Annotated in this window: 49 protein-coding genes, 1 tRNA gene and 3 pseudogenes; 26 read left to right on the top strand and 27 right to left on the bottom strand. The window is 69.8% G+C overall.

The features are described from left to right. Nucleotides 1–214 precede the first annotated feature (214 nt). The 6 genes from MED01_RS28115 to MED01_RS28090 form a co-directional block, all read right to left on the bottom strand. Complete coding sequence (locus MED01_RS28115) at nt 215–1477, bottom strand: RNA polymerase sigma factor (protein ID WP_274526391.1); 1263 nt, start codon at nt 1475–1477, stop codon at nt 215–217. A 4-nt stretch (nt 1478–1481) separates the two neighbouring features. Beyond that, a complete protein-coding gene (locus MED01_RS28110) occupies nt 1482–1883 on the bottom strand; it encodes a YciI family protein (protein WP_238671526.1) in 402 nt (133 codons plus the stop codon). Nucleotides 1884–1987: 104 nt separating this feature from the next. After that, the gene (locus MED01_RS28105; RefSeq protein WP_238671525.1) at nt 1988–4123 is read right to left on the bottom strand and encodes an alpha-galactosidase; all 2136 of its coding nucleotides are present in this window, start codon (nt 4121–4123) and stop codon (nt 1988–1990) included. After that, on the bottom strand, nt 4120–5001 hold the full coding sequence (locus MED01_RS28100) for a carbohydrate ABC transporter permease (protein WP_238671524.1): 882 nt from the start codon (nt 4999–5001) through the stop codon (nt 4120–4122). The genes MED01_RS28105 and MED01_RS28100 overlap by 4 nt, the downstream gene beginning before the upstream one ends. Continuing rightward, nucleotides 4998–5954: a carbohydrate ABC transporter permease gene (locus tag MED01_RS28095; protein WP_238671523.1), complete on the bottom strand. Its 957-nt coding sequence runs from the start codon at nt 5952–5954 to the stop codon at nt 4998–5000. Before MED01_RS28095 ends, MED01_RS28100 begins: the two co-directional genes overlap by 4 nt. Nucleotides 5955–5975: 21 nt before the next feature. Continuing rightward, complete coding sequence (locus MED01_RS28090) at nt 5976–7304, bottom strand: ABC transporter substrate-binding protein (protein WP_238671522.1); 1329 nt, start codon at nt 7302–7304, stop codon at nt 5976–5978. Nucleotides 7305–7587: 283 nt separating this feature from the next. Here MED01_RS28090 and MED01_RS28085 point away from each other — a divergent pair, with 283 nt between their 5' ends. From MED01_RS28085 to MED01_RS28075, 3 genes are read left to right on the top strand one after another with little or no spacing between them, the layout of a single operon-like run. Next, complete coding sequence (locus MED01_RS28085; RefSeq protein WP_238671521.1) at nt 7588–9579, top strand: beta-galactosidase; 1992 nt, start codon at nt 7588–7590, stop codon at nt 9577–9579. Nucleotides 9580–9616: 37 nt separating this feature from the next. Continuing rightward, nucleotides 9617–10393: a DeoR/GlpR family DNA-binding transcription regulator gene (locus tag MED01_RS28080; protein WP_112675483.1), complete on the top strand. Its 777-nt coding sequence runs from the start codon at nt 9617–9619 to the stop codon at nt 10391–10393. Nucleotides 10394–10432: 39 nt separating this feature from the next. Then, nucleotides 10433–10912, top strand: coding sequence for a hypothetical protein (locus MED01_RS28075; protein ID WP_238671520.1), 480 nt, complete (start codon nt 10433–10435; stop codon nt 10910–10912). Here the strand turns inward: MED01_RS28075 and MED01_RS28070 are convergent. The 3 genes from MED01_RS28070 to MED01_RS28060 all read right to left on the bottom strand — a co-directional run bounded on the left by MED01_RS28070 (nt 10909) and on the right by MED01_RS28060 (nt 12057). Continuing rightward, nucleotides 10909–11442: a hypothetical protein gene (locus tag MED01_RS28070; RefSeq protein ID WP_238671519.1), complete on the bottom strand. Its 534-nt coding sequence runs from the start codon at nt 11440–11442 to the stop codon at nt 10909–10911. The two genes, MED01_RS28075 and MED01_RS28070, sit on opposite strands and share 4 nt — an antisense overlap. A 19-nt stretch (nt 11443–11461) precedes the next feature. Then, nucleotides 11462–11698, bottom strand: coding sequence for a hypothetical protein (locus tag MED01_RS28065; protein WP_238671530.1), 237 nt, complete (start codon nt 11696–11698; stop codon nt 11462–11464). Nucleotides 11699–11784: 86 nt separating this feature from the next. Beyond that, nucleotides 11785–12057: a DivIVA domain-containing protein gene (locus tag MED01_RS28060; protein ID WP_238671518.1), complete on the bottom strand. Its 273-nt coding sequence runs from the start codon at nt 12055–12057 to the stop codon at nt 11785–11787. 335 nt (nt 12058–12392) lie between these two features. On the opposite strand from MED01_RS28060, the gene MED01_RS28055 reads away from it, so the two are divergent. The 3 genes from MED01_RS28055 to MED01_RS28045 all read left to right on the top strand — a co-directional run bounded on the left by MED01_RS28055 (nt 12393) and on the right by MED01_RS28045 (nt 14631). Further along, a complete protein-coding gene (locus MED01_RS28055) occupies nt 12393–13262 on the top strand; it encodes a helix-turn-helix domain-containing protein (RefSeq protein WP_238671517.1) in 870 nt (289 codons plus the stop codon). Further along, nucleotides 13259–13471 carry a DUF397 domain-containing protein gene (locus MED01_RS28050; RefSeq protein ID WP_238671516.1) on the top strand — a complete coding sequence of 71 codons (213 nt, stop codon included), beginning with the start codon at nt 13259–13261 and terminating at the stop codon, nt 13469–13471. The genes MED01_RS28055 and MED01_RS28050 overlap by 4 nt, the downstream gene beginning before the upstream one ends. A 209-nt stretch (nt 13472–13680) precedes the next feature. Continuing rightward, a complete protein-coding gene (locus MED01_RS28045; RefSeq protein ID WP_238671515.1) occupies nt 13681–14631 on the top strand; it encodes a sporulation protein in 951 nt (316 codons plus the stop codon). A 64-nt stretch (nt 14632–14695) separates the two neighbouring features. Here MED01_RS28045 and MED01_RS28040 read toward each other — a convergent pair whose 3' ends face one another. Both MED01_RS28040 and MED01_RS28035 read right to left on the bottom strand, forming a co-directional pair. Further along, nucleotides 14696–15073 carry a hypothetical protein gene (locus MED01_RS28040; protein WP_238671514.1) on the bottom strand — a complete coding sequence of 126 codons (378 nt, stop codon included), beginning with the start codon at nt 15071–15073 and terminating at the stop codon, nt 14696–14698. A gap of 177 nt (nt 15074–15250) precedes the next feature. Then, on the bottom strand, nt 15251–17293 hold the full coding sequence (locus MED01_RS28035) for a glycerophosphodiester phosphodiesterase family protein (RefSeq protein WP_238671513.1): 2043 nt from the start codon (nt 17291–17293) through the stop codon (nt 15251–15253). A 191-nt stretch (nt 17294–17484) separates the two neighbouring features. Here MED01_RS28035 and MED01_RS28030 point away from each other — a divergent pair, with 191 nt between their 5' ends. Next, nucleotides 17485–17904, top strand: a complete 420-nt coding sequence (locus MED01_RS28030) for a hypothetical protein (protein ID WP_091402116.1) — start codon at nt 17485–17487, stop codon at nt 17902–17904. A 54-nt stretch (nt 17905–17958) separates the two neighbouring features. Here MED01_RS28030 and MED01_RS28025 read toward each other — a convergent pair whose 3' ends face one another. Next, complete coding sequence (locus MED01_RS28025) at nt 17959–20253, bottom strand: HelD family protein (protein ID WP_504899836.1); 2295 nt, start codon at nt 20251–20253, stop codon at nt 17959–17961. A gap of 146 nt (nt 20254–20399) precedes the next feature. Here MED01_RS28025 and MED01_RS28020 point away from each other — a divergent pair, with 146 nt between their 5' ends. Beyond that, nucleotides 20400–21026 carry an SGNH/GDSL hydrolase family protein gene (locus MED01_RS28020; protein WP_238671512.1) on the top strand — a complete coding sequence of 209 codons (627 nt, stop codon included), beginning with the start codon at nt 20400–20402 and terminating at the stop codon, nt 21024–21026. Between the two features lie 68 nt (nt 21027–21094). Here the strand turns inward: MED01_RS28020 and MED01_RS28015 are convergent, their stop codons facing one another. Beyond that, nucleotides 21095–22234 carry a LolA family protein gene (locus tag MED01_RS28015; RefSeq protein WP_238671511.1) on the bottom strand — a complete coding sequence of 380 codons (1140 nt, stop codon included), beginning with the start codon at nt 22232–22234 and terminating at the stop codon, nt 21095–21097. 95 nt (nt 22235–22329) lie between these two features. On the opposite strand from MED01_RS28015, the gene MED01_RS28010 reads away from it, so the two are divergent. Further along, nucleotides 22330–22986 (top strand): response regulator transcription factor, encoded by a 657-nt coding sequence (locus MED01_RS28010; RefSeq protein ID WP_124816037.1) that lies wholly within the window; start codon nt 22330–22332, stop codon nt 22984–22986. A 74-nt stretch (nt 22987–23060) separates the two neighbouring features. Then, nucleotides 23061–24473, top strand: coding sequence for an ATP-binding protein (locus MED01_RS28005; RefSeq protein ID WP_238671528.1), 1413 nt, complete (start codon nt 23061–23063; stop codon nt 24471–24473). A 282-nt stretch (nt 24474–24755) separates the two neighbouring features. Here MED01_RS28005 and MED01_RS28000 read toward each other — a convergent pair whose 3' ends face one another. Together MED01_RS28000 and MED01_RS27995 are read right to left on the bottom strand one after the other, a co-directional pair. Then, nucleotides 24756–26420 (bottom strand): tetratricopeptide repeat protein, encoded by a 1665-nt coding sequence (locus MED01_RS28000; RefSeq protein WP_238671510.1) that lies wholly within the window; start codon nt 26418–26420, stop codon nt 24756–24758. 57 nt (nt 26421–26477) lie between these two features. Next, nucleotides 26478–26939 carry a MarR family winged helix-turn-helix transcriptional regulator gene (locus tag MED01_RS27995; protein ID WP_238671509.1) on the bottom strand — a complete coding sequence of 154 codons (462 nt, stop codon included), beginning with the start codon at nt 26937–26939 and terminating at the stop codon, nt 26478–26480. Between the two features lie 49 nt (nt 26940–26988). Here MED01_RS27995 and MED01_RS27990 point away from each other — a divergent pair, with 49 nt between their 5' ends. After that, a complete protein-coding gene (locus tag MED01_RS27990) occupies nt 26989–27510 on the top strand; it encodes a VOC family protein (RefSeq protein WP_238671508.1) in 522 nt (173 codons plus the stop codon). A 24-nt stretch (nt 27511–27534) separates the two neighbouring features. Next, nucleotides 27535–28419 carry a hypothetical protein gene (locus MED01_RS27985; RefSeq protein ID WP_238671507.1) on the top strand — a complete coding sequence of 295 codons (885 nt, stop codon included), beginning with the start codon at nt 27535–27537 and terminating at the stop codon, nt 28417–28419. A gap of 287 nt (nt 28420–28706) precedes the next feature. On the opposite strand, the gene MED01_RS27980 is transcribed toward MED01_RS27985, so the two are convergent. Further along, complete coding sequence (locus tag MED01_RS27980) at nt 28707–28886, bottom strand: DUF4236 domain-containing protein (protein ID WP_030333600.1); 180 nt, start codon at nt 28884–28886, stop codon at nt 28707–28709. A gap of 248 nt (nt 28887–29134) precedes the next feature. Between MED01_RS27980 and MED01_RS36395 the strand changes: the two genes are divergently transcribed. From MED01_RS36395 to MED01_RS27950, 7 genes are all read left to right on the top strand, one after another. Continuing rightward, nucleotides 29135–29212: a putative leader peptide gene (locus MED01_RS36395; RefSeq protein ID WP_349881247.1), complete on the top strand. Its 78-nt coding sequence runs from the start codon at nt 29135–29137 to the stop codon at nt 29210–29212. A 170-nt stretch (nt 29213–29382) separates the two neighbouring features. Further along, nucleotides 29383–30420: an ABC transporter substrate-binding protein gene (locus MED01_RS27975; RefSeq protein WP_238671506.1), complete on the top strand. Its 1038-nt coding sequence runs from the start codon at nt 29383–29385 to the stop codon at nt 30418–30420. Then, the gene (locus MED01_RS27970) at nt 30417–31346 is read left to right on the top strand and encodes an ABC transporter ATP-binding protein (protein ID WP_238671505.1); all 930 of its coding nucleotides are present in this window, start codon (nt 30417–30419) and stop codon (nt 31344–31346) included. The genes MED01_RS27975 and MED01_RS27970 overlap by 4 nt, the downstream gene beginning before the upstream one ends. Beyond that, on the top strand, nt 31339–32211 hold the full coding sequence (locus tag MED01_RS27965) for an ABC transporter permease (RefSeq protein WP_238671504.1): 873 nt from the start codon (nt 31339–31341) through the stop codon (nt 32209–32211). The genes MED01_RS27970 and MED01_RS27965 overlap by 8 nt, the downstream gene beginning before the upstream one ends. A gap of 11 nt (nt 32212–32222) precedes the next feature. Next, a complete protein-coding gene (locus MED01_RS27960) occupies nt 32223–33557 on the top strand; it encodes an LLM class flavin-dependent oxidoreductase (RefSeq protein WP_238671503.1) in 1335 nt (444 codons plus the stop codon). Further along, the gene (locus MED01_RS27955; RefSeq protein ID WP_238671502.1) at nt 33554–34114 is read left to right on the top strand and encodes a flavin reductase family protein; all 561 of its coding nucleotides are present in this window, start codon (nt 33554–33556) and stop codon (nt 34112–34114) included. The genes MED01_RS27960 and MED01_RS27955 overlap by 4 nt, the downstream gene beginning before the upstream one ends. Then, a complete protein-coding gene (locus tag MED01_RS27950) occupies nt 34111–34722 on the top strand; it encodes a malonic semialdehyde reductase (protein ID WP_238671501.1) in 612 nt (203 codons plus the stop codon). Before MED01_RS27955 ends, MED01_RS27950 begins: the two co-directional genes overlap by 4 nt. Before the next feature lie 12 nt (nt 34723–34734). On the opposite strand, the gene MED01_RS27945 is transcribed toward MED01_RS27950, so the two are convergent. Further along, nucleotides 34735–35190 carry an RrF2 family transcriptional regulator gene (locus tag MED01_RS27945; RefSeq protein ID WP_238671500.1) on the bottom strand — a complete coding sequence of 152 codons (456 nt, stop codon included), beginning with the start codon at nt 35188–35190 and terminating at the stop codon, nt 34735–34737. Between the two features lie 7 nt (nt 35191–35197). Next, nucleotides 35198–36190: a helix-turn-helix transcriptional regulator gene (locus MED01_RS27940; RefSeq protein WP_238671499.1), complete on the bottom strand. Its 993-nt coding sequence runs from the start codon at nt 36188–36190 to the stop codon at nt 35198–35200. A gap of 202 nt (nt 36191–36392) precedes the next feature. On the opposite strand from MED01_RS27940, the gene MED01_RS27935 reads away from it, so the two are divergent. Then, the gene (locus tag MED01_RS27935; RefSeq protein WP_238671498.1) at nt 36393–37169 is read left to right on the top strand and encodes a glucose 1-dehydrogenase; all 777 of its coding nucleotides are present in this window, start codon (nt 36393–36395) and stop codon (nt 37167–37169) included. A gap of 116 nt (nt 37170–37285) precedes the next feature. On the opposite strand, the gene MED01_RS27930 is transcribed toward MED01_RS27935, so the two are convergent. Then, a complete protein-coding gene (locus MED01_RS27930; protein WP_007457244.1) occupies nt 37286–37717 on the bottom strand; it encodes an SsgA family sporulation/cell division regulator in 432 nt (143 codons plus the stop codon). A 294-nt stretch (nt 37718–38011) separates the two neighbouring features. On the opposite strand from MED01_RS27930, the gene MED01_RS27925 reads away from it, so the two are divergent. Both MED01_RS27925 and MED01_RS27920 read left to right on the top strand, forming a co-directional pair. Next, a complete protein-coding gene (locus tag MED01_RS27925; RefSeq protein WP_372493735.1) occupies nt 38012–38629 on the top strand; it encodes a TIGR02611 family protein in 618 nt (205 codons plus the stop codon). A 50-nt stretch (nt 38630–38679) separates the two neighbouring features. Next, a tRNA-Val gene (locus MED01_RS27920) sits at nt 38680–38751 on the top strand. Between the two features lie 75 nt (nt 38752–38826). On the opposite strand, the pseudogene MED01_RS27915 reads toward MED01_RS27920, so the two are convergent. Then, a pseudogene (locus tag MED01_RS27915) lies at nt 38827–39021 on the bottom strand (site-specific integrase); the annotation flags it as partial. Nucleotides 39022–39823: 802 nt separating this feature from the next. Between MED01_RS27915 and MED01_RS27910 the strand changes: the two are divergent. After that, complete coding sequence (locus MED01_RS27910; protein ID WP_238671496.1) at nt 39824–40834, top strand: DUF6236 family protein; 1011 nt, start codon at nt 39824–39826, stop codon at nt 40832–40834. An 882-nt stretch (nt 40835–41716) separates the two neighbouring features. Here the strand turns inward: MED01_RS27910 and MED01_RS36465 are convergent. Together MED01_RS36465 and MED01_RS27905 are read right to left on the bottom strand one after the other, a co-directional pair. Further along, a pseudogene (locus MED01_RS36465) lies at nt 41717–41893 on the bottom strand (HD domain-containing protein); the annotation flags it as partial. A 48-nt stretch (nt 41894–41941) separates the two neighbouring features. After that, nucleotides 41942–42754, bottom strand: a pseudogene (locus MED01_RS27905) (transcriptional regulator); the annotation flags it as partial. 146 nt (nt 42755–42900) lie between these two features. On the opposite strand from MED01_RS27905, the gene MED01_RS27900 reads away from it, so the two are divergent. After that, nucleotides 42901–43260: a VOC family protein gene (locus MED01_RS27900; RefSeq protein ID WP_238671495.1), complete on the top strand. Its 360-nt coding sequence runs from the start codon at nt 42901–42903 to the stop codon at nt 43258–43260. Between the two features lie 1075 nt (nt 43261–44335). Here the strand turns inward: MED01_RS27900 and MED01_RS27890 are convergent. From MED01_RS27890 to MED01_RS27880, 3 genes are all read right to left on the bottom strand, one after another. Further along, nucleotides 44336–44716, bottom strand: a complete 381-nt coding sequence (locus MED01_RS27890) for a VOC family protein (RefSeq protein WP_238671494.1) — start codon at nt 44714–44716, stop codon at nt 44336–44338. A gap of 343 nt (nt 44717–45059) precedes the next feature. Beyond that, on the bottom strand, nt 45060–45293 hold the full coding sequence (locus MED01_RS27885) for a holin (protein WP_088990712.1): 234 nt from the start codon (nt 45291–45293) through the stop codon (nt 45060–45062). 395 nt (nt 45294–45688) lie between these two features. Beyond that, a complete protein-coding gene (locus tag MED01_RS27880) occupies nt 45689–46381 on the bottom strand; it encodes a GNAT family N-acetyltransferase (protein WP_238671493.1) in 693 nt (230 codons plus the stop codon). A 281-nt stretch (nt 46382–46662) separates the two neighbouring features. Between MED01_RS27880 and MED01_RS27875 the strand changes: the two genes are divergently transcribed. Then, nucleotides 46663–48696, top strand: a complete 2034-nt coding sequence (locus MED01_RS27875; protein WP_238671492.1) for an NACHT domain-containing protein — start codon at nt 46663–46665, stop codon at nt 48694–48696. Nucleotides 48697–49456: 760 nt separating this feature from the next. Beyond that, entirely contained in the window at nt 49457–49864 is a 408-nt protein-coding gene (locus MED01_RS27870; RefSeq protein WP_238671491.1) for a nitroreductase family deazaflavin-dependent oxidoreductase, read from the top strand. Nucleotides 49865–49903: 39 nt separating this feature from the next. Here MED01_RS27870 and MED01_RS36215 read toward each other — a convergent pair whose 3' ends face one another. Next, the gene (locus tag MED01_RS36215) at nt 49904–50032 is read right to left on the bottom strand and encodes a hypothetical protein (RefSeq protein ID WP_238671490.1); all 129 of its coding nucleotides are present in this window, start codon (nt 50030–50032) and stop codon (nt 49904–49906) included. A gap of 267 nt (nt 50033–50299) precedes the next feature. After that, nucleotides 50300–51127, bottom strand: a complete 828-nt coding sequence (locus MED01_RS27860; protein WP_238671489.1) for an SAM-dependent methyltransferase — start codon at nt 51125–51127, stop codon at nt 50300–50302. Nucleotides 51128–51283: the final 156 nt, after the last annotated feature.

Here is a 51283-nt window from a genome sequence, read left to right as displayed (position 1 = left end):
GCCGCCGCTCGCCGCCGCTCGCTGCCGCTCGCTGCCGCGCGCTCGCGCGCTCGCCGCCCGCCGCTCGCCGCCGCGTCTGTAGGGCGTGGGAGAGGGCTGGCAGGGTAGATCTTGGACACTTTCCGTTCAGACGGAACGGAAAGTGTCCAAGATTGCCAGCTGTGGCGGTGAAGCGGCCGGGGTCGCACCGGGCGGGACCAGTTGATCCCTGTCGTCATTCGTGATCAATGGGCTGGGTGGCCAGTCGGGCTGCCCGCATGGTCAGGTAGAGCTGTTCGGGGCGGCTGCTCGTGCGGGCGGCGGCGATCCGGTAGCAGGCGATCGCCTGGGCCTGGTCACCGGCCATCTCGTGCAGGTGGGCGCGGGCGGCGGCCAGCCGGTGGTGTCCGGTCAACTGCGGGTCGTCGGTCAGCGCGTCGAGGGCGGCCAGGCCAGCGGCCGGTCCGTGCACCATTGCCGTCGCCACGGCCCGGTTGAGGGCCACCACCGGGCTGGCGGCCAAGCGTTCCAGCACCTCGTACAGCGCCAGGATCTGCGGCCAGTCGGTCTGCTCGGTGCTTGGTGCCTCGTCGTGCACTGCGGCGATGGCGGCCTGTACCTGGTACGGGCCGACCGGCCCGCGCGGCAGGGCCCGGGTGACAAGTGCGACGCCCTCGGCGATCGCCGTCGCGTCCCAGCGGCTGCGGTCCTGGTCGGCCAGTGAGATCAGCTCGCCGGAGGGCCCGGTCCGCGCCGGGCCGCGTGCCTCGGTGAGCAGCATCAACGCCAGCAGGCCGGCCGATTCGCTGTCGTTCGGCAGCAGCGTGTGCAGCGCGCGGGTCAGCCGGATCGCCTCCGCCGCGAGGTCGATGCGGCGTAGGTCCGGGCCGGTGGTGCTGACGTGTCCCTCGGTGAAGACCAGGTACAGCACCTGTCGGACGGCGATCAACCGGTCGGCCCACTCCGCCAGCTCGGGCATCCGGAACGGCAGCCCGGATGCCCGGATGCGCTGCTTGGCCCGGCTGATCCGCTGCGCCATCGTCGCCTCGGGCACCAGGAACGCGCGGGCGATCTCGGCGGTGCTCAACCCACCGACGGCGCGCAGGGTCAGCGCCACCGCCGACGTCGGCGCGAGCGCCGGGTGGCAGCAGAGGAAGAGCAGGACCAGCGTGTCGTCCCGCTCGGCGGTCAACTCCTCGTCCGGGGCTGGCGCGTACCGCTGGTCGTCCGGATCCCGGCGGGCGACCAGGTCCTCCCGGCGGCGTCTGGCCTGCTCACCGCGGACCAGCTCGATCATCCGCCGGTAACTGACCTGGATCAGCCAGCCACGGGGGTTCGCCGGTAGCCCCTCGGTCGGCCACTGGGTGGCGGCGGCCAGCAGTGCCTCCTGCACCGCGTCCTCCGCCGTGGCGAAGTCACCGAAGCGGCGGCTGAGCACGCCGAGGACCTGCGGCGCCAACTCGCGCAGCAGGTCCTCGATGCGGGGATCGGTGTTCAGCCGCTCACAGCTCCTGCGAAGGGGCGGACATCACCGGGTGCACCTCGATCGGCATGTTCAGCGGCCGGCCACCGGGGCCGGGCGCCGTGGAGATGTGCGCGGCCAGCTCCACGGCCCGCTGCGGGTTCTCACAGTCGACGATCCAGAAGCCCGCCAGGAACTCCTTCGTCTCGGCGAACGGCCCCTCGGTGACCACCGGCGCCCCGCCCTCACCGGCGCGGACGATCCGGGCCTGCTGCGGGCCGCCGAGGCCCTGCGCGTCGACCCATTCGCCGGCGGCGGTGAGCTTGGCGTTGACCTCGCCCATGAAGGCGATGTGCGCCCGGACCTCGTCCTGGGTCCAGGTGTCGATGCTCGGGAAGTCGGTCCCGGCGGCGCTGAACTGCATCAGCAGCATGTACTTCATTGTGTGCTCCTCACGCCTGCGCACCCTCGTCGGTGCTCTCACAGTGAGGTAGAAGCAGGCCCCGTCGTTCTCGACACCCCGGCCGAAGATTCTCCAGAATTTTGTCAGTCGACGGCGTCGACCTCCAGTACCAGGCTCTGCTCCGGGTGCAGGGCGGGTAGCTGCACACCCACCCGGGCCAGCGCCGCCCCGCTGAGGGTGAGACCACCCGCCAGCCAAGTGGGCGGGGACAGGTCGATGTTCGCCGGGGCCGCTACGCCCGACACCTGTCGCACCCGGTACCGCCGGCCCGGGTCGAGGCCGGGCAGCCGCACCGCGCCGGGCACCCGCGTCACAGAGGTGGTCAGCCGGGCCACCGCGTACACCGCCCGGGTGTTGTCGTGATCGACAACGCCGTGCGCCCAGACGGCCGGGTCCGGGTGATCGACCCGGACCACCCGACCAGCGTGCAGCAGCGGGCGCAGCCGCTTGTGCAGCGCCACCCAGGCGGCCAGCTCGGTCTGCTCGGCGGCGCTGATCGAGGTGATGTCCCACTCGATGCCGTGGTGGCCGAAGAGCGCTGTCGCCGCCCGGAAACCCAGGTCGTGTACGCGGTTCGTGGTGTGCGAGCGTTCCGGGCCGACGTGGGTGCCGATCAGCTCCGGTGGCAGCAGCAGCCCCGTCCAGCGTTGGATGCTGAGCCGTTCCAGGGCGTCGTTGCAGTCGCTGGCCCAGACCCGGTCGGTACGCGCCAGGATGGCCAGGTCCACCCGGGCTCCGCCGGACGAGCAGCTCTCGATCTCCACATCCGGGTGCCGACTGCGCAACTCGTCGAAGAGCCGGTAGACCGCCAGGGTCTGCCCGTGCACCCCAGGGCGGCCATGATGCCCGGCCTCGGTGAGGTCCCGGTTCTGGTCCCACTTGAGGTACCGGATTCCGGGGTGGTCGGTGAGCAGCGTGTCGAGACGTTCCAGCACATGGTCGTACGCCTCGGGGCGGCCCAGGTCGAGCACCTGCTGGTGACGCCAGGCCGGCGGTAGCCGCCCCGGCACTGCGAGCAACCAGTCGGGGTGCGCGCGGAACAGGTCCGAGTCGGGGTTGACCATCTCCGGCTCGACCCAGAGGCCGAACTGGAGGCCCTGGCCGGTGACGTGCTCGATCAGCGGTTGCAGGCCGTCCGGCCAGACGCCCTCGTCGACGTACCAGTCGCCGAGCCCGGCGGTGTCGTCGCGCCGGCCGCGGAACCAGCCGTCGTCGAGCACGAACCGCTCCACGCCGATCTGCGCGGCCCGGTCGGCGAGCGCCCGCAGCCGGTCCAGGTCGTGGTCGAAGTAGACCGCCTCCCAGACGTTGAGGGTGACCGGGCGGGGGGAGCGCGGGTGCCCGGGGCGGGCCCGGAGGTGGGTGTGCAGCACGTCGCTGAGCCCGTCCAACCCGGCGTCGGACCAGACCGCGTAGAGCAGTGGAGTGTCGTACGACTCGCCGGGGACGAGCCGGACCTCGCCGGGGGCCAGCAGTTCGCCGCCGCCGAGTGTGGACTCGCCGGTCGGTAGACGTTCGGCGAACGTGACGTGGTTGCCACTCCAGGCGGTGTGCACCGCCCAGACCTCGCCGTGGCCGAAGCCGAACCCGGTGGTGCCGGCCACCAGCAGCAGGGTGGCGTCGTGCCCGGTACGGCCGTGTCGGCCCTCGCGGACCCAGGTGCCGTGCTGCCACGGGTGCCGCTGCGGGGACCGTTCCCGGCACCACCGGCCGGTCAGGTCGAGCAGTTCGGTGGCGACCGCCGGCACCGGCAGCACCGGTGTCAGCTCCCGCAGCTCGTACGCGCTGTCGCCGTCGTTGCGCAGCCGGTGCCGCGCGGTCAGCAGGCCGTGCGGGTCGAGCGTGATCTCGATGGTCAGAGTCAGCCCGGCGGCCGGGTCCGACGCCCGCACTGTCACCAGCGCCGCGCCGGGGCCGGTGTCGCGCACGTCCACCCCGTCGAGGCGGAAGGAGGTGGACCAGTCTCGTCCGTCGCGGTGCCCGGCCAGGCCCGGTCGGCCGCTCCAGCCGGCGCTCGCCTCGGGCAGCACTGACAGCATTGTCGGCTCGTCGAAGCTGCTCGGCACCACCGGCGGTACTGTCGCGTCGCTGAGCTGACGCAGGCCGTCGTCGTCGAGGTCGCCGACGTCGCCGCCCCAGTGCACGATCCGGGGCAGCCCCGGGCCGCGCGCGTCGAGCACCAGGCTGGTCCGCGCGCGGCGCAGGTGCAGGATCGTCATCCTTTGGAGGCTCCCAAGGTCAGGCCCCGAACGAAGTGCCGCTGGAGCATAAAGAAGATCACCAGGGTGGGGATCGCGACGAGCACGCTGCCCGCCGAGACCAGGTTGTTGTCGGTGAAGAACTCACCGCGCAGGTTGTTGAGTGAGCTGGTCACCGGGAACTTGTCGCCGGTACGCATGAGGACCGTGGCCCAGAAGAACTCGTTGTAGATCCAGGTCACCTCCAGCGTCGCCAGCGCGGCCAGGGCCGGCCGGCACAGCGGCATGGTGACCTGCCAGTACTGTCGCCAGATGCTCGCCCCGTCGACCATCGCCGCCTCGTACAGGTCACGGGGCAGCGCCTTCATGTAGTTGCTGAGTACGAAGACGCAGAAGCCGCACTGGAAGGCCACGTTGATCAGGATCAGGCCCCAGTAGCTGTCGTAGAGCAGCTCCGAGTCGCTCATGAACTCCGGCAGCGGCACCTCGGTGAACAGCCGGAACAGCGGGATGAGCAGCGCCTGCTGGGGCAGCAGGTTGGCCGCGGTGAAGATCCCGAGCAGGACGAGGTTGAGCTTCCAACTGAACCGGGCGATGACGAACGCCACGCAGGAGGCGAGGAAGAGGGTGAGCAGCACCGCCGGCACTGTGATGTACACCGAGTTGAGGAAGTGCTGCCCGAACTCCGCCGTCCGCCAGGCGGTGACGTAGTTGTCGAAGGTCCAGCCGCCGAAGGAGACGTAGCCGTTCGCGGCGGTGTAGTCGTACGAGCGCAGCGAGGTCAGCACCGCCCAGGCGATCGGGAAGAGCCAGGCCAGCGAGACGACGATGAGGAAGCCGTGCAGCAGCATCCGCAGCGGGGTCAGTTTGCGCCGACGAACCGGAGTGTCCACGCTCATTCCCGGTTCTCCCTCATCACGGTCGCCAGGTAGATGGTGATGAAGACCAGCGAGACGACCAGCATGATCGTTGCCAGTGCCGAGCCGAAGCCGATCCGGCTGGCCTCACCGACCACGTTCTGGGTGACCAGCGCGGAGATCAGCTCCAGCCCGTTGCGGCCCTTGTTGACCACCCAGACCAGGTCGAACGCGCGCAGCGACTCGATCACTGTCACCACCAGCACGATGATGTTGATGGGCCGCATGACCGGGAACACGACCCGGAAGAACGTCCGGCTCTCCGACGCGCCGTCGACCGCCGCTGCCTCACGCAGGGACGGATCGACGCCCTTCAGGCCGGCGAGGTAGAGCAGCATGATGTACCCGACGTGCCGCCACCCGGAGGCGACCATGACCGCCCAGATGTTGACGTTCGAGTCGCCGTACCAGTCGATGGTGCTGCCGAAGACGGCGTTGATCAGCCCCTGGTCCCGGGAGTAGAGCAGTTGCCAGACGAAGCCGATCAGCGCCAGCGAGAGCACCACCGGCAGGTAGAGCGCTGTCTGGTAGAAGCGGCTGCCGCGCAGTTCCTTGTCCAACAGCACGGCCAGGAACATGCCGAACGGGGTGGCGACCACGAAGAGCGCTGCCAGCCAGAGCAGGTTGTGTTGGATCGCCGGTACGAACGGCGGGTAGATGTTCACCACGTCGCTGTAGTTGCGTGCGCCGACGAACTCAATTTCGTTGAGGGGGCCGATGCCGTCCCAGTTGGTGCCGGAGAGCAGCACTGTTGCTGCCGCCGGCAACCAGACGAACCCGGTGACGAGCAGCAGCGGGACGAGCACCATCAGCGTGATGACCACGCGGTCGGTGCGGGACAGGAGCCGTAGCCGCCGGCGACGACCACCAGTGGAGGTGGTCGCGGCCGGCGGCGGCACGGCGCGATCCGCTTGGATCAGGGGCAGGTCGGACACGATGTCCTCCCCCTTCCGCCGTCAGTCAGTGAAGATCGACTTTTTCTGGTTCTCAATGGACGAGGTGAGCCCGCCGATGTCCTTGGGGTTCTTGATGAACTGCTGGAGCGCCGGGATGATCACTGTCGAGGCGAAGTCCGGCCGGGTGTCCCGGTCGAGGAACTGGGCGATCTCGGTGGCCGACCCGACCAGTTCGGCTGCCTTCTTCTGCAGCGCGGTGTAGCCGCCGACGTCCGCGCCGCTGTTGGCGACGAGGACGGCCGGGTCGTTCTTCAGGTTGATGTCCGCGGCGGCCTTGCCACCGAAGTACTCCAGCAGCTTGCGCGCGTTGTCCTCGTTCTTGGGCTTGCGGGCCATCATGTAGCCGTCGATCGGGGCGTCCAGCGCTTTCGCGCCGATGGCCGGGTCGATCTCGGGGAAGGTGAAGAAGTCGAGATCGTCCTGCTCGTCGTTGCTGAACTGCTGACCGACGAAGAGGCCGAGCAGGTACATGCCGCTCTTCTTCTGCTGCAACGACTGCGCCGCCTCCTGCCAGGTGCGGCCGAGGCTGTCCGGCTGGTGCAGGGGGAGCAGGCCGGCCCAGGTGTCGAAGACCTTCTTGACCTTGTCGGAGGTCCAGGCTTCCTTGCCGGCCATCAGGTCGATGTGGAACTGGTAGCCGTTGATGCGCAGGTTGAGGATGTCGAAGGTGCCCATCGCCGGCCAGCCGTCCTTGTCGGCGAAGGCGATGGGGATGAGGCCGTCCCTCTTCATCTGCGCGCCGAGCGCGGTGAACTGGTCCAGGGTGGTGGGCACCTGGTAGCCGCGTTGCTGCCACACCGACTTGCGGTAGAAGACCGCCCACGGGTAGTACGTCCCCGGTACGAAGTACTGTTTGCCGTCGTCGCCGGTGGATGCCTTCTTGAAGGCGTCGGAGTAGCCGGAGAGCTTGCCCCACACGTCGCTGATGTCACTGGCCAGGCCCTTCTGCGCGAAGAAGCGCATCCGGTAGCCGGCGAACCAGGTGAACACGTCGTCCGGCTTGCCCTGTAGGTAATTGTTGATGTTCTCCTGGAACGTGTTGTGGTCGACCGTATTGACAGCTACCTGCACCCCGGATGAGGTCTTGAAGCCGTCGGTGATCTTGACCAGGACGTCTTTCGGCTTCGGGTCGGACTGGTTCGAGCCGAGCGACACGTCAGTGCTGGACCCGCCGGAGCCGGAGTCGTCGCCGCAGCCGGCGAGCAGGCCGGTGCCGAGCAGCGCGCCGGTGCCGGCCGCGCCGGCCAGCAGCGATCGTCGGTTGATGCCGGCGACTGAGGGCGGTACGAGCCGAGCCAGGTACTCGGCTTGGGATTGGGGACGGGACATCTGTGCCTCCTGCGGATGAGAAGGAGCTACGCCCAAGGGCCGTCAGTGTGGTGAAGGCAGGTCCGGCGTCGTGATCGCACATTGAGATCCACCGAGAATCCACATTGGCGAACACGAACGGCCATTGGGGCCTCAAGCTACCCTGCAGTCGGGCGCTGTCAAGAGGGCTGTTCGCCTCTGATAACCCAGTCGTGACACGGCCGTTACCTGGTAAACGTTGGAAAGAAGCTCGATGTTGGAACCTGTTGACTTCCGTAGGTCAGCGGGTGCACCCTCAGCTGTCATGCGGCGATGGCAGGGTGACAGCATCCATTTCGGCGGCGACTACAACCCCGAGCAGTGGCCCGAGGAAACCTGGTCCGAGGACGTCGACCTGATGCGCCAGGCCGGGGTCAACCTGGTCTCCGTCGGCATCTTCTCCTGGGCGCTGCTGGAGCCCACCCCGGGGCGGTTCGAGTTCGGCTGGCTGGACCGGGTGCTGGACCTGCTGCACGACTCCGGCATCCAGGTTGACCTGGCCACCGCCACGGCCAGTCCACCGCCGTGGTTGGCCCACGCGCACCCGGAGACGCTGCCCCGCCGGGCCGACGGCGCGATCCTCTGGCCCGGGGGACGGCAGGCGTACTGCCCCAGCTCACCGATGTTTCGCGAGCGATCGCTGGAGCTGGTACGCGCGGTCGCCGGCCGGTACGCCGAGCACCCTGCCGTGGTCATGTGGCACGTCTCCAACGAGCTGGGCTGCCACAACGCGCATTGCTACTGCGACGTCAGCGCCGAGGCGTTCCGCGGTTGGCTGCGGGAGCGCTACGGCGACCTGGACCGGCTCAACGACGCCTGGGGCACCGCGTTCTGGAGTCAGCGCTACGGCGACTGGGCCGAGATCAACCCACCCCGTACCGCGCTGACCTTCGCCAACCCCACGCAGCAGCTCGACTTCCTGCGCTTCTCCTCAGACGAGCTGCGCGCCCAACTGCGCGCCGAACGCGAGGTCCTGAAGACGCTGGTCCGCCAGCCGATCACCACCAACTTCATGATCGGCATGGGCGTCAAGCACATGGACTACCAGTCCTGGGCCGACGATGTGGACCTGGTGTCCAACGACCACTACCTGACCGCGGCCGACCCGCAGGCGCACCTCGGTCTGTCGCTCGCCGCCGATCACACCCGGGGCGTCGCCGGCGGCGATCCGTGGCTGCTGATGGAGCACTCCACCAGCGCCGTCCAATGGCAGCCGCGCAACGTGGCCAAACTGCCTGGGCAACTGCGCCGCAACAGTCTGGCGCACGTCGCCCGGGGCGCCGACGGAGTGCTGTTCTTCCAGTGGCGTGCGTCCCGGTCCGGTGCGGAGAAGTTCCACTCCGCGCTGGTGCCGCACGCCGGGCCGGACACCAAGGTGTTCCGCGAGGTCTGCCAGCTCGGCGCGGACCTCAAGGCCCTCGCGGAGGTGCGCGGTAGCCGGGTGGACGCCGACGTGGCGATCCTGTTCGACTGGGAGGCGTGGTGGGGCGTCGAGTTGGATTCCCACCCCAGCGTCGACGTCACCTACGCCGACCGCCTCAACGCCCTGTACGGCTCGCTCTGGCGGGCCGGCGTGACCGCCGACATCGTCCACCCGTCTACCGACCTCAACGGCTACCGGCTGGTCCTGGTGCCGACCCTCTACCTGGTCCGGGACGCCGACGTCGACGCGCTGCACAGATACGTCGAGTCCGGCGGCACGGTGGCCGTCACCTACTTCAGCGGCATCGTCGACGCCAACGACCACATCCGGCTGGGCGGCTACCCGGGCGCGTTCCGGGAGTTGCTCGGCGTCCGGACCGAGGAGTTCTTCCCGCTGCGCGAGGGCGAGCAGGTCCACCTCGACGACGGCGGCACCGCCGACGTGTGGACCGAGTGGGTGCACCCCGACGGCGCCGAGGTGCTCGCCTCGTACACCGATGGGCCCCTGCCGGGCGTGCCGGCGCTGACCCGGCACCCGGTGGGCGACGGCGCGGCCTGGTATGTCGGCACCCGGCTGGACGAACCGGCCACCGACCGGCTGGTGGCCCGGCTGCTCGCCGAGGCCGGCGTTCGCCCGGCGGTGTCGGCGCCGTCCGGGGTGGAGGTGGTCCGCCGCCGCGACGGCGACCGGACCTGGCTGTTCGCGATCAACCACACCGACACCGAGGTACGCCTGCCGGTGCACGGCGTCGAGCTGTTGACCGGCGGACACTGCGCCGGTGAGCTGTCACTGCCGGCCGGTGAGGTGGCGGTGGTCCGTGAGGATCGGACCTGATTCTGACGACAGTCACTGCGCGAAGGAGGTTACCCACATGCTCGCCCAGCAGCGGCAGACCGCCATCCTCGATCTGATCCGCCAACGTGGCGGGGTGCGGGTGAGTCACCTGGTCAGTCGGTTCGGCGTGTCAGACATGACGATCCGGCGTGACCTTGAGGTGTTGGCCGAACGCGGCCTGGTCGACAAGGTGCACGGCGGCGCTACCCTCGCCGGGCCCGGCTCGGCCGAGGAACCCGGCTTCGCCGCCAAGTCGATCCGGCAACAGGCGGAGAAGCGGGCCATCGCCGAGCGGGCGGCGACGATGGTGGAGCCGGGGATGGCCATCGCGCTGTCCGCCGGCACCACCACCGCCGCGCTGGCCACGCTGCTCTCCGACGTACGCGGGCTGACAGTGGTGACCAACTCGATCCCGGTGGCCGACGCGCTCTACCAGAACCCGCGCGCCGACCAGACAGTCGTGTTGACCGGTGGCATCCGCACCCCGTCGGACGCGTTGACCGGGCCGGTGGCCGAGGCGGCGATCAGCGCGCTCAACGTCGACCTGCTGTTCCTCGGTGTGCACGGCCTCAGCCCACGCACCGGTTTCACCACACCCAACCTGCTGGAGGCCGGCGTCAACCGCTGCCTCATCGGCGCGGCCCGCCGGCTCGTGGTGCTCGCCGACCACACCAAGTGGGAGACGATCGGCATCGCCACCATCGCCCCGCTGGAGGCCGCCGATGTGCTGATCACCGACCGTGGGCTGCCGACGGAGGCACGCACCACGATCGGGGAACAGGTAGGCGAACTGGTGATCGTGGAACCGGATTAGTGGCGCGCTCCATCCGCCTTGAGTGAGAGGAACACGGCCATGACCGCGGTCAAGGTGCGATGGGCTGCGATCGTCGTCGTGGGCCTGGCCCTCCTCGGGATGCTGACGTGGTCGGCCGGCTCGTGGCCCGCCGACCAGACCCGGGCGACGGTCGATCACTGCTATGTGACCCACGATCGGCTGGAGGCCATGCACAGCCGGTGCGTCGGCAACTGGACCCGTGGCGGACGCGGGCGGCAGGGGCCGATCCACGGCGTCGACGTCAAGGAGTCCTGGAAGGTCATCGACGACGAGTCCAACAGTGCGTACGAGTGGGAGGTGGCGGTCCCGGCCTCGGCTCGACAGCCACGCGTACTCGCCGACACCCGGCAGGCATGGACGTTGTCGCCGCGTGCCCTGCCGTGGGGTCTGGTCCCCGCCGGCCTCGTGGCGCTGCTGGCCGCGCTCGCCTGGCTGATCACCACGACGGTCAGGGCACCGAGGTCGGCGCGGAGCGTGCCGGCCGAGTCCAGCCGCTAGTGGTCGTTCAGCATGAACAGGAGCGTTCGATGCTCCAGGTCCAGGAACACCACTCGCCAACGTGTCGACGGCGCTGCCTCGTTGTAGATCTCACTGTGCAGCCAACGGGGCTTGGTCGGGAGGAACGGCACGAGGTCCGGTCGCACGTCCGTCGGCGTATGCGAGTGGAGCAGCTCAGCCGGGTCGATGGAGGCGAACGGAACGAATGCGAACTGCTCGGCCAACCTGTGCGCATCCTCCGGACGCAGGACGATGACGCCCTGGTACTCCCAGTCCGTCGGGCCCGGCGCCCGTGAGCACGGATTGCCCAACGCGCGCGCCTGCCAATGGATCTCCGAATACTCACCGACGAACGGAAGCTCTTCCGGCGACTCCCAGCGGCTGACCCGGACCTTTGCCTCGTCGGCCTGCCGTTGCTCCTGGCAGCCACGCGTCTCGTCCGCAACAGCCGTGTCGCATCCGAGCACCACCAGTAGCAGCCCCGCCACCGCAGCGAGCCCGGCTGGACGTGCCCGTCTCCCCGTCTTCATCGCCAGACTGTAGATCGATCTATGGACCGTCGTTGGGTAGGCAGGCACCGGCGTGGTCGGCCTCCCGCGCACATCGTCGGCGATCGGGCATGATCCGGTCGCAGAAAACCCAATGTCGTACGTGCTGCGCGTCCTCGGCCGAGACGGTGGTGCCGCCGAGGTCGACCTGCGGCGTGGAGGCCAGGGAACGGGCGAGCGTCCGCGCCAGGTCCAGCGCCTCGGCCAGGTTGGTGACCGCCACCGGCAGGTGGATCACATATCGAGGTCTCTCCGTGTACGCCTCGACGGCGAACCGCGGCAACGGCGTGAAAAGCCCGCTGTACTGGTGCTCCCATCCCGGGCTCACGGCTGACGCCGCTCGGACCAGGCGCTCTGCCAATCGCGCAGCGCACGCTTCACCCGGGCGTTCTCCTCGCTGAGCCGAGCCACATCGTGGTGCAGCGTCGCCAGGTCGAACGCGACGCGGTGCAGGAACCGCCGTACCTCAGTGGGGTCCAGGCCTCGTCGGCCGAAACCGACGGCGGTGAACTGCCGGTCGCGGACCTGGCTCGGGTGCAGCCGAGCCAGCCGAGCGCCGCCGTGGAGCGTGCCGTCGTAGAGAGTGCCTCGGGTCATTCATCACCTCGCGCGTCGTCGATCGATGGGCGGGTCAGGGTCGCGAAGGCGCCCTTTGCCGTGGTAGTTATTCGTTCAGGTCGGTTCGGAGCCGGGATTCGCACATCCCGACGCTCTAGTTGAGACCCGACGAGAGCCGGTATGCGCCTGCCACTCGCGAGGCCGTCTCTCGTCACCTTCTCGGCTGTTGGCACAGCCGCGGTTGCCGTGTTTGCACCGGGCGTCCCCGGGGGCCGGCGATCACCTCACCCGAAGGCCACGTTTCCAGTGGCCTCGGTATTGGTGCAACGACACCAACAAAATTCGTCGTGAGGGTCCGCGAGGAGAGGGGCACCATGCCCGCCAGGCGTGAATCGTTCGTGCAGACATTGCGTGCCCAGTGGCTCGGTCAGCAGATGCGGCAGCTACGGGAGCAACGCGGCATCACTCTGAAGCAGGCCGCCGAGTTCCTGGAGCGCGACTTTTCGTCCATCGCCCGCTGGGAGCGCGCGGAGTGGCCATTCCGGCGCGGCGTCGTCGTGTCGCTGCTCGATCTCTACGGCGAGCACGACGGGCGCGAGCGGAACCGTTTCATCCAGCTCGCCGAGGATGCTTGGCGAACGGATCGGTGGGACGACGACTATGACGAGTTGGTTGACGCCTCATTCATCGATTTCCCCTGGCTGGAGAGCAGGGCCGAACGCATCTACTCGTGGGATGCCTTCCTCATGCCGGGGCTCATGCAGACGCCGGCTTACGCGGAGGCGGTGATCCGTAACGCGGAGGGGGAGGGGGCGACAGATTTCTCCATCGGCAAGTGGCTACAACTCAGGATTGACCGTCAACGTGTGCTGGCGCGGGACCCGGCCGTCCGGCTGGCGGCGATCATCGACGAGAGCGTGCTGCGCCGACCTGTCGGTGGCCCTGCCGTGATGCGCGGCCAGCTCCACCACCTGGCTGACCTGATCGGGCAGCCGAACATCGATGTCCGAGTGCTGCCATCAAGGGTGGGGCTGCACGCCGGTCTCGATGGCTCGTTCGTGCTCTTCGGGATGCCCAAGCCGTACCCGGAGGTCGCCTATGCCGAGACACTGGGCGGGCGCCGTTTCATGGAATCTCCAACGTCGAAGCGCTACGCGCTTGCGTACGATCGGCTCCGTGATGTCGCGTTGGATCGGCGCGAGGCGGCCGAGCTGATCGCGGAGATCAAGGAGGAACTGCCATGAGTGAAGCCTTGCCAGCGGTGGCCTGGCATGTCAGCACCCGGAGCAACAGCAACGGTGGTAGCTGCGTGGAGGCGGGGCCCGTCCTGGACGGTTCCGGCCGGGTGGCGGTGCGCGACAGCAAGGATCGCGCCGCAGCGACCCTCGTCTACCCGGCAGGCGGCTGGATGGCGTTCGTCGACGGGGTGAAGGACGGCGAGTTCGCGCCCTGATGCGTGATCGACTCGGGTTCCTGGAAGTCGGGGTGTCCGGGTCTCGGCGACACCCCGACTTTCAGGAACCCGAGTCGATCAAGCGCAGCCAGCGAGACGCGCGGGTCGGGTGGCGCTTCACAGCCACCTCACAGGGGTGCTGGATAGGGTGCCGTTCGAGTCAACGTCCGACTCCAACCTGGAGCGGTCGGCGTCGCACAGGAGTTCCGATGGTCTTCAAGAAGATGTTGAGCGCGTTCGGTGTGGGCGGTCCCAGCGTGGACACCGTGCTGACCAACCCCAACACCCGGCCCGGTCTGACCCTCGACGGGCAGGTCAACCTCGTTGGTGGCGACGCTGAGGCAGCCATCGAGCAGGTGGTGATCGGCCTTGTCACCCGGGTCGAGGTCGAGGGACACGACACCGAGTACGCGGGCACCATGGAGTTCCACCGCATGGCGGTCAGCGGGTCGCTCGTACTCGCCCCGAAGCAGCAGCTCTCGATCCCGTTCCAGCTGCCGGTGCCGTGGGAGACCCCGATCACCGACGTGTACGGCCAGCGCCTGCACGGCATGACGATGGGTCTGCGCACCGAGTTGGCGATCGCTCGCGCGGTCGACAAGAGCGACCTGGACCAGGTGGCGGTGCACCCGCTGCCGGTGCACGAGCGGATTCTGGAGGCGTTCCAGCGGCTCGGCTTCCGGTTCAAGCACGCCGACCTGGAGCGTGGCCACATCCGGGGCGTGCAGCAGACGCTGCCGTTCTACCAGGAGATCGAGTTCTTTGCCTCCCCGCAGTACGCGAGCACGATCCGGGAGGTCGAGCTGACCTTCGTGACCAGCCAGCGCGGTGTGGAGGTCATCCTGGAGTGCGACAAGCGCGGCGGGTTCCTCAGCGCCGGGCACGACGCGTTCGGTCGTTACCAGGTGGCGCACACCGACGCTGACCGCGTCGACTGGGCGCAGGTCGTCGACGGCTGGCTGCGCGAGACCACGTCCCGTTACGGCAGCCTGCGCTCCCAGTACGGCCCCAGCCACGGTCACGGGCACAGCCGCGGGCACGGCATGGGCGGCATGGTGGCCGGAGCGGCGCTCGGCGTCGCCGGCGGCATGATCGCCGGCGAGATGATCGAGGACGCGTTCGAGGGCGACTTCGGGGGCGACTTCGGCGGCGACGAGTAGTCGGACCGAACACCACGGTGGCCTCCGGGAGATCTCCCGGAGGCCACCGTGCACTGTGAACCGGTCAGTGCCGGGCCTTGCGCTCCTCGCTGCTGCGCCAGTTGCTGCCGGCCTTCGCGAGGCCACGGCTACCGAGGTAGCCAAGCGTCAGCAGGGTGATCAGGAACCAGGCGTTGTCGGCCCGGAAGATGTCCACCCCAGCGGAGTTCTGACCAACGACCTGCGACGCGCCCAGTACGGCGGCCACCGCGATCAGGTAGATCCAGAACTCGGTGGTCTTGAACGCCTGCTTGGTCTCCGTACCGGGTGCCTGCATGTCGTTGCGGCGCCCGTCATGCATCACCGGCATCTGCTGGGTCTGCATGTCCCGCATCTGGGCGGGATTCTGCGGGTCGTTCATGGGCCGGTTCGTCGGCCGGGTGGAAGCAGCCTGCGTGCTCATCTGTCCTCCTCAGGATGCGATGAGTCGTACCTGCATTCCCTCGCCCCGCTACCGCGTGTCGGCCACGGCGCGGTTCGCTTTCGTGGCGGGGACAACCCCCGACTACCCGAGGCCCCGGAGCAGGTAACACCGATCGCCGGCCGGAAAAACCGGCCGGCGATCGGGTGGTTGGCGGGGTCAGCGCAGGCCGTTGCGCCTGGCCACGCTCACCAGAAGGTCCGGGTCGTCGGTGATGATGCCGTCGACGCCCAGGTCGATGACCCGCTGCATCACCGTCGCGTCATCGACGGTGTACGGGATCACCTTCAGGTTGTCGCGCGTCTGGAGGGTCCGAACGTCCGGTCCGTGGAAGTATGCCGGGTTCTCCCGCAGGTACCAGTCGGTCGACGCGACAGTGCCCTGCTTCGGGTCGTGCACCTGCCAGTTGGCGGAGACCGTGCCGGCTCCCGCGGCCCGGGTCAGCTTGCCGAGGTCCTGGTACTTCCACCAGTCCAGCCCACCGGTCCAGGGGCTCTTCACCGACGGGTTGCCGTAGACCGCCTCCAGCGAGCACTCGTCCGCGAGGGTGACGCACTCGGCGGGACCGTACTGCCAGACCAGGCCGACAGTGCCGATGCGGCGGTCGAGCTGCTTGGCGTACGTGATGGTGCGCCAGTCGAACGACTGGATGGTGGCAGTGCTGGTGAAGCCGGCCCGCTGGATCGCGTCGACGAGCTTGCGGGTGAAGCTGCGGTACGGCTCGGTGTCGTTCACCACCGGACTGATCTTCGTTTCGATGTTCATTCCGATGTCGGTGCGGCCACTCGCCTTCACCAGGGCGAAGACCTCGTCCAGGGTCGGGATCCGGGCACCGGGCGCGGGCACCTGGGCGGGCAGTTCGGGCAGCGTCTTCGTGCCGCAGTCGACGGTCTTGAGCTGCGCCAGGGTCAACTCGTGCACCGGCTTGCCCACGTACGGGAACTTCCGGTCCCCCTTGCGCACCGGGGCGGTGTCGACGCAGTGCGACCCGTTGACGGTCCGGTCGTGCAGCACCACGAGCTTGCCGTCGGCCGTCACGTTGGTGTCCAGCTCAAGGGTGGAGATGGCCCGGTTGGACAGCGCGTTCGCGAACGCCGGCAGTGTGTTCTCCGGTCGGGTGGCCCGACCGCCCCGGTGTGCCTGGATGTCGAACGGCGCGGCGTACGCCTTCGGCAGCCGGTAACCACGCTGCGCCAGCACGCCGCGCAACCGGTCCGGGTAGTCGGTGATCATGCCGTCCACGCCGTCGTCGATCAGCTTGCTCATGGTCGGCACATCGTCGACCGTCCACGGGATCACCTTGATCCCGTAGCGGTGCGCCTGGGCGACCATCTCCTTCGTGACGTACGGCTTGTAACCCGGGTCGGTGACAGTCCCGTTCTGCGGGGACCCGTGCACCGGCGAGAAGGCGCTGGCGCCGAAGCTACGGATCGCCTTGATCGGGTCGCCGCCGAAGTCGTCGATGTCGAGCCCGCCCAGCCACGGCGACGCACCCGGCTGACCGGTCTGGAGGAAGTCGTAGTTGGTCAGGGCGACCAGCGGCAGCTTCGGCTCGACCTGACGCATGCGCATCAGCGCGCCCCAGTCGAAGCTCTGGATGGTGACCTGCTTGAGCAGCCCGGCGGCGCGGATCTCGGCGGCGGTGACCTTGACGAACTGCTCGCGGGGAGCGGTCTCGGTCGGTGCGCCAGCCTCGACCTTGGTTTCGACGTTGAGCTTCACGTCCTTGGCCTGGTAGCGGTTGACCAGCGCGAAGACCTCACGCAGCAGCGGCATCCGGGCACCGGGGACGGCGAGTTGGCCGGGCTTGTCCGACAGTGTCTTCGAACCGCAGTCCAGCGAGCGCACCTGGGCCAGGCTGAGCGTGTTGATGTACTTCCCGACGTACGGAAACTCCGGGTCGCCGGGCGTCACCGCAGCGGTATCGACGCACTTGGTGCCGGTGACCTTCCGGTCGTGGGTGACGACGGCCTGACCGTCCTCGGTGATCTGCACGTCCAGTTCGAGGGTGCTCACCCCGAGTTGGAGGGCGTTACCGAAGGAGGCGAGGGTGTTCTCCACCCGCAGCCCGAGGCCGCCCCGGTGGGCCTGCACGTCGAATGTCCGGTCCGGTCGTGGCTTCGCCTGGGCGGGCACCGCGAGCCCGGTCGTCACCGTCGCGGCCACCAGGGCCGCGACGGCGGTACGGCGTACTGTGCGCACGCTGTCATCCCCTCCTGCCGGCGGGCATCTCCCACCGGTCGCGGGACAGCATGGACATCTCGGGCTGCGGGCAGGCGGCCAGCGGGCGGCGTGACGGTGAACCGCCGTGGACGACCTCCCGGTCACGCCGGGTTTGGTCGGCCGGTGGTCGGGCACCCAGTCAGTTCCACAGCTTCTGCGAGGTGATGGACGTGCGTGAGGACGACATGCGGCAGGACGCCGCCCGCGAGGCCGAGGACCGGATCGCCGGTGGCGTGTACGGCAAGGGCGCCCTCGACGAGGTGACTGTGCCACGCACCGATGTGGAGAGTCAGATCCAGCGCGACGACCCCTTCGATCCGGCCAAGGAGCGGATCGACCCACAGGTGCTGCGCGACGGTGGCCCTGTCGGCGGGCAGGGCGCGGTGACGACCACCGGTGGCACCGCCGGGCCGGCGAGCGTACGCCGGGTGGCCCGACAGCCGGAGCGACACCCGGGCAAGGTAGCGCCGACCACCACCGGTGATGCCACCACCGGCGGCCTGAGCACCCCGATGGGCGGTGGCACCAGCGACCAGTCCACGTCGGCGACCGGCCCAGCAAAGTCCATCAGGGACAAATCAAACGACTAACCCACCCGCCGCCCCGACCGCGTGACAGCTCGGTCGGGGCGGTGAGCCTCGTGGTCAGCTCGCCGGGCGGAGGACGCCCAGGCGTTGGGTGGCGCGGGTCAGGGCCACGTACAGGTCGCTGCGCCCACGGGGAGACTCGGCCACCATCCGGTCCGGATCGACCACCAGCACCGAGTCGAACTCCAACCCCTTGGCCTGCGCGACTGTCAAGACCACCACCCGGCTCTCCAACTCCGGATGCTCGCCGACGGCGGCCTCCGGCAGGGCGCCGGTCACCGCCGCGCCCAACTCACCCACCCGGCCGGCCGGCACGAGGACCCCGAGCCGCCCCTCGGTCAGCCCGGCCGCCTCCCGGGTGGCCTCGGCGACCAACTCCGCCGCCAACCGGCCAGCGGGGACCGTCCGGTCCCACGGCGGTACGCCGCTCTCCCGCACCGAGCGCGGCGGCCGCAGTGCCGGGTCGATCTCGGCCAGTACGTCGGCGGCGACCGCCATGATCTCGGCGGGAGTGCGGTAGCTGACCGTCAGCTCGGTGAGCCGCCACCGCTGCTCGACGTACGGGGCGAGGGCGTCCGCCCACGACGGCGTACCGCTGAGCGCGCCGGTCTGTGCCACATCTCCGACGATCGTCATCGACCGGCTCGGGCAGCGGCGCATCAGCAGTCGCCAGGCCATCGGCGAGAGCTCCTGCGCCTCGTCCACGATCACGTGGCCGAACGCCCAGGTGCGGTCGGCGGCGGCCCGCTGCGCGGTGGTCAGCCGGTCGGCCTCCTCCTGCCGCTCCAACAGTCGATCCGCGTCGATCAGGTCGGTCACGCCCAGGATCTCACCGCCCTCGGCCTCGTCCTCGACGTCGATCGAGCGGGAACCCCTGGCGATCTCCAGCACGCCCTCGGCGTACTCCCGTTCCATCATCCTGATGCGGTCCCGCCGGGCGGCGGCGGCGCGTTCGTCCTCGCCGAGCAGTTCGGCGGCCTCGTCCAGCAGCGGGACGTCGGCCGGCGTCCAACCGCCGCGCTCACGGTGCAGCAGCGCCCGCTCGTCCTCGCTGAGCATCGGCGCGGCGGCGGCGATCCGGTCCCTGTCGGCGTACAGGTCGGCGAGCAGCCGCTGCGGGGTGAGCACCGGCCACAGCCGGTCCAGGGCGGCCTGGATCTCCGTCTCCTCGCGCAGCTCGCGGCGGATCTCGGCGCGGTCCGCCTCGTCGAGGAGGTTGTCCCCGCCGAGCGGGTCGGCGCCGATCCGTTCGGCCACCTGGTCGGCGAGCGCGTGCACGATCTCCACGTCGAACAGCGCGCGGGCCAGGTTGTGCGGTCGGTCGGCGCGACGGACCCGATCCCGGGCCGCGCGCACGATCTCCGGGTCGAGGGTCAGCGTCTCCCGATCGACCTCGATCTCCAGCGGCTCGTCCGGCACCCACTGCCGGTCCCGTACGGCCAGCGCCAACACCTCGGCCAGCACCTCCCGGCCCTTGAGCGCCGCGGTCTCGGCCGGCTCGGTCCGTTGGGCGCTCACCCCGGGAAAGAGATCACCCTGGGTACGCAGCAGCACGCCGGTCTCGGCCAGCGTCGGCAGCACCTGGGAGATGTAGCGCAGGAAGGTCGCGTTCGGGCCGACCAGCAGCACGCCACGGCTGGAGAGTTCCCGGCGGTGCGTGTAGAGCAGGTACGCCGCCCGGTGCAGCGCGACAGCGGTCTTGCCGGTGCCGGGGCCGCCCTGGACCACCATCACGCCCGGAAGCTCCGCGCGGATGACCTCGTCCTGTTCGGCCTGAATGGTCTCGACGATGTCGCGCATCCGGCCGGTACGGCCCGCGTTCAGCGCGGCGAGCAGCGACGCCTCACCGGTCAGCTCCTCGTGGGCGCCGGGGGAGGCGGTGTCGATGTCGAGCACCTCGTCGTTGAGCCCGGTCACCTTGCGCTGCCGGGTACGCAGGTGCCGGCGACGGCGTACGCCCTGCGGGTTGGCGGCGGTGGCGAGGTAGAACGGGCGGGCGGCGGGTGCCCGCCAGTCCATCAGCAGCGGGTCGTAGTCACCACTGGTGTCGAAGATGCCGATCCGGCCGATGTAGCGGCGGGAGTCGTCGTCGCCGTCGAGACGGCCGAAGCAGAGCCCGTTCTCCACTGCGGAGAACTGTTCGACCTGATCGGCGTACATCGCTACCGAGCTGTCGCGCTGCGAGCGATCCTGGAGGGTGCCGCCGGTGTTGTGCAGCTCGGCGGTGAGCCGGTGGGCGGCCTGCTCACGCAGCTCGTCCAGCCGGTTGTAGAGCATCGAGACGTACTCCTGCTCGCGACCGATCTCGTCGTCGAGCGGCAATTCGCCGGAACCGCCGGAGTGCCTTGACAAGCCGTCTCCCTAAAGATTAGAATCCTTTGCAGGAACGGCTTTAAGCCGTTCTTTTTTGTGCCTTCGAACTGTTGAAGATAGCGCGTTCCGCCGGTTCTCACCAAGCCGGGCGGTCCGGCGCGCCGGTGATCGCGAGGTGACGGCGGATGATCCTGCGGACCGGCCAACGGGTGGTCTTCATCGGGGACAGCATCACCGATTGTGGTCGACGCGACGTCGCCGCGCCCTACGGCAGCGGATATGTGAGTCTCGTGCGTGCCCTGGTCGACGCCCGGCACCCGGAGTTGGAGCTGGAGTGGGTCAACCGGGGTGTGGGCGGCGACACGGTGCGGGACCTGGCCGCCCGCTGGGAGGACGACGCCATCGCCGAGCGGCCCGACTGGCTCGCGGTGCTGATCGGCATCAACGACATCTGGCGGCACTACGGTGACCGGCCGGATGAGGCGGTCGGCATCGAGGAGTACGAGCGCACCCTGCGCGACCTGCTCCGTCGGGCGGTCGACGCCACCGGCTGCCGCCTGATCCTCGGTGACCCGTTCTTCATCGAGGCCGACCGGAGCGTCCCGCAACGCGCCGACACCGACCGGTACGCGGCGGTCGTCGCGGGGCTGGCGACCGAGTTCGACGCGGTGCACGTGCCCAACCAGGCGGCGTTCGACAGGGTGCTGGCGGTGAGTCCGGCGACGCGGTGGGCCGACGACCGGGTCCACCCGCACCTGCCCGGCCACGCGGTCCTCGCCGACGCGTACCTCAACGCCCTCGGCGTCTCCTGACCTCGGCCTGACCCACAGCGAAGCGCCGGGCCGACCGTCAGGTCGACCCGGCGCGAACACTGCGGAGATCAGCCGCGCGCGGCCTGGTAGAGCCGCTCCGGCGTCACCGCTCCGGCTAGCACCCGGCCGTCGTCGGTGAGCAGCACGCTGAACAGTTTGCTGCTGAAGAGCCGACCGCTGCCCCAGTCGCCGCTGACCGCCGGCAGCCCTCCGAGCAGCTTCGACATGTCCAGGTCCGGCCCGGCGCCGGCCGGGGGAGCTGCCGGCTTCGGGGCGGGCTTCCCGGCGACATCGGTGCCGTCGAGGCGGCCAACCAGCACTGTCGTCCAGCCGTCGCCCACCGCGCGGACCTGCCTGTCACCCGCCGGCTCGACGTGACCGGGCTTGCCAGTCGGCTTTCCCGTCGGGCGCTCGGCCTTCTCCTCGTCGACGGTCACGCCGGGCGGCGGGTTGAAGCGGAACTGGTCGGCGTCCGGGCGGCGGTAGTCGACCTGGGTGAACGCCACCTCGAACGCCGGCCGGTCGCTGCCCTTCGCGAGCACCTCGAAGCGCAGCGGCACGTGCTGCTTGGCGTCGATGGCGATCCGCAGCTGGTGCACCAGGGAGTCCTGGTCGCGCGGCTGGAGCACCAACTCGTACGCGTCCCGGCCGGCGACGGTGGCCGACCGGCCCACGCTGACCTCGGTGCTCGGGTCGATAGCGTCCAAAGCCAGGTCGGCGGCCTGCTGCGGGGTGGCCGGCAGGCTCGCTGCCGGCTCGGGAGCGGGCTTCCAGGCCCCGGCGTCGCCGCCCAGCGTGCGGTGGGTGGCGGTGTTGCTGCGGCTCTGCCACGTCCACAGGTCCCGGCCGTTGCGGATGATGTCCTGCTCGCCCAGAGTGTCCATCAGCGCGACCCGCTGCTGGTCCGGCCCGGAATACCAGACCCGCAGGGTGTGGGTGCCGGTCAGCAGGGTGGTCAGCTCGTTGCCGGGAATCAGCCCGACGAGGGGCGGCAGGCCGAGGTCGGCGCGTTGCACGACGGTCCCGGACAACCCCTCCAGCCGGGATGTCTGCAGGTCGACCAGGAGCTGAGCGGCGGTTCGGGGCGGCAGGCTCGGCTCGGCCTCGGCGGCGAACGTGCCGATCGCCGCGCCGCCGCCGATGACGGCGACGGCCGCGGTGGCCGGAACCAGCCAACGAAGGACGGGACGGCTTCTCAGGACGGACATGGTGGCACCTCCTGCGGCCATCTTGCCTCGTCCGTGCTGTGAACGCGCTGAGGACACCGAACCGTGCCGATTGACCCGGGTGGCACCCTTGAGCTGTGCGGGTGCTGGTGGTGGAGGACGAGGCCCGGTTGGCGGCTGCCCTGCAACGCGGTCTCCAGGCGGAGGGGTTCGCGGTGGACGTGGCGGCAACCGGCCCGGCGGGCCTGGACGCGGCCCGGCACGGCGGGTACGACGCCATGATTCTCGACGTGATGCTGCCCGGCCTCTCCGGGTACGAGTTGGTCCGGCGGCTGCGCGCGGAGCAGCACTGGTTGCCGGTGTTGATGCTCTCCGCCAAGGACGGCGAGTACGACCAGGCCGACGGCCTCGACTGCGGCGCCGACGACTACCTGACCAAACCCTTCTCGTACGTGGTGCTGCTGGCCCGGTTGCGGGCGCTGCTGCGTCGGGGCGCGCCGGAGCGCCCGACCGTGCTGGCGGTCGGTGACCTGCGGCTGGACCCGGCCCGACGGCGGGTGACCAGGGCGGACGCCGAGGTGGCGTTGACCGCGCGGGAGTTCGCGTTGCTGGACTACCTGATGCGCCGGCCGGGCCAGGTCATCTCCAAGATCGAGTTGTTGGACCACGTCTGGGACGCCAGCCTGGAGACCGCGCCGAACGCCGTCGAGGTGTACGTCGGCTACCTGCGCCGCAAGCTCGGCCGGGACCGGCTGGAGACGGTCCGTGGCGCCGGCTACCGGCTGGCGACGTGACCGCCGACGGCCCGGCACCGACCCGTCGGGCCAGGCCCGGCCGGATGCCGGTCCTCGGGCTGCGCGGGCGGCTCATGGCGATCGGTGTGGTCGGTCTCACCATCGGGCTGGCCCTGGGCGGGGTGGTGCTGCTCGGCGCGCTCAGCTTCGTGCTCCAGCGCACTGTCGACACCGAGGCGTTCCGCACCGCCGACGCGGTCGCCCTGCTCGCCGCCGAGGACGCGCTGCCCGACCCGCTGCCGGTGGCCGGGGGACAGGTCCGCGTGCAGGTGATCGACGGGCAGGGACGAATCCGGGCGGCCTCGATCGACGCCGATCGCCTGGTGCCGATGGTCCGTCCGGAGCGACTGAACCGCGACGGTCGGCAGCGGCTGGAGGTGCCGGCCGAGCGGGTCGGGCTCGTCGGCCCGGTGCGGGTTGTCGCCGTGCCCGCCGGCACCGCGGCCGACCCGCTCACCGTGCTGGTCGCCCGCTCGATGGCCGACGTGCGGCACAGCACCCATGTGGTCCGGACCATCCTGCTGGTGGCGTTCCCGCTGCTGGTCGCGGTGTTGGCCGGGGTGGCGTGGCGGGTGGTGGGCGCCACCCTGCGGCCGGTCGAGGCGTTACGTCGAGGCGCCGAGGAGATCACCGGGAGGGCCGCCGCCGGCCGGCTGCCGGTGCCGGCGTCGGCCGACGAGATCCACCGCCTGGCGGTCACCCTCAACGGCATGCTGGGCCGGCTGGAGTCCGCCCGCGTCCGGCAGCGGGCCTTCGTCTCCGACGCCGCGCACGAGCTGCGCAGCCCGTTGACCAACATCCGGACCGAGCTGGAGGTGGCCCAGCGCCTCGCCGACCGGACCGACTGGACTGCTGTGACCGCCAACCTGCTCGCCGACACCGACCGGCTGAGCCGCCTGGTCGACGATCTCCTGCTGCTGGCCCGCCTGGACGAGACTCCGCCGGCCCGGGGGACCGGTCCGGTGGAGTTGGGCGCGTTGCTGACCGAGGTCGCCGCCCGCTACCCGTCACCGCCGGTGCGGGTGACGCCGCCGGCCGGCCCGCTCTGGACGATCGGCACCGTCGAGGAGTTGCGTCGCGTGCTGGCCAACCTGGTCGACAACGCGGTACGCCACGCGTCCGGCAGTGTCGTGCTCGCGGCCGAGGCGACGTCGGCGGCGGTCGCCACGGTCGGGCCCGGCGTCGGGGCGTACCACCTGGTGACGGTGACCGACGACGGCCCGGGGATCGCGTTGGCGGACCGGGAGCGGGTCTTCGACCGGTTCACCCGGCTGGATGACGGACGGGCCCGCGACGACGGGGGCGCGGGTCTGGGGCTGGCCATCGTCCGGGAGTTGGTCCGACGCGCGGGCGGCAGCATCACCCTGACCGACGCGCCGGAGCAGCGAGGACTACGGGTCTGCCTGCTGCTGCCAGCGTTGCCGGCCGAGGACGGGCAGAGGTGGACGGCCAGTGACGGCGACCTCCCCCCAACCGCCCACCGATGACCCTTTGCTCTGCATCAGCGGAGGCGACAGTTACGTCACGTAACGCGTGTCGAGGCGGCCGGTTACGACGTTCCAGCTGCTCATCGGGAGTGGTGCGTATAGGTAAGCAGAGCAAAGCCTGAGCCGGAGTATGGGCGGGGGCGTCGGGTGTGACGGCGTGTCACGGTGGGTTCGTCAGCGGGTAGCCCACGCTGAGTGAGGTCTGCGGGGCGTAGCCGGGCAGGGCAGTGGCGGGCGGGGCATAGCCGGCGGGGCGTGGCGGGCAGGGCAGTGGAGGACGGGTCAGCGGCGGCGGGTGCAGACCTGCTTGGAACGCGCCACGGTGTCGGTGGACCAGGCGACGGCCACGGTGAAGCAGAAGTCGTTGGTGCGGTTGAGCGCGTAGATGACGAAGCTGGTGGTGCCGGCGGGCAGCGTCGCGAAGATGTTGTGGGTCTGGCCGGTGCGCCCACCCGCGATGACCACCGGGCCCTCGCCGCCGGCCGGGTAGGTCCAGTTCAGCGCGATGCTGTCCCGGGTGTCGCGCAGGGTCACCGCGCTGGGTGGGGTGCCGGGTGGGGCCGCGGCGGCAGCCGACGTCGGTGCCGTGCCGCCCGGGGCGGGCGCGGAGCTGGCCGGCGCGCCGGCGGAGGGGGAGGCGCTGGCCGGCGGCGGGTTCGGTTCGTCGTCGCCGTCGACCCGGGCCACCCCGGCGATCACCGCCGCCGCGCCGAGGAGCACCACGACCACCCCGGCCACCAGCACCGGGACCAGCCGGTTGCGCTGCTCCGGCGGCGCGCGGTGCACGGGCACCGGCAGCAGCCGCGACGGCGTGTACGGCTCGACCTGCCCGTACGGATCAGGCCGCGCGTACGGCTCGGGCTGGGCGTACGGATCGGGCTGGGCGTACGGGTCGGACGGTTGGTGCTGGTCGGACGGCGGGTTCGGGTCGGGCGACCCGTACGGGTCGGCGGGTCGGTGCAGTCGGTACACCCCGGGCTGCTCCTCCGTGCCGCCGGCCAGCCCGACCACCGACGGGGGCACCGGAGGGTCGCTGTGGTGGGGCGACGGCTCGTCCGCCGCTTCGGGCGACCACCTGCCGCCCGACGACCCGACCGACTCATCGGAGGGCAGCCGGGGGTTCGGCACCGCACCGGCGTGGTGGGTTGCGGCTGTCGGCGGGTGGTAGCCGGATTCGGCCGGCCCGTCACTGTGCGGTGGGACGCGGGCGGCCGGCACGACCGGCGTGTCCCGAGCCGTGGGCTGGTTGTCCGCGCAGGCGTGGTCGGGACTGGCCGCCGCCCGGGCCAGGGCCGCCACCTGGGTGGCCAGCGGGTCGTCGCCGGGCAGGTGCTGGCGACACAACTCGCGGGCGAGCGCCAGGTTGTCGTGTGCCTCGGCGAACTGCCCGCAGTCGCGCTGCATCGCCCCGAGCCGCGCCAGCATCTTGATGCCACTGGGGTGCCCGTCGCCGTACACCTCGCGGTGCAGCTCCCAGGCGTCCTGGAGGCGGTCGCGGGCCACGGTGCACTGGCCGCGCGCGTACTCGACGGTGGCCAGGTCGGCGTGCGCGGCGAGCACCCGCAGCGACTCCGGGCCGTCCTGCGCGGTCAGCTCGATGATGACTTCCTGGTAGAGCCGCGCCGCCCGGGAGTGGCTACCGACCCGGTGCAGCACCGCGGCCAGGGTCGCCGCCGCGGCCACCGTGCGCGGGTCGGCGCGGCCGTGCAGGCGGGTGGTGGCCGCGTACGCGAAGGCGGCCCACCCCCGGGCCGAGTGCGGCTCGCCGAGGGCGATCAGCACCCGCGCCTGGAGGCTGGCAGCCTCGGCCAGCTCGGGGGTGGCGTTGGCCGGGCGGGGGTCGGCGTCGGTGAGCGCGTCGGACAGCAGTTGCTGTGCGCCGGCCAGATCGCCGGAGGACACGAGGTGGTGCGCCTGATCAGTCAGTTCACCGAAGCCGGAAGACACGCCCCATCGTGCTCATCCGACGACGGTAAGTACAAGACCCGCGCCGGTGTCGATTGGTCAGGATCCGGTCAGGTGCTCGGCCAGGGTCTCGCTGATCCGGCGCAACTGGTCGACCTGGGCGGGGCTCAACGCGTCGAACAGATGTTGGCGTACCCCCTCGACGTGGCCGGGTGCGGCGGCCGCGAGGGTGGCGAAACCCTCGTCGGTGAGGACCGCGATCTGCCCGCGCCGGTCGGTGGGGCAGTCCTCGCGGCGCACCCAGCCGGCGGCCTCCAGTCGGGCCACGGCGTGCGAGAGCCGGCTGCGGGATGACCCCGCGGCCTGCGCCAACTGGCTCATGCGCAGTTGCCGACCGGGGGCCTCGGAGAGCTGAACCAAAATCTCGTAGTACGCGTGCGGCATGCCCGCGTCGCGTTGCAGCTCGCGGTCGAGAGTGTCCATCAGCACCCGGGAGGCGGTGAGGTACGCGCGCCACGTGCGCTGCTCGTCGGGGTCCAACCAGCGGGTCATGACCGCCATCATACTCCCGATAGTTGAATGTTCAACTAAACCGCGCTAGTCTCGGGTCATGGGTATTCATCGGCTCAACCACGCGGTCCTCTACGTCAGTGACCTCGCCCGCAGCGTCGCGTTCTACAGCGACGTGCTGGGCTTCCGCCCGGTGGCGATGACCCCGGACGGCTTCCGGGGCGCCACCTTCCTCCAGGCCCCCGACTCCACAAACGACCACGACCTCGGCCTCTTCGAGATCGGCGCGGGCGCCGGGCGGTCGGCCGCCGGCCGGTCCACCGTCGGCCTCTACCACCTCGCCTGGGAGGTGGACACGCTCGACGAGCTGGCCGCTACCGCCGAGCGGCTCGCCGCGGCCGGAGCGCTGGCCGGCACCTCCGACCACGGCACGACCAAGAGCCTCTACGGCAAGGACCCGGACGGTCTGGAGTTCGAGGTGGTCTGGCTGATCCCGGCCGACCTGCTCGACGACACCGCGCTAGCTGCCCGCAAGCAGATCGGTCGGCTCGACCTGGACGCCGAACGGCAGCGTTACGGCGGGCAGACCCGGGGCGGGGTGGGGATCTCCGTCCCGGCCTGACCGCCCGTACGGTAGAACGGACCGATGCCGACCGACCGGACCACTGAATTCCTCCGCGAGCTGCTGGTCCGCCAGTTGACGACCTGGCTGCCCGCGGCCCTGCACCGCTCCCGGCGGGCCACCATTGCCCTCGCGGGCGCCGACGCGGGCAGCGCGGAGGCGGCGCTGCGCCTGGTCGCCACCCACGGCGACCAGGTACGCGGCCGGCAGGTGTCGGTGCTGGTGCTGGCCGACGCCGCAGCCGACCTGCCGGCCCGACTCGGCCCGATCGAGGCGGAACTGCCCGCCGAGGTCACCGTGCACCTGCTGCCCGGCGAGCCGTACCGACTGCCGGTCGCGGTCAAGGCCGCCGGGGCGGCCGGCGCGCCGCTGTTCTCCTTCGTGGACCTGCCCGGCGCGGTGACGTCGAAGCTGCTCACCGCCGCAACCAACGGCCGGACCGGAGAACTGCTGCTGCACACCGGCGACAGCGCCCGAGACATGCTCGTCTCCGCCGGCTTCCCCCTGGTCGCCGAGGTGGCACCGGTGCTGCCCGGCGGCGAGGCCGCCGGGGTGATCGCCTTCGGCAGTCGCTCCGACCGGAGTCTCGAGGCGGTCCGTGACGCCCTCTGGGCCATCGGCGCGGACCTCGACGTGCGCTACCGCGACCCACTCGACCCGACCGGCACGACTGTCGACGTGGTCGGCGATCCCGACCTCGAACCGCTGGCCCACGAGTTGCTGGCCGAGTTGCGGGCGGGTGGGCCACGGCCGGTCACCGAGCTGCGTCGGCACACCCTCACCGCGACCGTCTACCGTGCCGCTGACGCCAATCAGGCGCTCGTCGACCTTCTCGACGCCGGTGCCCTGCGACGCGATCGCGAGTCCGGGCGGCTGGCCGGCGACGAGATCATCACCCTGGCGCGCTGACCGCCCCCACCCCACCCCCACCCCACCCGCACCCTGCCCGCAACCCACCCGCACCCACGCGATCTTGCACTTCCTGCCCCGGCATAAGGGCTATTCCACGCAAAACAGCGACAGAAACTGCAAGATCGCCGGGGCGGGCCGGCCCGGGCTGGGCCGGGCCGGCCCGGGCGGGCTGGGCCGGGCCGGGGGCGGGCCGGGCTGGGGTGGGGGCGGGCCGGGCTGGGGTGGGGTGGACGCCGAGCGGGGTGCCGGTGAATCACCGGCACCCCGCTCGACTCCCGGGATACTTACGACCGGGACTTGTCCTGCTTCCAGCTCAGTGGACCCGGCAGGTCGACCCGGTGCGCGCGGGCCTTGGAGTTCCAGGACCAGCGACCGATCTTGATGCTCCACGAGGAGAAGCCGTTCTCGGTGAAGTTCAGGATGATCGGACCGTACTTCTTGCGCTTGCGAAACATGAGGCCCATCGGAGGTCTCCCCTCGTCACCGTTCCCTGCCGTGTCGAGATCGAACATGCCCGAACCGACAACTTTTGAAACCCTCTCGCTGTCCGTCCTGGACGGTCGCCCACCGGATGCCGCAATCTCTACCCATCAGATAGGTGTTGCGGCACGGTAAACCCTGTTCGGGGCGCTTCGTAACATCGGCAGCGATAGAAGTCTCACCTTCTGGAAGGCCGTTGACCGCTCGTTCCGATCCCGGGCAGCATGGGGTCATGTCGCAGCGGGATGAGCTTCTCCTCACCGCTCGTGTGCACGTCGACCTGGTCCGACACGCGAGCGCGCTCTGTTGAGCTGACCGGTCCCATCCGGCTCGGCTCCAGCGCCGCACCGGTCCATCCGGCTCGGCTCCGCGCCGCACTCCCACCGCACGCCCGCGCACCGCGCACCGCGCAGCGGCGTGCCCGCACGCCCTCTTCCGGGCGTTCCCGCTTCCCATCGTGGACAGATCAGGAGACTCCCCATGTCCCCACCCCGTCGTGCCATTCTGCGTGAGCTCGCCGCCGTTGCCGCGCTGGCCGTGCTCACCGCCACCGCCACCGCCGGCTGCGCCGGTGACGCGGCAGCCGACGGCACCCAGGCCAGCGAGCTGCGCTACCAGGGCTCGGTCGGCCAGGTCACCCTCCCCGAACTCGCCGCCGATCTCGGCTACCTCGGCGACGTCAAGCTCAGGTGGATCGGCAACGTCACCGGTGGCCCGCAGGACATCCAGGCCACTGCCACCGGTCAGAGCGACTTCGGCGGCGCGTTCAACGGCGCCATCGTCAAGCTCGCCACCGCCAACGCCCCGATCACCGCGGTGGTCAGCTACTACGGCTCGGACGCGCACACCTTCCAGGGCTACTACGTGCTCGACGACAGCCCGGTCCGCAGCCCCCGTGACCTGATCGGCAGGAAGGTCGGCATGAACACCCTCGGGGCGCACGCCGAGGCCGTGCTCAAGACCTGGCTCGCCCGCGGCGGCCTCACTCCCGCCGAGATCAAGCAGGTCGAGCTGGTCGCCCTGCCACCTGTCAATACCGAGCAGTCGCTGCGGCAGCGGCAGATCGACGTCGCGGTGCTCGGCGGGGTGATCCGGGACAAGGCGGTCGCCAGCGGCGGCATCCGCACCATCTTCACCGACTACGAGCTGCTCGGCGCCTTCAGCGGCGGCACCTACGTCTTCCGGGACGACTTCATCAAGCGCAACCCGGAGACCGTCAAGGCGTTCGTCACCGGGGTCGGCAAGGCCATCGAGTGGGCCCGCACCCAACCCCGGGAGACAGTGGTCGCCCGGATGCGGGACATCATCGGCAAGCGCGGCCGCAATGAGGACCCGTCGCTTGTCGCGTACTGGAAGAGCAGTGGCGTCGCTGGCCGTGGCGGCGTGATCGGCGAGCAGGAGTTCGGCACCTGGATCGACTGGCTCGCCGCCGAGGGCGAGATCAAGGGCGACCGTCCGAAGCCGGGCGACATCTACACCAACCGGTTCAACCCCTTCGTGGACGGGGGGAGCGCGTGAGCACCGACAAGATCCTCTTTGATCGGGTGAGCAAGACCTTCCCGGTCCGCGCCAGCCGGCGTGGCGGCGCCGGCGCGGTCACCGCGCTGGACGAGGTCACCCTGGGGGTACGCCCCGGCGAGTTCCTTGTCGTCGTCGGCCCCAGCGGCTGCGGCAAGTCCACCCTGCTCGACCTGCTCGGCGGGCTCACCGAGCCGACCGCGGGGCGGGTGCTCGTCGACGGTCGGCCCGTCACCGGCCCCGGCCTGGACCGGGGCATCGTCTTCCAGCAGTACGCGCTGCTGCCCTGGCGCACCGCCGCCGGCAACGTCGCGTTCGGCCTGGAGGCCAAGGGGGTACCCCGCGCCGATCGCGCCGCCCTGATCGAGCACCACCTGGACCTGGTGGGCCTGCGCGGGTTCGCCGACCGCTACCCGCACGAGCTGTCCGGCGGGATGAAGCAGCGAGTGGCCATCGCCCGCAGCCTCGCGTACGACCCGGACGTGCTGCTGATGGACGAGCCGTTCGCCGCCCTGGACGCGCAGACCCGCGACTCGTTGCAGGACGAGTTGGTGCGGATCTGGGCCCGTACCGGCAAGACGATCGTGTTCATCACCCACGGCATCGACGAGGCCGTCCACCTGGGTCAGCGGGTGGCGGTGCTGACATCGCGGCCCGGGCGGCTCAAACAGGTCATCGACATCGACCTCGGTGACCGGGACGCGGTCGAGGACGTCCGCTCCACCGACGCGTTCCGCCACCACCGTCACCAGATCTGGACCCTGCTGCGGGACGAGGTGCGGGCCGCGCAGGCCGCCGAAGGCGCCACCGGCAGCCGCACCGCGCACACCGGAGCAGTTGGTGCTCGTACTCCCGTCGTCGCCGGAGCCGACGCGCGGCGCGCGGCGCCGGCGGCGGCCCACACTGAGGAGGCCCGCGTTGGTTGACATCGCCGAACGTCCCGCCCGGCTGGCGGCCCCGGCGGCCGTGCCCGACGCGGTGGCCGCCGTCGGACCCGGCTCCGGCGGGCTTGCCGGCCGGCTGCTCGGCATCGGCGCGAAGGTGCTGCACCGCACCGTCGCGATCGTCGCGCTGGCCGCGATCTGGGAGGGCGCACCTCGGCTCGGGCTGGTGGACCGGGTCTTCCTGCCGCCGCTGTCCGAGGTGCTGGTGGCCTGGTGGGGGTTGCTGCGCAGCGGGCAGCTCGCCGAGCACGTGGGCGCGAGCCTCACCCGGTCGTTGGCCGGGCTCGGCCTGGCGGTGCTCACCGCCATCCCACTCGGGTTGCTGATCGGCTGGTACCGGCCGCTCGCCGAGCTGCTCAGCCCGCTGCTGGAGGTGTTCCGCAACACCGCCGCGCTGGCCCTGCTGCCGGTGTTCGTGCTCATCCTCGGCCTGGGGGAGACTTCCAAGATCGCCCTGGTGCTGTACGCGTGCTCCTGGCCGATCCTGCTGAACACCATCGCCGGGGTGAAGGGCGTCGACCCGCTGCTGATCCGGTCGGCCCGCTCGATGGGGCTCAACCACCTGCGGTTGTTCCAGAAGGTGATCCTGCCGGCCGCGGTGCCGACCATCTTCACCGGCGTCCGGCTGGCCGGGGCGTACTCGATCCTGGTGCTGGTCGCGGCCGAGATGGTCGGTGCGAAGGCCGGGCTCGGCTACCTCATCAACTACGCGCAGTACAACTTCGCGATCGCCGACATGTACTCCGGGATCATCACGATCTCCGCCATCGGCCTGGTCGTCAACCAGCTCCTCATCGCCCTCGAACGTCGCTTTTCCACCTGGCGCGTCGACGTCTCTGCCGGATAGGACGGACACCAATGACCCGCACTCTGCACCTCAACGCGTTCCTGATGGGCGTCGGCCACCACGAGGCCGCCTGGCGGCACCCCCGCACCGACCCGCGTCGGGTCACCGACGTACGGCACTTCCAGGAGCTGGCCCGGATCGCCGAACGCGGCACCCTCGACTCGCTCTTCCTCGCCGACGGTCTGTCGGTCGGGCCGAACCCCCGGCACAACATCCAGGCCGTCTTCGAGCCGCTGACCCTGCTCGCGTCGCTCGCCGCGGTGACCGAACACATCGGTCTCATCGCGACGGTCTCCACCACCTACAACGAGCCGTTCCACGTCGCCCGCAAGTTCGCCTCGCTGGACCACCTCAGCGGCGGTCGGGCCGGCTGGAACATCGTCACCTCGGCCCAGGAGCGGGAGGCGGTCAACTTCAACCGGGACAGCCACCCCGAACACGCCGACCGTTACCGGCGGGCCGCCGAGTTCGTCGACGTGGCGATCAAGCTCTGGGACAGCTGGGAGGACGACGCGCTGGTCTTCGACACCACGGCCGGGGTGTTCGCCGACACCGACCGGGTGCACGAGGTGGCGCACCGCGGGCCGGAGTTCCAGGTCCGTGGCCCGCTGAACATCCCCCGGGGGCCGCAGGGTCGACCGCTGCTGGTGCAGGCCGGCTCGTCGCCGGACGGCATAGCCTTCGCCGCCCGCTACGCCGAGGCGGTCTTCACCGCGCAGCAGACCCTCGCCGACGGGCAGAGCTTCTACGCCGAGCTGCGCCGGCAGGTCACCGCCGCCGGCCGGGACCCGGACCTGGTGAAGGTCCTGCCCGGCATCGCGCCGGTGCTCGGCGGCACCGAGGCCGAGGCGCGGACGCTCGCCGCCGAGCTGGAGGAGCTGATCGTCCCCGACTACGCCCTGGCCCAGCTCTCCGGGATGCTCGGCATCGACCTGACCGGCCTGCCGCTGGACGGGCCGCTGCCGGAGCTGCCGGCCGCCGGCACCGTGCAGGCCCACCAGAGCCGCTACCAGCTCGTCACCGAGCTGGCCCGCCGGGAACAGCTCACCATCCGCCAGCTGATCGGCCGGCTCGGCGGCGGTCGGGGTCACCGGGTCGTCGCCGGTACGCCCGAGCAGATCGCCGACCAGATCGAGCTGTGGTTCACCCAGGGCGCCGCCGACGGGTTCAACATCATGCCGCCGCACCTGCCCGGCGGGCTCGCCGACTTCGTCGACCACGTGGTGCCCGTGCTGCGTTCCCGTGGGCTGTTCCGCACCGAGTACGCCGGTCGGACGCTGCGCGAGCACTACGGCCTGCCCCGACCGGCCAGCGCGTACGCCGCGTCGGGCCTGGTGCCAGCATGACCACGGTGGAGCACCCCGCGGCGGACATCGCCGGGCTGCGACCGGTGAACCCGGACCTGTTCCGCGCTCTGCTGCGGCGCCAGGCCAGCACCGTCACAGTGGTCACCGCTGTCGCCCGCGCCACCGACCCCGCCTGCCTCGGCGGGATCGGCGCGCCCATCCGTGCGGGCTTCACCGCGACCTCGTTCACGTCGGTGTCGCTTGACCCTCCGCTGGTCTCGTTCTGCCTCGGGGTGGCGTCGTCGAGTTGGCCGGTGCTCGCCCGCGCCGAGCACGTCGCCGTGCACCTGTTGGGCGCCGGGCAGCGGCAGGCCGCCACTGTCTTCGCGACCAGCGGCATCGACCGGTTCGCCGCGTACCCGGACTGGACATCGGGACCGTTCGGGGTGCCGCTGCTCGACGACGTGCTGGCCCGGCTGCTCTGCCGGGTGGTGCACCGGGTCCCGGCGGGCGACCACACGCTGGTGATCGCCGAACCGCTGGCGCTCGGCGACGGCGGCGACGGCCCGCCGCTGGTCCACCACCGGGGCGGCTACACCACCGCCGTGCCAACGTGAGCGGGGTCACCACTGCCGACCTGCTCGCGTTGGACCGGGCCGCCCAGGACCTGCTGTTCCGGGCAGCCCGCACTGCCAACACGTTCACCGACGAGCCGGTCACCGACGCCCAGGTCGCGGCGATCCACGACCTGGTCCGGTACGGGCCGACCGCGTACAACGGTCAGCCGCTGCGGGTGTTGCTGCTCCGCACGGCGGCGGCGCGGGCGCGGCTGCTGCCGTACGTGTCGTCGAGCAACCGGGCGAAGACGGCCAGCGCGCCACTGGTGGCGGTGCTCGCTGCCGACCTGGACTTCCACGAACGGCTGCCCGAGCTGTACCCGCACCGGCCGCAGGCCCGCGACTGGCTGAGCGACAGTCCGTCCCGCGCCGAGCAGGCCCGGTTCAGTGCGACCCTCCAGATCGGCTACCTGCTGGTGGGCGTACGTGCCGCCGGGTTGGCCGCCGGCCCGATGGCCGGGTTCGACGCCGCCGGGGTGACCCGCGAGTTCTTCTCCGACGGCCGGCACGAGGCGCTGCTGCTGCTCAACCTGGGCCACCCCGGCCCGGACGCCTGGGAGCGGCGGCTGCCCCGACTCAGCACCGAGGAGGTGGTGTGGACGCTGTGAGCCGACCCGGGGTCAGCGGGGCTCCCACGCGTCGGGCAACGCGGTGAGCTTGCGGACGTGCGCGGGCAGTCGACCGCTGACGATCTCGGCGAGGCTCACCTCGTCGACGACCCGCCGCACGGCGGCGCGGACCGCCACCCACAGGCCGGGCAGGTTCTCCGCCGAACCCTCGTACCGGGTCTCCTCGGGGCGCAGCCCGCGTACCCCGGCCAGTGGGCCTTCGACGGCGCGCAGCACCGCGCCGACTGTCACCTCGCGTGGTGGCCGGGCCAGCGTGTAGCCGCCCTCGGCGCCGCGTTGGGCGCGGACGACGCCGGCCCGGCGCAGATCCGCCAGGACCGCCTCCAGGAACTTGCGGGGCATGTCCTGCTCCGCGGCGATGGCCTGGGTGGACATCAGCGAGGGGTACGCGGTGGCGAGGCTCAACGCCGCCCGTACCGCGTAGTCGCCGCGCGCGGAGATCTGCACCCTGCCATCATGCCCGCCCGGTGCCGCCCGGCCCTCCGGCGGGCGACCCGGGTCTCGTGGCGTGCCCGCCGTTGGCGGGTTCGCCGGGGGTGCCGGGGCGGAACCAGCCGCCGTTGACGCCCGTCGAGTCGGCCGGCGGTCGAGGTCGGACCACCCGGCCGGCCACCGCCTGATCCCGGCCGGCCCGGAACGCGCCGGGGCTGACCCCGACCTCGCGGGTGAAGAAGCGGCCGAAGTTCGTGGGCTCGGAGAAGCCGAGCCGCCTGCCGATCTGGGCGATCGGCTGATCCGTCGCGGCCAGCAACCGGCCGGCCTGCAACGCGACCCGCTCGTCGATCACCTGTTTGGCGCTGCGGCCGGTGACGGCCAGGCAGGCCCGGGTCAGGGTCCGCACCGAGCAGCCGAGTTCGGCCGCGTAGTCGTCCACCCGCCGGGTGTGCGAGTAGCCGTGCTCCACCTCGCTGCGGAACCGGTGGAACGTCTCGTCCTCGGGTCGGGACGGCGGCCGGTCGTCGTGGGCCACGGCCAGCCGCAACAGCAGCACTGCCAGTTGATGCCGGAGCAGCGCGCGGGCGGTGGGGCCGTCGGGGTGCCGGCGACAGTCCACCGCCAACTGGCTCACCTCGCTGATCACCGCGTCCTCGTCCTCACCGGCCAACTGCCGCCAGGTCGCGGTGGTGGTCAGGTCGACGTCGAAGCCGTGCAGCGCCTCGGGATCCCAGGCGACCACTGTGGCGTCGAACTGCGGGCCGGCGCAGCGCAGCACCTGACCGGGGCGGACCCGCAGCAGCGTGCCGGGACGGCAGGGCAGCAGGTGAAAGTCGAGTTCCGCGTCGCCGTGCCCACGCGTGGTGAGAATCAACAGCTCCCGCTCGACGATCACCGGCCGACGCCAGCCCGGGGCACCGGCAAGATCGGCCAGCGCGAACGTGGCTATCTCGTCGGTGACGGGAGACGCCGTTCCGATCGATGGCGCGGGGGAGGGATCGGTGGAGACCATCGCCTGCGACGGTAGCCCGAACCGCAGGTCACCGCATCCCGATCGGCGTTCGCAGCGGAATCCGCGGCAAGCTGCGGGCTTGTCCCGGTCCCGGCGGCCGGGCTACGTTACCCGGCGGTAGCGCCATCGGTCCGCGGTCCACCCGGTATCCGCCGGTCACCCGACCGGCCGGCGGCACCCGCCGACTCGCGATGGGATGGGCATGACGCAGCTGTTCTCGGTCGAAGGTAAGACGGTCCTGGTCACCGGTGGCTCGCGGGGGATCGGGCTGATGATCGCCCAGGGCTTCGTCAGGGCCGGCGCACACGTGATCATCTCGTCCCGCAAGGCGGATGTCTGTGAGGCCGTGGCCACCACCCTGTCCGCCGAGGGCCGCTGCGAGGCCATCCCCGCCGACCTCAGCGACGACGCTGGCGCCGAGACGCTGGCCGCCGCCGTGCGCGAGCGCTTCGGCCGCCTCGACGTGCTGGTCAACAACGCCGGCGCGACCTGGGGCGCACCGTTGAAGGACTACCCCGAGGCCGCGTTCGACAAGCTCTGGGCGGTCAACGTCAAGGCCGTCTTCCGGCTCACCACCGCGCTGCTGCCGGCGCTACGCGCCGCCGCCAGCGCCGACGACCCGGCCCGCGTGATCAACATCGGGTCCATCGACGGCATCCGGGTGCCGATGATGGAGGTGTACGCGTACTCGGCCACCAAGGCGGCCGTGCACATGCTCACCCGCAGCCTCGCCCACCAACTCGCCGGTGAGCAGATCACCGTCAACGCGATCGCGCCCGGCCCGTTCGAGAGCAAGATGATGGCGTTCGCGCTCGACGACCCGGCGAGCCGGGCCGCCATCGAACAGCAGGTGCCGCTGGGCCGCATCGGGCGCCCCGAGGACATGGCCGGCACCGCCATCTACCTCTCGTCGCGCGCCGGCTCATACCTCACCGGGGCGGTCATTCCCGTCGACGGCGGCATCACCACGCACGGCTGAGCACCGGCCGACCCGGGGGCGCACTGTCCGCGTACCCCTGGGTGTGTGTGCCGGGGCCGCGCGGACTCGGCAGATCCGCGCGGCCCCGGTGTGGCCGGTGTTGCCCGTTCGGGCGGTCAGCGACCGGCGAGCAGCCGGTTCACCGCCGTGTCGACGTCCAGGTGCTCGGCCTCACGGCCGCGCGGGACGACGACGTAGGTCCGTCGAAGGAAACGCACCAGGACGCTGCGCGGCACCTCGAAGAGGGCGTTGCCGTCCGGTGACGAGAGGGCCAGCGCGACGAAGTCGCCGCGCGGTGTGGCCCAGGGCCAGACCCGCACATCCCCGATGCCGGCCGGTTCGTCCAGGCCGGTGACCAGAAGTTCGCGAGCGAACGACCAACTCACCGCCTCGCCCCCTGCCGATTCGGCATGGAACAGGACATGGACCGCATACGGGTCAGCAGGGTCGTAACGCAGACTGGCACGCACCGGCAAGGCGGTGGCGTCAGGTGCGACGAGCCTTAGCGACGTCTCGACCTCTACGGTCGTCGGTCGGATGACACTCATGGACGTTCTCCCCCCGGCACCGCTGCGGAACGCGCGTGTCCCGCTTTTCCCATACTCAGGTGCTACTCCTGGCTACGCTCCGCCATACGCTGACTTCACCCAGTGGTGGGAAGGGGGACGGAAAGGCCGCGTGAATGTGAGCATTCATGTAGGATTTCCGGTTCTGCCCAGTGCGTGATCCCGCCCGGTATCGGGTGGCTCAGTCGTCGACTTACTCCGGTAACGTCCAGTCGGCCGTTGCAGTGACGGGCCCGAGCGACACTGGGGGGTGAAATGGTGACGAAGCAATCCTCAGTGGATCCGGCGGCGGCGCCCGGCCCGCCGAAAGTCGGGGTCCGAGCAGCCGAAAAGCGGGGGTACGGAGTGCCGATGGAGCAGCCCGAACGGGCCGGTCGGCCGGCGTCCGACGCCGGTCGTCCCGGCGGTGATGGCGCCGGTCGTGGTGGCGACACCGCCGGTGGTCGTGGCGGCGGCACCGGTGCCGGTGGAGTCGCCGTGCAGGAGCGGCCGAGACGCCCCCGCTGGCGCGAGCGGATCTCGCTGACCCTCGACCTGATCCGCGCCAACCCCACCGGCCGGATCGCACTCAAGATCTTCATTGCGATCGCCGGGGCGCTTGTGGTCACCATCGGCATCGCCCTCATCCCGCTCCCCGGGCCCGGCTGGCTGCTGGTGATCGCCGGCCTGGGCATCTGGGCAGTCGAATACCACTGGGCGCGCCGGCTGCTCGGCTTCACCCGCCGCCACGTCCACGGATGGACACGCTGGGTTACGAGACAATCGCTGCTGGTGCGAATCGTGCTCGGCTCCGTCGGCCTGGTCTTCGTGGCCACGGTGGTCTGGCTGTCCCTCAAGTACAGCCTCGGCATCGACGTGGTGGCCGAGGCGATGCACTACCTCGCGACGCACTGACCCCGGATTTCCGGTCCGGTTCCACGATCGGGTAGAGTCAGTGGCGCTGAGGGCGATTAGCTCAGTGGGAGAGCGCTTCGTTCACACCGAAGAGGTCGCTGGTTCGATACCAGCATCGCCCACTCTCAGTTCTCGCAAGTCAGAGGCCGCTTTCCGAGTTCGGGAGGTGGCCTTTCTGCTGTTGTACAGCACCTCCGTCAGCGCCCGAGTGAGTCGCCAAGGCGTTTGAGTGCGCCTCTGGTCGCCTTCGTCGATACCTGCGTGCAGATCTCCATCGTCGCGGAGAAGCGGGCGTGCCTGAGCACCTGCGTGGCGACTCTGGGGCGGACGTCGAGGTCAGCGAGCAGCGTTGCGCAGGTTCGGCGGGCGTCGTGGACGATGATCGGCCTGACGTCGGCCAGCCGGAGATTTCCGGCATGGCCGCACGGTGCAGGGCTTGGGCGTTCCGATCGACGGCGGCGCCGGGCCGGTGCAGGGTGGGCGGGGTGGACACGGGCTTCTCCTGTGGGGTGGCAGCAGACCGGAAACAAGCACCATCAGCCGTGGACGTTGGTCCGCTGGTGGTGTTCGTCTGGTCTCCTGGCACCGCAGGCAGGGCGGCTGACGCCGGAGGGCGGATTCGTGTTGGTGCCACGTCCCCCGACGGTCGTGTCCTCTCGCGCTCGTGGACGCGGTGACGGGGGCAAGCACGGGTGTGGAGCGTGGGAAGCCGGCATCGGACCTGTGGCCGAAGGCTGCCCCCACCCGTGTAGGTGGGCGAACCGGGGCCATCGTGGACGGCAGTCAAGCCGTGCTGGGCCACTCAGCGGATTCGGAGAACTGGCGCTGGGACCGGTGCGATCGAGAGCCGGCGGGGCGTGACCCGCATCAGCGGCAGGAAGGCCGCTCGCATCTCAGAGGTCGAGTCTAGCGATCCGGCAGGAAGGCCACGCTCGTGCTCGACAAGCGCCAGAGGAGCACCGGGTACCGACCGTCAACCCGCCCTGACTCCACATTAGTGATTGGCGATCCCGCCACACCTCGCAGTTCTTCAACTCAGCAAACGCACTCGAAGGACAAGCTGCTACTCGCCGGGCGACCGCTGCAGGCCCGTCATGCTCTTGTACTCGCCGGCGGGCGCTGAACCAACCCTATGCAGCAGACGCTAGATTCCTTGACATCAATCGCCGCGAGATCTTCCCGGTGGAGGTTGGCATGGCTGGGATGCTCTACTACCCGTTCGCAAACGCGCCGGAGCCCGTTCTCCAGCAAGCGATCTTGTATTGGGACGACCTCGCTACGGTCGTAGCGCCAGGATGGGAGGACCGGCTAAGCGCACGGATGAAGGAGGTCCAGGACGCCGGCCTTTACCGGCCGCTTGAGGCTCACCAGGCGTTCGGGCCCTTCACGCTGCACGAGATCGAGATGGAACTCGATCATGCGCTGAAGCAAGTGCCGCTCGATGCCCTGATTCCGCCAGCTGAACCCCCGCATGGTGAGTTCAGCACTCTCCATGTGGACAAGCTGCACAAGAGTGTCGTGAAGGAGCTGCTCCAGCGGAGGCTGGTATACAGGCACCCTGGCAGCTCTTCGCGTTTGGTCGCCGCGCCGGCGCTGCTCAACGTCGTCGTCAGCCTCATCGCGGGGCGTATCGCTGCCGGCATCAACACTCAGTCGGGCTGCACCGGCCCCGAAGGGCTACGCCCGCACACTGACATCAAAGCGGCGCACCTCCTTGGCACGGACCCGGCTTCCGGCTACGACGTGACGGCGTGTTGGCAGGTCAATTTGGGCCCGCTCCTGCCGGTACCACGAGACGATGTGATGATCGGTGATCTGGTGCGCTTCAGGACGAGATACAACGCCGAGCGACAAAGACTGATGCTTGCCATCGACGACCTCCTTCATAAGCTGAAGCAAGCTGACCGTCACCCTCAGGACGCCTATCGCCTGGTGGAGCGAGAACTGAGCGAAGCGACGGCGGAACTGAATGCCGCCGCACGCAGCGCGAAGTGGAGCTGGGTGGCCCGTCCGGTCGCGGCTTTTGTCGCCCTTACTGCCGGCTTTGGAGCCGCCGCGCAACCAGACCTGAACGTACCTCTGATGGCTCTCTCCGGCGGAGCGGTCAACGTCGCAACGACCCGGTTGCGGCGGGACGTCAGTAGGGGCGTCGCCGACTACAGGTACCTGCATCGGACGCAGAAACTTGTCGGAGGGGCCGGCTGAGCTGACGATCCCGCCACTGCATAGACGGACGCTGCTCCGAGCTGGCAACCATGCCCGACACGGACCTGCTGCGGCGAACTTGCAGGAGGGGCGTTAGGCAGCGAGGCAGCAAGGAGGTAGCGCGAGCGTCGTTGCAGCGCGATCCCGGCTGTCAACCGGCAAGGCCGAGCACCTGCTCGTCAATGCGGGTCGCCATCAGTTGGCAGTGGCCGACAGTTTTAGTCCGCATCCCCCGACGGGAGTCATGAACGGCGGGCGGAGGTGCCCGCAGCCGACGAGATGCCGTTGCGGCGGCTCACCACAACTCATCGAGGGCCGCGATCTGCTTGCGGAGGGTTCGGGCGTCCCCCGGCGGCAGGACTGCAACGGCGACGTCCAGGATCCATCGCAACTTGGGCGGGTCCGGACAGCACTCCATCACCCCGCAGCCGGCAGTCGGGTCCCACAGGCGGCGCCAGGGGTGGCGCATGAACCATGACCAGGTCCGCAGTGCATCAGACACGGCCCGGTTCCAGAGGCGGGTGCGTTCGAGGTAGGCGATGGCTTTCAATCCGCGGGCCGAGAGCCCGGGGATGACGGAGGTTGACCCGTCAAGCGGTTGCCGGTAGATGGAATCGGCACGAAGTTGTGCGGGGCGCCTACGCGGCATTGCCCTTTCGTGGAGTCGACATGCCGATCATCGTTGCACACCCGCGTTCGGCTCACCTGCCGACAAGATGCATGCGGGTCATCAAAGATCAGGCCGTCTCCAGGCCGTCGGAGGTGAACCAGCGGTGACCACCGATGACAATCGAGGACGCGTCCAGGCCCCAGTTCACAGGACGTCTCGTCCAGCTTGGCTGACTGCGCTCGCGATCGATAGGACGAGAAGTGTTGAGACGCTTACTCCTGCGGCCGGGGAGTGAGCCAGGCCAGGGGTTGCCCGGTGAGAGCGGCGTCGGCAAGGCGGTGGGGGCTGGCGGTCTCCAGAGCGGATCGCGAGCTGTCGATCCAGCTCTGCACGTTGTCGACGCCTTGGTGGCGGTACTCGACGGCTTGGATGAGGCATTCCAGCTTGTCCGGCTTCGAAGATAAAGTTCATCGCTCCGGCGGCGTCGTGATCGTCGGTCATCTGCCCGTCCCTGTGCCGGTGAGTCCGTCCGCCCGCAGGCTGTAGACGATGGGGGTCAGTTCCTGCCGCGACTGCGCGGAGATCCGGTCACTGTCCAGGAGCGGGACACTGCGGTCGAGGAGCGCCCGAGTCGCGGCGGGGTTGTCGAGAGCGAGACCGCGTCGTGCGGCCAGCAGAGCCCAGGCGTTGTGGATGTTGAGGTCAACGAAGGGATGCCCTGGTTCGAGGCGCTGGACCAGGTGCCGAAAAAAGATTGAGCCGTGCCAGTCAGCGAGCGTTTCGGGCATGAAGGAGTCGTCGCGGTGGCGGTACGGGATCTCGCCCACCCAGTAGGCCGAGTAGTTGAGGGCTGCTCGCTCGCAGGCGTCGTCGGGATGTGCGCGAGCGATGAAGTCTCGTAGCGGTTCGGGGTCGCCCTGGTTGGCGAGGGACGTGACGACGGAGCGGGCGTCGGGCCACAGCGGTGACCAGGTGCGAAAAGTGGTCGTGCGGCGTGCTCGGGCGGTGGTCTGGGTGAGCCAACCTGCTGCTGCCCTGGTGGGGTCCATGCCGGCAAGGAAGCATGCTTGCCGGTGCAGCAGCACGTTCCGATGCCGTCCGGTCGCGGTGCGATCGGCGAGCACGTGAAGGTGAGCGAAGAACGCACGCTGCTCGTCGACGGTCAGGGTCGGCCCGGACGCGACTGGACCCCGCCGGGGATGGGCGATGGGTAGCCCTCTGGCGAAGGTCGGTGCCTGCCCGAGGACAGCCCAGAGGATCAAGTCGGTCAGACGGTGGGCGAGTACGGACCAGCCCAGCGGCCGATCTGCTGGGCAGGGTCTGGGGCTGTCGTCACGGTCACTTCCCGGATCGAAGGGCACCGGAACAGGTCGTCGGTTCGGTGCCACGATTCGTGGGGTACCTGCCAGAGTGGTTCATGCCCTTGAGCGCGTACCACCTCAGAACCTCGGTCGCCGTGTCCGACATTCAGAAGGCAGTGGCCTTCTACGAAGGCGCGCTGGGCCTGCGGGCGTTGCGGTCCGGCCCCAGCGCCACCATCGCCGACGGCAGCCGCGTCTACGGCTCCGGTGGCGGGCCGGCGTTGAACGTGTACCAGTCGGTCACTGCCGGGAAGACCCCGGCGACGCTGGCGACGTGGTACGTCGACGACATCGACCAGATTGTCGAGGAGCTCTCCTCGTCCGGCGTCGAGTTCGTTCGCTACGAGCAGCTTGAGCACGACGTCAAGGGGATCACCGCGCGGGCCGGAGGTGGACGTATCGCGTGGTTCCAGGACCCGGACGGCAACACCTTCGCTCTCGAAGCCGACGTATGACCTCCTGGCTCCCGTTACCCCGCAATCGTGTGGACTGCGGCCTCTGAACGGGCGGACTTCGACTCTATTTCCACAGGGCAACTATTGCCTCATAGCAAGATCCTTCCCTGTCGATGTGCCCACTGTTCGATGTGTTCACCATCTTGATTACGAGCGGGGGGTACCCACCTTCCACTGTGGTTGCTGCCAGTCTCGGCTGGCATTCACTGAGTGACCATGGGGGGATTAGTGAGAAAGCTTTCCTGGGGTGGCGTTGTGTTGCTCGCCGCGTCGACCGTCCTCGCCGCGCCGGTGGCCGCGCCGGCCGCTGCCAAACCGGTCCCGGGTCCGTAACCGCCCACTAACGTAAAGGATTGCCGCCTGGCGCTCGGATTCCTCTTTCGGCATCAGCTCCTCAACCCCGTCGGTCCGTAGTGCATCAGACACGGCTTGGTTCCTGAGGCGGGTGCGTTTGGGGTATGCGATGGCTCCCAATCCGCGGGCCGAGAGCCGCCACCGCATTCCGGCCAACCGGGGGCACTGGCCCACCAAGGCGCAGCAGTGAGCAACGAAGCGGAGCAGCGGATCCTGGCCGTGCATCTGCATGGGCACGGACGGCCTGTGCGAGGGCTGTCGGGCGTGCGGTCGCGGCTCACGCCGTACCCGTGCTGGCAGGTCGAATGGGCGACCAGCCGGCAGGCGCGGTCTCTGACGGCGGCGCTGCTCGGAGGCCGCGTATGACCACGCATGGCCCTGTTCTGCCGATCTGGAGTTGCGGCGGCTGCGATGCGCCGTGGCCCCGCCGCAGCCGGCAGCGCGAGCTACGCGTCGAGTTCACCTGGGTGCCCAACTGGTGCGGGCCTCCGCGGACCTGACCTGGGTGCCGGCGGGTGCGCCGCACAGACGCTTGCTCGGCTGGCTTCGGTGAGCATCCTTCGACGCGCTGACGAGAGGTTCCACGCCAGCGACAGCTCGCACAAGTGGACCCACACGGGCTGGTCGAGCGTCCACCCGGCCCCCAGCTATTGACGGGGGCCGCCAGATTTTGTCGGCGGCTGCGGGGTGGCGGCTGCGTCGTTCGTTTGGGCGCGGGCCGTCAGAGCGGGTCGAGGCGGCGCTTGAGCAGGCAGAACTCGTTGCCTTCTGGATCGGCCAGGACGTGCCAGGACGCATCCGCGGGCTGACCGATGTCGACGAGTTTGGCCCCGGCGGCCAGGAGGCGTTCCAGCTCGGCGTCCTGATCGCGGTCGGTGGGGTTGACGTCGATGTGCAGCCGGGCCTGCCCGTTCTTCGGCTCGTCGTCGCGGATGAGGAAGATCGTCGGCTGCGGGCCGCCGAACCCTTCGCGCGGGCCTATCTCGATGTAGAGCTCCGCTTCGCGATCGAGCTCTATGAAGTCCAGGACCTCGCACCAGAACCGCGCCAGCGCCTCGGGGTCGCGGCACTTGAGCACGAGCTCACCGATACGGCATGCCATTTGACGAAACCTACTCTCAGCACGGGAACTGCCGGGGCTGCCGCACGCGGATCTCATGGGGTCCCTGCAGTGAGAACAAGCTCGCGATCGTACCTGGCTGTGGAAGTGTCCCGCTGTTGCGTCAGTGATCCGCCGAGGCGCTTGGGTGCGCCAAGGTCGCCTTCGACCAAACCGGGGCGTCGACCTCCGTTGTTAGGGGCAGCGGCTTGCCGGAGGACCGGTATGGCAACTCGCGGGTGGGGCTCGGGTCAGCCAGGCTGCACCCGACGAATGTCCGGAGGTGATGAGACGCCCCCACCGGTCCGAAGCCAGCGGGGGCGCAACAGTTTGCAGCCGCCTGAGGCTACTGTTCGGCACCGACAAGGCTTGGCGAGTCGCCCTCTCCCGACACCTTCGCACTCACCAGCGAGGTGAGCACCGACAGCACCGCCGCACCGGACGCGATGCCACCGGCCGCTGCCCAATCCGCCTGCCATGCGTTGAACACGACGTCAGCGCCCCAGTAGAGCAACAGACCCTGCGCGGCGCTCTTCACCGCCCGCTCGGCGGTGGCCTTCCAGAACTTTGTGGTGAACATTGTGGTACCTCCAGGGGTAGGTTCATCGGACGGTCCATACGTCAAGAATGCCTGGTCAGGGGCGGTTGGTGCTTGCCGCGCTGTCCGGGGTCGCCGGCCCACGGCAGCGGCGGTGACCAGAACGCGATCCGGGCGCAAGCCGAGAGCGTCCGGGTCGAGGCCGACGCGTTGAGGCGCAGCAGGCGGGGAAGGTGACGCGCGGCCTGTGACGGTCATGAGGCGGCAGGCAGGCCGGAAGCGTTGGGTTGGTGGGGCGCAGCGCCGAGTGGGTCAAAGCTGGATCGCATCGCGCGTCCGTGGTGCTCGCCGCCCGCTCGCTGACAGTGGCAGATCAGTGCGACCGGTCTTGTGGGCTGTCCACCCCGCCGGGGCGGCGGCGGAGGCCGGTAGCGTATTCAGACTTGGTCGGCATGCCGATTCGCCGGGGTCCACGGCAGGCCCAGCATCTCAGTTGCGCCCGGCGAGAGACCCGTGATTATGCAAGCCTCCGGCGGTCGTCGCCAATCGGAACACCGCAGCGTCAGATTGACCTGGTCCACGCGCTTTCCTTCAGCGGCCCTGGTCGTGGTGCCGTTGTCCTGATAGCCCATGGCCCGCGAGGCGCCCAGCGAAGCGTGGTTCGTGATCCAGGCCGCGGTGTCCGCCCGCTCGGCGCGCAGACCGTCGAAAGCCAGATGCAGGACGGCCTCCCGCATGGCTTTGCCGTACCCGGCACCTTGAAACTGGCGGCCCACCCAGGAACCGGTGGAGGCGGTCTTGGTCACGGCGAAATGCTGCGCTCCGATCTCCTGCACGCCGATGATGTCGCGGCCAACGCGAGCGGCGAGCATCAGGTTCCACTTCTCGGGTCTCCAGTCCGCGAACGCGGCCCAGTAGTAGCGCAGGAAGCGGCGTTCGGCCTCGGGTGAGGCGACGTCTTCCCACCCGCCGACGGGAGTGCGTGGAAGGTATTGGTTCTGGGGGTCGTAGATGCCTTCCGCGGCGAGCCGCGCCAGTCTCTCCAGCGCCTCCTGGTCCGGGACGAACAGCTCGACCGTGGGCGTGCGCACGCCTATGCCCAGTACCGGCCAGATATCTACGAGCGCCATGCATCCATCATGATCGCCAACGGCCGGAGAGTCATCCCTGGTCCAGGCGCTTGTTCGGTGAACACCGTAGCGAATTACCACTTTCGACGGATGTGCGCGTCGGCTTATCAGCGCCGTCGCCATCAGGATCTCGGGTGATGCTGCCTGCGTGGTACGGCACGGCGTGAGCTCGGCGCAGATGGCAGCTTCAGCCTGGCGAAGCAAAATCGCCTTGCAGCTCTCAGCTATCGTCGGAGAACGATCTGAGAAGGAATCGACATGCCTGTGTCTCCAGCGCTGCGATGACCCGGTCCGGACGACACCAGATACTGCGTTGGGCGGCCGCTGCGCTCACAGTGCTCGTCGGCGTAGTCCTCGTGGTCACCGTTATCCGATTCATCCCGGCCTACCGGGCCGAACCGACGCTTTCCGGCCAGTCCGGCTACCTGGGCACGATCCTTGGCGCGGTGGCTCTGCTTGTCGTGATGGTGCAGTGCCTGCGCTGGCTGGCCCGTCGAGAGGAGCCACTCGGGCTGCTCGCGCGACTGCAGTTGAAGGTCGCCAGCGACGTCGCCGCCCGGGCCGCGCAGATGCGCCGGACCGCGGAGGACATCGACCTGGCGTACGGGGCAGGCGGCGGACCCGATACGACGCTGAAGGCGCTCGCCGACGGGCTGCGGCACCGGCAGACACGGGTGGTCCTGGTCGCCCACCCCGGCCGCGGGAAGTCGTACAGCACGCTGCGGATCGCGCTGGAACTGGTCAACGACGATCCGCGGGTGCTGCCACTGGTCGTGCCGTTGAGCCGCTGGACCGGTCAGAACGACATAACGGCCTGGCTGGCCGGCTTCGTCGCGGTCGAACTCAACGTGTCCCGCCGATCCGCCCGGGAGCTGATCGAGTCGGGCGACGTGCTGCCCCTGTTTGACGGACTTGACGAGCTCTGCAGCACGGATGAGGCCGTGGAGCCAGCCGAGTGGTTCCTCCAGCGGCTCGTCGAGTGGCGGCTGCGCGGCAAGCGGCCGCCGTTCCTGCTCACCTGCCGCCAGACCACCTGGCGGGCGATCCGGGCGGACCTGCGCGAACATCACACCTTGACCGCGTACACGGTTCGGCCGGTCGACTACGCCGCCGCCACGACCTACCTGTCGCGCTCCATCGGCGGCACCGACCGCTTCCCCGCGGCAGAGAGCCTGGCCGAGTCGTTGCGAGACGCCGGCCAAGTGAAGGCGCTGAAAAGCCCGTGGCAGCTGAGCATGGTGGCGGAACTGGCCCGCAATCGGCGGGCGGTCGGTGGTTTCTCTGCCCAGTTGGTCGCCGGCGCAGAGGCGGCTGATGTCAGGTCGCTGGTGGCACGCTACGTGGAGTCAGTTGTCCTGACAGGCCCGATGTGGCGTCGTCTCCGCAACGTCGCTGACCTGTACTGGCTGTCGCGGTACGCGCGCCACTTGGAACACAATCGCATCACCCAGGCCAGCTTCGCAGGAAGGACCCTGCCGTCCCGCGACATCGTGCTGCACCGACTCTGGCCGATCGCAGGCCGCCGGGCGCCGCGCTTCGTGGACTTCGCCATGTGCGTACTGTTGTCCGCTCCCGGCTTCGTCTGGCTGACTCTGTTCCTGTGGCCGCGCGGGTGGCTCGGCCGCGCTGTCCTGCTTGTCGGCGCTGTGACGTGGGTGGCGATGCTGGCGCGGACGAGCACGAAGCCGTGGGTGCCCGCGGCCACCCCAGACTGGTCCCGGCTAGGCAATCCGCGCTTCTTTCTGCCGCAGGCGGCAACGGCCCTGCTTGTCGGCGCGGCCGCCTGGTTGCTCATTGGCCCGTTGGTCGGGCTGATCGGATTCGCCACCTCGTGGCTCGCGATCGGGCTGACCGTGGGGTTCGGACAGACCCTGGCTACCGATGCCCGCCCGGAGATCGTCGGTCCGCTCGGCGTCCTACGCCACGAGCGCACGGTATCCCGGCTCTCCGCGGCGGTCGTCTGCCCGGCAGTGGTGTGGGGCTTCAGTTACAGCTGGGGTTTGTGGCCCGGCGCCGTGCTGGGTATCGGTTACTGCGTACTCGTCGGCGAGACGGTTGCCTGCGCGCTCTGGCGGCGCTACCTCGCGATGATCGTCGCCTCGGCGTTCCGGATGCCTCCGGCGCCGGCCCGCTGCCTACAGCGAATGTGCGCGTTCGGCTTCCTGCGCCCAGCTGGCATCTCGTATCAGTTCCGCCACGACGACCTGCTGTCGCACTTCGCCCACCGGCACGACGCCCGTGCTCACCTGCGTCGAGTGAGAGCCCGGACGGGCGCTCGCCAAAGGCCAGACCGCTGGTCGAGTGAGTCAACGTGAATTCAACGCCTACTCCGGCAGCGGGGTGTGAGTCAGTGCGGAGACCCGGCAGAAATTCGCGCAGCGGAGCTGGCCCGGCGGGGAGTTGAGGGTGATGGCAAGATCGGTCCGTCACTCGGGACGTCCCCTGGGAGTGAGCCGAGAAGGCCTGTAGGAGGAAGCGTGCCGGACGCGCTGGACCTTCTGGCCGGCCCGGTCTGCCTCGGATTTGGCGTGGTGTTCACGCTGCAAGCAGTTCGGCGCTTGTGTGATCCTGGTGCTCGCGGTGCGCATCCTCTTGCGCCTGGTACAGGAACGGTCACGCCGAGCAGGTTGAACAAGCCGGCTAGACAATCATCAGTTGCATCGGCCGCGCCGATGATCTCGTGGTCGGTTCCCGTTCGGCGATATTCGAGCAGCCTGGTCTGGACGAGTCGACGGCCGAAAGCAGCGAGCGCTGATCTTCGAACAGTTCCTCGAGCTGCGGCGCTACCGTTCACCGCATGATCATCAGGGCGACGCCGCATTGCCAGTGCCGCCGGGTTCGCGGGTCTTTTCGCTCGTCGGCGGGAGGTGCCGGCGGCGCTGCGAGGTTGAGAAGGTTGAGTACGTCAACAAGAGGCGGATCGTGCCGGTCACCGCGCTCGACGTGACCCTCGCCCACGGCCGAGAGCGCGCACGTCGGCGCACTCCGCGGCTGTGGTCTGCGCGAGCAAGCAGTGGGCGCAGGGGAGTGTCAGAATCGTGTCGACGGAGCCGGTGCGTGGGGCGAGGAGAAGACATGAGTGACTGGAACGACAAGATCATCGCTGAGTTTCGCGACAACGGTGGGCAGGTCGGCGGTCAGTTCGCTGGCGCGCCACTGCTGCTGTTGCACACTGTCGGCGCCAAGAGCGGCCAGCCCCGCGTGAACCCGATGATGTATCAGAAGGTGGACGGTGGCTATGCCGTGTTCGCGTCCAAGGGCGGCGCCCCCAGCAATCCCGACTGGTACTACAACCTGCTCGCCGACCCGAAGGCCCAGGCGGAGATCGGTACGGACAAGGTCGAGTTGGTAGCCAGAGTTGCCGCCGGGGACGAACGGGAACGGATCTGGAGCGCGCAGAAGGCCGCGTACCCAGGCTTCGCCGACTACGAGCGGAAGACCACCCGCCAGATCCCAGTCGTCGTACTGGAACCCAGGCAGTAGAGGGTCACCTCAGACAGTCGTCGGCGTGCCAGCCATGTCTCAGTCATCTCCGTATTCGTCCACGTCCAGCTCCGCCCCTGTGTGGCGAAGGAACTCCAGGGATCGGCGATCGAGGTGCCAGCCGAGACGGTGCTGCTGGTCGCCATCGTCGTCATTGAAGTAGCGCACCACCTGAAGTGTCGAGGGAGATCGCGCGAACGCATCGAGAAATACACGTACTGGTGTACCCGCATGACCCCGATCGTGGCAGTGAACCGGCACAGCAAACACCCGCAATACCAGGGCATGCCCGATCCGTGCCCGACACCGCTGTCAATAACGGAGTCGGCGGTGGTGGGTGTGCGCCGCTGCGAGCCGGCATGGCAGGTCAGACGTGTCCCGTGGGTCCGTCGGCGGGGCGTACTCCCGCCGACGGACCTCAGCAGCAGACGGAGCCTACGGTTTGCGGGCGAGGAGCCCGACGAAGGTGTGATAGGTGTCGGTCTGCACCGTGGCCGGTGCGTCAGGCTCTGGACGCCACTCGGCCAGCGGCACCAGCCCCGGCTCCAGCACCGTCAGCCCGTCGGCGAACGAGAGGATCTCCTCGTCGGTGCGCCAGCGGCCGGTGCCCAACGATTCGTTGAAGACCCGCTCGACCTCGCGCGCCTTGCGGGAGCCTTCCGGGTCTCGCTCGCCCGGGTCGCGGAAGTGCGAGATCGCCACGTAGCTGCCCGAGGGCAGCGCGTCGATCAACGCGGCGGCGACCGCCTTCGGGTCCTCGTCGTCGCCAAGGTGGTGCAGGATCGCGAAGAGCAGCAAGCCGATCGGCCGGTCGAAGTCGAGGAACCGGCGCACGTCCGGGTGGTCGAGGATTTCCCGCGGCTCCCGGATGTCCGCCTGGATCACCGTCGCGGTGCCTTCCGCGGCGAGCAGGGCTCGCCCGTGTGTCAGGACGATCGGGTCATTGTCCACATAGACCACCTGAGCCTTCGGGTTCTGCTCGGTGGCGACCTCGTGCACGTTGCCCTGGGTGGGCAGCCCCGATCCGATGTCGAGGAACTGGTCGATGCCCGCCTCAGCGACAAGGAAGCGGATCACCCGACGCAGGAAGGCCCGGTTCGCCTGACCGGCGGCCGGCCCGTCCGGGGTGATGCGCAGGGCGTGCTCGGCGACCCTCCGGTCGGCCTCGAAGTTGTCCTTGCCACCCAGGAAGAAGTCGTAGACCCGGGCCACGCTGGGAATGTTGGGGTCGATACCGGGGGGTGCCGCCTTGTCGCGGGTCACAGGCGTCTCCATTCGATGGGGATTGGCGCAGGTCGAGGTCTGCGGCGGTGCCGGCGTTCCGGCGAGTGTAACGATCGGGCGGGTTGAATTTTGCCCCACTGGTATCGCTCCCAGTGAATCGTCCCATCGGTAATGGCGACACCGGGTCGCGGCCGG

This window comes from Micromonospora alfalfae, assembly GCF_022230925.1.
Taxonomy (GTDB): domain Bacteria; phylum Actinomycetota; class Actinomycetes; order Mycobacteriales; family Micromonosporaceae; genus Micromonospora; species Micromonospora alfalfae.
Note: the sequence above shows the minus strand (reverse complement) of the source record. Positions and strands in the feature narration are given on the sequence as shown.

Coding starts and splice junctions, on each gene's coding strand:
- MED01_RS28110 (WP_238671526.1), bottom strand. CDS start 1,883: ATGAAGTACATGCTGCTGATGCAGTTCAGCGCCGCCGGGACCGACTTC.
- MED01_RS28105 (WP_238671525.1), bottom strand. CDS start 4,123: ATGACGATCCTGCACCTGCGCCGCGCGCGGACCAGCCTGGTGCTCGAC.
- MED01_RS28100 (WP_238671524.1), bottom strand. CDS start 5,001: ATGAGCGTGGACACTCCGGTTCGTCGGCGCAAACTGACCCCGCTGCGG.
- MED01_RS28090 (WP_238671522.1), bottom strand. CDS start 7,304: ATGTCCCGTCCCCAATCCCAAGCCGAGTACCTGGCTCGGCTCGTACCG.
- MED01_RS28085 (WP_238671521.1), top strand. CDS start 7,588: ATGCGGCGATGGCAGGGTGACAGCATCCATTTCGGCGGCGACTACAAC.
- MED01_RS28080 (WP_112675483.1), top strand. CDS start 9,617: ATGCTCGCCCAGCAGCGGCAGACCGCCATCCTCGATCTGATCCGCCAA.
- MED01_RS28075 (WP_238671520.1), top strand. CDS start 10,433: ATGACCGCGGTCAAGGTGCGATGGGCTGCGATCGTCGTCGTGGGCCTG.
- MED01_RS28070 (WP_238671519.1), bottom strand. CDS start 11,442: ATGAAGACGGGGAGACGGGCACGTCCAGCCGGGCTCGCTGCGGTGGCG.
- MED01_RS28060 (WP_238671518.1), bottom strand. CDS start 12,057: ATGACCCGAGGCACTCTCTACGACGGCACGCTCCACGGCGGCGCTCGG.
- MED01_RS28055 (WP_238671517.1), top strand. CDS start 12,393: ATGCCCGCCAGGCGTGAATCGTTCGTGCAGACATTGCGTGCCCAGTGG.
- MED01_RS28050 (WP_238671516.1), top strand. CDS start 13,259: ATGAGTGAAGCCTTGCCAGCGGTGGCCTGGCATGTCAGCACCCGGAGC.
- MED01_RS28045 (WP_238671515.1), top strand. CDS start 13,681: ATGGTCTTCAAGAAGATGTTGAGCGCGTTCGGTGTGGGCGGTCCCAGC.
- MED01_RS28040 (WP_238671514.1), bottom strand. CDS start 15,073: ATGAGCACGCAGGCTGCTTCCACCCGGCCGACGAACCGGCCCATGAAC.
- MED01_RS28020 (WP_238671512.1), top strand. CDS start 20,400: ATGATCCTGCGGACCGGCCAACGGGTGGTCTTCATCGGGGACAGCATC.
- MED01_RS28015 (WP_238671511.1), bottom strand. CDS start 22,234: ATGTCCGTCCTGAGAAGCCGTCCCGTCCTTCGTTGGCTGGTTCCGGCC.
- MED01_RS28005 (WP_238671528.1), top strand. CDS start 23,061: ATGGCGATCGGTGTGGTCGGTCTCACCATCGGGCTGGCCCTGGGCGGG.
- MED01_RS27995 (WP_238671509.1), bottom strand. CDS start 26,939: ATGGCGGTCATGACCCGCTGGTTGGACCCCGACGAGCAGCGCACGTGG.
- MED01_RS27990 (WP_238671508.1), top strand. CDS start 26,989: ATGGGTATTCATCGGCTCAACCACGCGGTCCTCTACGTCAGTGACCTC.
- MED01_RS27985 (WP_238671507.1), top strand. CDS start 27,535: ATGCCGACCGACCGGACCACTGAATTCCTCCGCGAGCTGCTGGTCCGC.
- MED01_RS27980 (WP_030333600.1), bottom strand. CDS start 28,886: ATGGGCCTCATGTTTCGCAAGCGCAAGAAGTACGGTCCGATCATCCTG.
- MED01_RS36395 (WP_349881247.1), top strand. CDS start 29,135: ATGTCGCAGCGGGATGAGCTTCTCCTCACCGCTCGTGTGCACGTCGAC.
- MED01_RS27975 (WP_238671506.1), top strand. CDS start 29,383: ATGTCCCCACCCCGTCGTGCCATTCTGCGTGAGCTCGCCGCCGTTGCC.
- MED01_RS27960 (WP_238671503.1), top strand. CDS start 32,223: ATGACCCGCACTCTGCACCTCAACGCGTTCCTGATGGGCGTCGGCCAC.
- MED01_RS27955 (WP_238671502.1), top strand. CDS start 33,554: ATGACCACGGTGGAGCACCCCGCGGCGGACATCGCCGGGCTGCGACCG.
- MED01_RS27940 (WP_238671499.1), bottom strand. CDS start 36,190: ATGGTCTCCACCGATCCCTCCCCCGCGCCATCGATCGGAACGGCGTCT.
- MED01_RS27935 (WP_238671498.1), top strand. CDS start 36,393: ATGACGCAGCTGTTCTCGGTCGAAGGTAAGACGGTCCTGGTCACCGGT.
- MED01_RS27930 (WP_007457244.1), bottom strand. CDS start 37,717: ATGAGTGTCATCCGACCGACGACCGTAGAGGTCGAGACGTCGCTAAGG.
- MED01_RS27910 (WP_238671496.1), top strand. CDS start 39,824: ATGGCTGGGATGCTCTACTACCCGTTCGCAAACGCGCCGGAGCCCGTT.
- MED01_RS27890 (WP_238671494.1), bottom strand. CDS start 44,716: ATGGCATGCCGTATCGGTGAGCTCGTGCTCAAGTGCCGCGACCCCGAG.
- MED01_RS27885 (WP_088990712.1), bottom strand. CDS start 45,293: ATGTTCACCACAAAGTTCTGGAAGGCCACCGCCGAGCGGGCGGTGAAG.
- MED01_RS27880 (WP_238671493.1), bottom strand. CDS start 46,381: ATGGCGCTCGTAGATATCTGGCCGGTACTGGGCATAGGCGTGCGCACG.
- MED01_RS27875 (WP_238671492.1), top strand. CDS start 46,663: ATGACCCGGTCCGGACGACACCAGATACTGCGTTGGGCGGCCGCTGCG.
- MED01_RS27870 (WP_238671491.1), top strand. CDS start 49,457: ATGAGTGACTGGAACGACAAGATCATCGCTGAGTTTCGCGACAACGGT.